The sequence below is a fragment of the Paraburkholderia sacchari genome (assembly GCF_000785435.2).
In the GTDB taxonomy this organism is placed as follows: domain Bacteria; phylum Pseudomonadota; class Gammaproteobacteria; order Burkholderiales; family Burkholderiaceae; genus Paraburkholderia; species Paraburkholderia sacchari.
In genome coordinates, this window is sequence record NZ_JTDB02000011.1 from 115344 (window position 1) to 172001 (window position 56658).

Consider the following 56658-nt stretch of genomic DNA (forward strand, 5'->3'; position numbering starts at 1 on the left):
CCAACATCGACGGGTGCATCCGAGCGGCCGATTGCTTCGACGGAAGCGAGCTCCGCGACGAGGGGGGTATCTGTCATCAAAAACGCATAGCGTTGACGATACGCCGCTTCGAAGGCGGTGCGCATCGCCTCGACGCTGCCCGCCGACACTGAAAGCGTCGAATCGGTGCCCTGATAGCGCAGATGGACGCGTCTCTCAGTCGTGATGCGCGCGGCGTCCACGCCCTGATCGAGCAGTGCACTGGTGGCCTCGTCTGCAAGCGCATCAAGCGCGGCTTCCAGCGTCGCAAGCGAAGACTCGTCGAGCGCGATTTCGAGCGCTCGCTCGCGCATTGCGGTCTGATCCGCGAGCCCCATCCCGTAAGCGGAGAGCACGCCCGCGAGCGGATGTGCGAACACCTGCGTCATGCCAAGCGCGTCGGCGACACCGCACGCATGCTGGCCGCCCGCGCCGCCAAAAGTCGTCAGCACGTACTGCGAGACGTCGTGACCGCGCTGCACGGAAATCTTCTTGATCGCATTCGCCATGCTGCCAATGGCGATCTCCAGATAACCTTCCGCAAGTTCTTCTGGCGTGCGACGCTGCCCTGTAGCCGCGAAGATTTCATCGGCGAGTGCCTGAAAGCGTTCAGTGACGATGCCGCGATCGAGCGGCTCGTTCGCGTGCGGACCGAATACGCACGGAAAATAGTCGGGCTGAATCTTGCCGAGCATCACATTGCAGTCGGTGACCGCGAGCGGGCCGCCGCGCCGGTACGCAGCAGGGCCAGGATTAGCGCCCGCCGAGTCGGGGCCGACCCGCAACCGGGCGCCGTCGAAACCGAGCACCGATCCCCCTCCTGCCGCCACGGTATGGATGCTCATCATCGGCGCGCGCATGCGCACGCCCGCCACCTGCGTTTCGAATACGCGCTCGAACTCACCGTTGAAGTGCGATACGTCCGTCGATGTGCCCCCCATGTCGAAGCCGATGACACGATCGAAGCCCGCTGCCTGTGCCGCGCGCACCATGCCGACGATACCGCCGGCCGGACCGGAAAGAATTGCATCCTTGCCCTGGAATACGTCGGCGCGTGTCAGTCCGCCGCTGCTTTGCATGAACTGCAGGTTCACGCCCGGCATCTCGCCGGCGACCTGATCCACATATCGGCGCAGGATCGGCGACAGATAGGCATCCACCACGGTTGTATCGCCGCGCGAGACCATCTTCATTAACGGCGAGACTTCGTGGGAAACCGAGATCTGCGTGAAGCCGATGCGGCGCGCCAACTCCGCAAGCCCGCTTTCATGCGACGTGTAGCGATAACCGTGAACCAGCACGATGGCGAGCGCGCGGATGCCCTTGTCGTAGACCTCTCGCAGCGCGCGCTCCGCAGCCGCGCGTTCGAGCGGGACGACCACCTCGCCTTGCGCGCTCACGCGCTCGTCGATTTCCACCACGCATTCGTAGAGTGCTTCCGGCAATGCGATGTCGAGATCGAACAGGCGGGGACGATTCTGGTACGCGATGCGCAATACGTCGCGAAAGCCGCGCGTGGTCACGAGCGCGACGGGCTCGCCCTTGCGTTCGAGCAGCGCATTGGTCGCCACCGTCGTGCCCATCTTCACCATCTCGACGTCGCGCGGCGTAATGGGTTCTCCGGCTCGCAGGCCAAGCAAATGGCGAATCCCTGCGACAGCCGCGTCCTGGTACTGCTCCGGATTTTCGGAGAGCAGCTTGTGCGTGGTGAGCGTGCCATTCGGGCGGCGCGCGACGATGTCGGTGAACGTGCCTCCGCGGTCGATCCAGAACTGCCAGCGGGAAGCGGTGCAAACGTCGGATGCGTGATCGTGATTCATTGTGTCGTCGTGATGCGAAAGGGGTAATGGAATACGCAAGGTGCAATTCAGGCCGATTCGAGTTCGCGGCCGCGCGTTTCAGGCAGCGTGAGCGCCGCGACGATCAGCACGCCATACGCGGCCACGGCGAACATGCCGATGCTCGCGCCGAGGCCGAAGCGATTCGACATAGCGCCAATCAGCACCGGAAACAGGGCCCCGATCGCGCGGCCGACGTTGTAGCAAAACCCCTGGCCTGAGCCACGCACACGCGTCGGAAAGAGTTCGGTGAGAAACGCGCCCATGCCGGAGAAGATGCCCGACGCGAAAAAGCCGAGCGGAAAGCCGAGCCACAACATCGATGCGTTCGTGAGCGGCAACGACGTGTAGGCGAAGGCGATCGCCATTGAGCCTGCCGCGAACAAAATGAAGTTGGGCTTGCGTCCGAGGCGGTCCGTGAGCCATGCGCTGCACAGGTAGCCCGCGTATGAGCCGGCGATGATCATCGCCAGATAGCCGCCCGTGCCCATCACCGTAAGATGACGTTCGGTCTTGAGGAAGGTCGGCAGCCAGGTCGTGATCGCGTAGTAGCCGCCTTGCGCGCCTGTCGTGAGCAGCGCGGCGCGCAGCGTCGTGGAGAGCAGTTTCGGCGAGAAGATCTCGGTGAAGCGCGGTGTGTCGTTGGTGTCCCGCTGATGGACCTTGGCCTGCTCGAATACTTCGGGCTCCTTCACGTAGCGGCGAATCACGAGCACGAGGAGAGCCGGCACGAGTCCGATCAGAAACAGCGCACGCCAAGCGATCTCAGGGGCCAACGCGGAGAACAGCACCGCGTAGAGCAGGGCCGCGATGCCCCAGCCGAGCGCCCAGCCCGACTGAACGAGACCGACCGCCTTGCCGCGGTCGCGGGCGCGGATCACTTCGCCGATCAGCACCGCGCCCGCCGTCCACTCGCCGCCGAAGCCGAAGCCCATCAATGCCCGAGCCGCGAGTAACTGGCCGTAGTTCTGGGCGAGGCCGCACAAGCCCGTAAATACCGCAAACCACAGGACGGTAAGCTGCAACGTGCGCACGCGGCCGATGCGATCCGAGAGAATCCCCGCGATCCAGCCGCCAAGCGCGGAGGAAAGCAGCGTCATGGTGCCGATAAAGCCCGCGTCCGCGAGTGAGATGCCCCAGGTGGCGACGAGCGTCGGGATAACGAAGGACAGCATTTGCGTGTCCATGCCGTCGAGCATGTAGCCGATCTTGCAACTCCAGAACGCGCGCCGTGCGCGCGGGCCCGCTTCGGCGTACCAGGAAAGTTGCGGGCTTGCGGTGGTCGACTGCATGTCGGCGGCATCGTCCACGCTTGCCGTGTATGTCTTGCTGTCCATCTGCTGCTCCTATGGATAGACGCATGGGTAACGGTTGAAGCCACGCATGAGCGTAGGGATGCGTCATTCCCTCCGGGCTGCGCGGCCGGATGGCTTCAGGGTGTTGTGAATCGCGTGTCGTGCGGCGGCGCGGCGCGCGCCGCCGGAAGATCAGAAAATAGCGAGCGACGTGTTGGTGATATCCGTCATCAGCATATGGCCGGGCGCATGCGCGATCGCGAGCGGCAGCTTCGCGGCCATCAGCGCGGTTTGCGGCGTCACACCGCAAGCCCAATAGACAGGCAGTTCGCCCGGGCGGATCGTCACCGCGTCACCGAACTCGGGGTGCGCGAGATCGGCAATGCCAAGTTCGGCCGGATCGCCGATATGCACGGGGGCGCCATGCACGCCCGGAAAGCGGCTCGTGATCTGCACGGCGCGAATCGCGTCGGCGCCGCGCAGCGGCCGCATTGACACAACGAGTTCTCCGCCGAACACACCCGCGCGCTGGTTGGGAATATGGGTTCGGTACATCGGCACGTTGCGGCCTTCCTCGACGTGGCGCAGGCCGATGCCTTCCTTCGCGAGCATATGCTCGAACGAAAACGAACAACCCAGCGCGAAGACGACGAAATCGTCTTGCCAGAGCGCTTCAATCGATTCGACGCACTCGCTCAGATGGCCGTCGCGATAGACGTTGTACGCGGGGACGTCGGTGCGGATGTCGATGTCGCGCCCGAGCATCGGCACGCGGAAGTCGCCGGGCTCCCCCACGCCGAGCAGCGGGCACGGTTTCGGATTCGCATGACAAAAGCGCAGGAAATCGTGCGCGTACGCGGCCGGCAGGATCGCGAGATTGGCTTGCGCATAGTCGCCGCAGTGTCCGGCCGTCGGGCCACGGAAGTCGCGATGGCGTACGGCCTGGCGAAATTCGAATGGAGTCATGGTGTCAGCGGTGCTCTGGTGGATTTGCGTCGGTTTATCGGCGGTGGCGATGCGTTTTACTTACCGTCAAGCGAAGCATAGAAAAGAAGGTTTTTTGACGCCAACTAGTTTTCTTTGCCTCCGGCGGATAGAATTTCTTAACGGAATCGCGGGTTTCCCCTAGTCATGTTGAGTTTTTCTGGAGCGGTTTGAGCCACTGGCAACGGCCATATTTGGGCTATGAACACTCGCTTTCTCGAAACCTTCGTCACGCTCGCCAAACTGCGCAGCTTCCGGACCACCGCGACGGCATTGCACGCCACGCCTGCCGCGATCTCGCAGCGCCTGAAGGCACTGGAAGACGAATTGCACACCGCGCTCGTCGATCGCGAGAGCCGCGAATTCCGGCTCACGCCGAACGGCGAATATCTGCTCGGCTATGCCAAAGCCGTGGTCGAGGCGACGCGTCAGTTGCAGGCCGCTGCGTCGCATGAAGGCGCGATGCGCGGCAAACTGCGGCTCGGCGTGATCGAGACGGTCGTGCATAGCTGGCTCGCCGATTACATGCGGCGACTCTCGAACGACTTTCCGCAGCTCGAAGTGGAACTGGCGGTAGATGTGAGTGTGGTCTTGCAGCGGCGATTGATGGCAGGCGAACTCGATCTCATCATCCGCGTGGAAGGCAGTGACGAAGAATCCGTGGTGTGTGATGCGCTCGCGAATTATCCCGTGCACTGGATAGCGCGCGCGGGGCTGCTACCGCTTTCGCGCAGTGGACTCGCGAAGCGCGTGCTGCGTCATCCGATTTTGACGTTCGGGCGCGGGACGGCACCGCATCGCGCGCTGGAGGACATCGTCGGCAAACTCGCGCTCGCCAACGGCGTGCCGCTCGCGGATACGCGCATCACCGGTTCGCCGTCGATTTCGGTGATCGTGCAACTGGTACGCGACGGCTTCGGCGTGGCGGCGATTCCGCGTCTGTTCGTCGACGATCTGATCGCGCGTGGCGAAGTGGTCGAGCTGCCATTGCAGCCTTCGCCGCCGTCGATCGTGGTGTCGATGTCGCGGCGCGCGGATGCACCGCTTTTCGTGCATGGAGCGGCCAACGCTGCACGCGCGGCATGCCATGAGTACTGCGAACACGGCGACGCACGTCTGATCGAGCGGCTATAGATTGCGGCTTTGCGCGACCGATTCATGAATTAAAGGAAAGATCGGCCGCGCGTAACGATCAGGCCGGCGCGTACAAAGACGAATCGGCAAATCCTTCTGCGGCCAGCACACGTCCGACCAGAATCAGGGCAGTACGCTCGATATCGGTCTGCTGCACCTTGCCGACGATATCGGCCAGGGTGCCCGTCACGCGTTCCTCGTCCGGCCAACTCGCGCGGTAAACAACGGCAATCGGGCAATCACTGCCGTAGTGCGGCAGCAATTCCGCGACGATTTTCGCGAGGTGCCGGACACCCAGATGGATCGCCATGGTGGACCGATGCCGGGCCAGATCGGCCAGACCCTCGCCCTCGGGCATCGCGGTCTTCGTCGCGTAGCGGGTCAGAATCAGCGTCTGCGATACGCCCGGCAGCGTCAGTTCGCAGCCGAGCGTCGCCGCGCAGGCCGCCGTTGCCGTTACCCCCGGCACGATCTCATAGGGGATGCCCAGCGCCCGGATACGGCGCATCTGCTCGCCGATAGCGCCATAAAGCGATGGGTCGCCGGAATGCACGCGCGCGACGTCTTGCCCTTTCGCGTGCGCGTCGGCGAGCAACTGAACGATCGCATCGAGATCGAGGTCGGCCGTGTTCACGACGAGCCCCGCCTGATGGCCGTCCAGTACCGCGTCCGGAACGAGCGAGCCCGCATAGAGAATCACGGGACAGCTGCGGATCAGGCGCTGGCCCTTGACCGTTACAAGTTCAGGATCGCCGGGTCCTGCGCCGATAAAGTAAACCGTCATGCCTCACTCCGTCATAAGCCGGGGCGGATGGTACGGACAGTCGCGACGGTCCGCAACGTCTCTATTTCGGCAAGCAGGACTTCGATCGTGTCGAACGCGCGATCGACCTCGGGCAAAAGCGGGCGTGCCAGCATCACGACCGGCAGCCCGCGCTCGCGCGCCACCTCCAGTTTCGCCTCGGTCGCCGCGCCGCCGCTGTTCTTGCTGACCACGACATCGATTCCGCCGGCATCGAACAGCGCCCGCTCGCCCTCATGCGTGAACGGACCGCGCACGCCGATCACCCGCGCCCGGGCGTTACCCGGGTGATCGTCGAGGCAGCGAATCGTCCAGTGTTGATGCGCGGGGATCTCGTCGAGATGCAACAGCGGCTCGCGTCCCAGCGTGAACAGCGGGCGCGAAAATCCGGCAAGCTCGCTGCACAGCTCGCTCCATCCGTTCACGAAACGCCAGTCATCACCGGATTGCGGCTGCCAGGCCGGACGACGCAGCGCCCAGCACGGCACACCCGCAAGCCGGCTCGCACGCGCCCCATTCGCGCTGATACGCGCCGCGTACGGATGCGTGGCATCGACGATCAGGCCGATGCGCTGATCGTCGACATACCGGGCCAGCCCTTCGGCTCCGCCAAAGCCGCCGACGCGAACCTCGCACGCGAGATCCTGCGGCACCCTGCCCAATCCGGCCAGGCTGTACACATCGCCCGGCCCGAGCCGCTGTGCGATCTTCAGCGCGTCCCCGGTGCCGCCCAGCAGCAGAATCCGGGTCATTGCGCGACTCCGACGAAATTCCCGACGCGGTCGATCGCAAACACTTCGACGCTAACGCCGGGCGGCACGATCCCTTGTGCGACGCGCAGAGCATGGCGGCACACGATATCGCCGAGCGCAATGCCGCGCTGCGTCGCCATCGCCAGCGCCTGCTGGCTCGTATTGGCCGCGCGGATCTCGTTCTGCAAGGTGTCATCGGCGCCCGATTCCGCCGCCCATTGCGCGAGCAGCGGCAAGTCGATGCTCGAGCTGCGGCTATGCAGGTCGAGATGACCCGCCGCCAGCTTGCTCAGCTTGCCGAAACCGCCGCACAGGCTCAGCTTCTCGACCGGCGCGCGGCGCAGGTGCTTGAGCACGGCACCGACGAAATCCCCCATCTCGATCAACGCGATGTCGGGCAGGCCGTAATGCGCGCGCATCGCGTCCTCGCTCGCGTTACCGGTGCAGGCGGCAATATGCCGGTAGCCATTGGCCCTGGCAACGTCGATGCCCTGATGGATCGACGCAATATAGGCCGAGCACGAAAACGGCCGCACGATGCCGGTCGTACCGAGGATCGATAACCCGCCGATGATGCCCAGGCGCGGATTCATCGTCTTGAGCGCCAGCGCCTCACCGCCCTCGACGCCGATCGTGACCTCGAAACCGCCCGCGTATCCATATTCGGCCGCGAGGCCCGCAAGGTGCTCGCACATCATCTGGCGCGGCACCGGATTGATGGCCGGCTCGCCGACCGGCAAGGTCAAACCGGCGCGCGTAACGGTGCCCACGCCGGGGCCGGCATGAAACCGCACGCCCGGCTCCGCGCTCAATTGCACTCGGGCGAACACGACCGCGCCGTGCGTGACATCGGGATCGTCGCCGGCATCCTTGACCGTTCCGGCTTCCGCGCCATCCGCCGCATCGCGGCCATTGATGAAGCGGCAGAACGCGAGCGGCATCGGCACATGCTGGCCTTTCGGCAGCACGATCTGGACGACATCGGTGCAAAGGCCGCCCAGCAACAGACGCGCAGCCGCCAGCGACGTAGCCGTCGCGCAGCTGCCCGTCGTATAGCCGCTGCGCAGCGGACGCGGCGCTTCCGGCGTTTCGTCGCGCATCGTCACGGCTGTGCCTCTGCCGCGGCCCGGGCCGTAGCGGATTTCGTCACGTCCAGCAACGTAATCGGCAAGGCGGCGCGCCACGTATCGAAACCGCCGAGCGGCTGAGCCTCGCTCAGCGCAACGCGCGTCAGCGTGCCGCCATGGCGGTTGCGCCAGTCGATCAGCACCGCCTCGCCCTGGAGCGTGACGGCATTGGCCACCAGCCGGCCGCCATCGCGCAGCGTCGCCCAGCACGCATCGAGCACCCCCGGTACGGTCACGCCACCGCCGATGAACACCGCATCGGGAGCCGGCAGTCCCGCCAGCGCATCGGGCGCCCGGCCCGCCACCAGTTGCAGATCCGGCACACCGAGCGCGTCGCGGTTGTGTGAAATGAAAGCCTGCCTGCGCGCATCCGACTCGATCGCGATGGCACGGCACGCCGGATGCGCCCGCATCCATTCGATGCCGATCGATCCGCACCCTGCCCCAACATCCCACAGCAAGGCGCCGGGAAATGGAGCAAGGCGCGCAAGCGTGATCGCGCGCACATCGCGCTTGGTCAACTGGCCGTCGTGCTGGAAAGCATCGTCCGGCAGGCCATGTGTCAGCGGCAGCGACCGGCCCCCTTGCCCCCCTGGCGTAGGGCAAGCGTGACAGGTCAGCGCCACGATGTTCAGCGCGCCGATCGACGTGTCCTGCCATGCGTCTGCGCGCAGATGCAGGCGCTTCTCGCGCGGTCCACCGAGATTTTCGAAGACCGCCATTTCGGTCGCGCCGAATCCGCGCTCGTTCAGCAGTCCAGCGATCGCGGACGGCGTTGCGCTGTCCCGGCTCAGCACCAGCACGCGCGCGCCCTCACGCAAATGCGCATTCAGCACGGCGATGGGCCGGTTCACGAGAGAAACTGTCTCGACATCCTGCAACGGCCAGCCAAGACGCGCCGCCGCGAGCGATAACGAAGACGGGCTGGAAATCACGCGCATCTGATCAGGCGGGACAACACGCGCAAGCGTGGCCCCCACGCCGAACATCATCGGATCGCCGCTTGCCAGCACGCAGACCGGCGTGCCGCGATGCGACTCGATGCTGCCGATATCGAACGGTTTCGGCCACGCTTGCCGGCGTGCGCGAATCCGCGCGGGCAGCATGGCCAGATGCCGTTCGCCGCCGATGACAACCCCGGCATCCAGCAACGCTCGCCGGGCCGCACGCCCCAAACCCGCGAAACCGTCCTCGCCGATGCCCACAATCGTCAGCCAGCAACCCATCACACTCCCGTTCGTCATCCGCTATCCGTGACACCTGCGCGTTTCGAGGCCGTCCTGAAAAAAGGCATAATACCGCTTTGCCGGTGCCCTTCGGGGCTTCAAGGGAACACAGTTGAAGCTGTGGCTGCCCCCGCAACTGTAAGCAGCGAGTCCACACCCCCAGGGTGCCACTGGAGAACCGGGAAGGCCGGTGCGGACGACGACCTGCGAGCCAGGAGACCTGCCGGCCCATCGATCGTGCAAGCCCTCACCGGGCGGGGTGTACCGGTGCGCGTTCTCTCCCTGTCGAGACAACGTGGCAGTCGTACGACGCCAACTTCGTTGAACCTTGAGCCACGTTTCACTGCCTTCGTTACGGCCATCGGCCTGCCCTGCGTTGTCGCGCATCGTCGCTGCGCGCGACGGCGGGCTGTGTCGCGTCAAGCTGCCTGGCGGCGTGCTGCACGCGGCGCAGGCGCTCGCCATCGCCGATGCAGCCGAGGCGCATGCGTCGGGAATCGTCGAGCTGACGAATCGCGCCAACCTGCAATTGCGCGGCGTGAAATCGGGGCATGAAGCCGAACTGAGCCGGCGACTGCGCGATGCAGGCCTCGGGCCGCAAATTCCGGCCGCGCAGGCCGCATGGCAGGCAACGGTAGCCGACGACGTGCGCAATCTGCTGCTGAGCCCAGGCGCCGGCATCGACGAATACGCCTTGTGCGACACGCAACCGCTCGCACGGGAGATCCTTGTCCTGCTGCAAAGCGAGCCGCGTCTTGCTGCGCTGTCCCCCAAGTTTTGCTTGCTGCTGGACGGCGGCGAGCGTCTCGCCGCGCTCGATCATCCGCATGATCTCTGGTTCGCTGCAATGGAAGCGAAAGCCGATGACGAACCGTGGTTCGCCATCGGCCTTGCGGGGCAGCCGACTGCGCTGCAGGACACTGCAGCAAACCCCGCACTGGCTGCGGTTCGCGCGCGCGATCTCCCCGCCATGATCATGGCGCTGCTGCACACGTTTCTCGACGTCGCCGCGCCCGACGAGAACCGCATGCGCGACCTTCTGCGCCGGCTGTCCGGTGCGGACATCGTGACCCGCGCCGCCACCCGCGCAGCCATCGAACTGCGATGCGATTCCACGATTTGCGCATGGCGTCGCGCCCCCGCCGACCCCGGCCGCCGATTCGGCGCCTGGCGGCAACGCGATGCCCGCCTGTGGCATGTCGGCGGCCAGCCGCCGCTGGGCCGTATCGATACGCACGGTCTGCGCGCCCTCCCGATGCTTGCAGAGGAATACGGCAACGGCACGTTCAGGTTGACGCCATGGCAAAGCGTGCTGATACCCGATGTGCCAGCCGCTGCTGTCGCGGATGCCAAACAGCGCCTCGCATCGCTCGGCTTCCTGCTCGATGCTCAGGCGCCGCTCGCGCGGCTCATCGCATGCGCGGGCTCGACAGGCTGCACGAAAGGGCTCGCCGACACCAAGCGCGACGCGCTCGATCTCGCGCAACGGCTACCCGATGGCGTCGACGTTCATCTGAGCGGCTGCCCGCGTTCGTGCGCGGCGGCGCACTGTGCGCCGTACACGCTGCTGGCCGTCGAAGCGGGACGTTATGACCTCTATCGCCAGGAGCCGTTGCCTGCCTGCGCGCCCCTGACCACGTCCGATGTCGCCGCACGCTTTGGCGTGCGCATCGGCACAAACCTGACCCTCGAAGCGGCCGCCCAACTGCTAGGCGCTGCCGCCCGGAGCACACTTGATGACTGACTACGTTCGCGACGGACAAGCCATCTACCGCCAGTCGTTCGCAACGATACGCGCCGAAGCCGATCTGTCCCGCATCCCGCCCGACCTTGAAAAACTCGCCGTTCGCGTGATTCACGCGTGCGGGATGGTCGATATCGTCGAGGCATTGCGTTTCTCCGATGGCGCGGGCGCAGCCGGCCGCGACGCGCTTGCTGGCGGCGCGCCGATCCTCTGCGATGCGCGCATGGTTGCGGAAGGGGTCACGCGCGCGCGTTTGCCCGCTGCCAACGACGTGGTGTGCACGCTCGGCGACCCCGCCGTGCCGCAGCTCGCGCGCACGATCGGCAACACGCGCTCGGCGGCGGCGCTCGAACTCTGGCGTTCGAAGCTCAAAGGCAGCGTCGTCGCAATCGGCAACGCACCCACCGCCCTGTTCCACCTGCTCGACATGCTCGACGCCGGCGCGCCGCGCCCGGCGCTGATCCTCGGCTTTCCCGTGGGATTCGTCGGTGCGGCGGAATCGAAGGCCGCGCTCGCCGCCAACAGCCGCGGCGTCCCCTACGTGATCGTCGAAGGCCGGCGCGGCGGCAGCGCCATGGCCGCCGCCGCCGTCAACGCCCTGGCATCGGAAATCGAATGATGAACAACCGTGGGCAACTCTTTGGCATCGGCGTCGGGCCCGGCGATCCGGAACTGCTGACGCTCAAGGCACTCCGTCTGCTCAAGGCGGCGCCTGTCGTCGCCTACTTCGTGGCCAAGGGCAAGAAAGGCAACGCGTTCAGCATCGTCGAATCGCACCTCGACGGCGTGCAAATCCGGCTGCCGCTCGTCTATCCGGTCACAACCGAGGCACTGGAGCCGCCGTTGTCGTACGAGACGATCATCGCCGACTTCTACGATACGGCGGCAGCCGTGATCGGCGAGCACCTGGATGCGGGCCGCGACGTAGCCGTCGTATGCGAAGGCGATCCGTTCTTCTACGGTTCTTACATGTACCTGCACGACCGGCTGGCCGGCCAGTTTCGCGTCGAAGTCGTGCCTGGCGTCTGCTCCATGCTTGGCGGAACCGCGGTGCTCGGCACGCCGCTCGTCTATCGCAACCAGAGCCTCGCCATCCTCTCAGGCGTCATGTCCGAGGACGAACTGCGCAGCAAGCTCGCGCAAACCGACGCCGCCGTGATCATGAAGCTCGGCCGCAACTTCGCCAAAGTCCGCCGCGTGCTCGATGAGCTGGGGCTCGCGAGCCGCGCACTGTACGTCGAGCGCGCCACCATGCCGAACCAGCGGATCGTGCCGCTGGCGCTTGTCGACCCGATGGCTTCGCCGTACTTCTCGCTACTCGTTGTGCCGGGGCAGAAATGGCAGGGATGAATACCACGCCGCCCGTACTCGTCGTGCTCGGGCGCAGCGCATTGCCGGTGGCACGACGCATCAAGAATGCGTGCCCCGGCGCGTCGATCCACGGGCTGCTGCCGCGAGTCGAAGGCGAAGCCGATATCGCCTTCACGCAACTGGGCGAACATCTACAGACGCTCTATGCGCAAGGCGTGCCGATCATCGCGCTCTGTGCGGCTGGCATCGTGATCCGCTGCCTCGCGCCGATGCTCGCCAACAAGGGCGCCGAGCCGCCCGTGCTGGCCGTGGCCGAGGACGGCAGCGCGGTCGTCCCCCTGCTCGGCGGACTGGCGGGCGTCAACACGCTGGCCCGCAAGATCGCGCAGGCGCTCGACGTGGCGCCTGCCATCACGACGAGCGGCGAATTGCGATTCGGCACCTGTCTGCTCGATCCGCCGGAGGGCTATGTGCTCGCCGATCTCGATCAGGGCAAGCATTTCGTGTCCGATCTGCTTGCTGGCGAAGGCGTGCGTATCGAGGGCGCTGCGCCGTGGCTGGACGACGCGCCGATTCCCAAAGACGAGCGGGCCGCGCTCACGATCCGGGTCACGCCGCGCGCGACAGAAAGCAGGCGCGGCGAACTCGTCATCCATCCGCGCAGCGTTGTGGCTTGCGTGCCGGAAACGGAAACGCAAGCGTGCAGCGCGGCCGCCATTGCCGAAGCCATGGCGGCGCATGGGCTGGCGCCGGATGCGCTCGCGGCACTGCTGGCTCCTGCTTCACGGATGGGCGACCCGTTGCTGGAAGCGGCGGCGTCATCGCTCAGCATTCCTCTTCGATTCGCCGATGGCGTTCCGAACGTTGCCCACATGCTGGCGGACTCGACGACCCCGCGATACGAGATCCGTGCTCATGCCAGCGGCGTGACGCTCGCGGTCGCTCCCATGCCTGTCGCCCCCTCGCGAATCGGCCGTTGCCGGGGCCGTCTGAGCGTGGTCGGGCTTGGGCCCGGCAGCGCAGGGCTCATGGCCCCCGACGCGCGCGCGGCGCTGGATGCTGCGACCGATATCCTCGGCTATGAAACCTACGTGAAGATGGCCGGCCCGTTTCGCGACGAGCAACGCCTGCACTGCACCGACAACCGGGAGGAACTGCTGCGTGCGCGCCACGCGTTCGAACTGGCCTGCGAAGGCAGGCAGGTTGTCGTGGTGTCGTCGGGGGACCCGGGCGTGTTCGCGATGGCCGCAGCCGTCTTCGAAGCACTCGACACGAGCAGCGATGCGCGCTGGAAAACCGTCGATCTGCGCATCGTCCCGGGCATCTCCGCCGCGATGGCCACTGCGGCCAAGGCAGGCGCGCCGCTTGGACACGACTTTTGCGTGCTGTCGCTGTCCGACAATTTGAAGCCGTGGAGCATCATCGAAAGCCGCCTGCGCCACGCGGCCGAAGCGGATCTCGTGATGGCGCTCTACAACCCGATATCGCGAGCCAGACCGTGGCAGCTCGACCGGGCCCTCGAGATCGTGCGTGAGCAGCGCTCGCCCGCCACCCGCGTCGTGCTTGGCCGGGACATTGGCCGTCCCGGCGAAGCGCTGACCACGACGACGCTTGGCGAGCTGCAATCCGCACAGGTGGACATGCGGACGATGGTCATCGTCGGTTCGTCCACGACACGCGGCATTGCGGGCGGAGCTAACGGGGAATGGATCTACACGCCGCGATGGTATGAAGCGTGAGGAATGCGCACACGCGCACGCTCATGAAATGACCACCAGGTCCTCCGGCAGCAGGTAGTCCGCACCCCATGCGCGGGCGAGTTGCAGACCTCGCCCCGCCGCTCCCTGAGCGCAGTCGATCACCACCACCCGATCCGCAGCCGGCGGTCTGGCGGGCTGTTCCCGGGTGCGTGCGTCGCTCACTACCCATAACACCCGTTGCTGAGATGGCTTGCGCCGCTTCGCACGCGCCAGCAGACCCGCGGCCGTCGCAACGCCGAGCGCGAATGGCGTGCCGCCGCCCCCGCCCACCGGCTGTATCCAGCGCTCGTTCCACCAGCGCGGGACGGCGGGCCCGAAGCGCACATCGGCGCGCCCTCCGCCGAATGAAATCAGCGAGACCTCTTCGCGCCCGGCCGCGGCACGATCGAAGCATGCCAAGAGCAGTCCTTTGGCGCGTGCGAGACGCCCGCCGCCGAGCATCGACGCCGAACAGTCGAGCAGGAAGCAATGCAGCGTGCCATCCGCCGACTCGTGGCGCACGAAGCGCAGATGATCCGCATGCAGCGGCGAGCGCCCCTTGCGGGCGAGCGTCGCTGGCCATGCAATGCGCTGTCCGCGCGCGCCTGGCTCACGTGGCTCACCAGGCGCTGCGCGGCGCGCGGCCGCGTGCGTGCCGGGAAGGCCTGGCATCCATCGGAACCCGCTGGAATCAGCGGTGGCGCCCTTCCGATGGATCAGCGTTTTTTTATTGAAAGCGGGATGACGTCCTTCACGCGCGTGATGCCCGCCGGTTCGGGCGGCAGATAGCCCCAGTCCGCGTCGTCAGCGCGGCGGGGTTCCATCGCAGATGCGGCGTCCGGTCTTGCAGACTGCCCGCCTTCGCGGTCATCCTCACGCCGCACATCGGACTGGCCACCGGAATCCGCCGGACGCGCATCCGGCGACTGTTCGCGCCGCCGGTGGCACAGCACCAGTTCCGCAACGCGGTCGACGTGTGCGCCGGTCACGACGAGCGCCGCCTCCAGCGCCGCCAGCGCCCGCGCGGCGCGCAGCATCACCAGATCGGCCCGCAACCCATCGACGCGGGCTTCGATGCAGCGTGCGCTAACCGTCTCGTGCACTTCGTCGGCAAACGTCAGCCCCGACAACGCCGCGCGCGCCGCGCGAATCTGCTGCGCCAGTTGCAGCTGTGCCGTTGCATATGTTTGGCGAAACGCCTCGGGATCGAGATCGAACGCCATGCGCGTGCGGACGATCTGCTGCCGGATCTGTGCATCGAAGCAGTTTTCGAGCTGCACCATCAAGCCGAAGCGATCCAGCAACTGCGGACGCAACTCGCCTTCTTCGGGATTCATCGTCCCGATCAGCACGAACCGCGCGGCATGACTGTGCGAGACCCCATCGCGCTCGACCACGTTGATGCCGCTCGCGGCCGCATCGAGCACGACATCGACGAGCCCATCGGCCAGCAGGTTCACCTCGTCGACGTAAAGCACGCCGTTATGCGCACGCGCGAGCAGCCCCGGCGAAAACTTCAGCGCGCCGCCTCGCAGCACCAGGTCGAGGTCGAGTGTGCCAACCAGGCGGTCTTCGCTCGCCCCCAACGGCAGCGTCACGAAGTGGCCGTCCGGCAGCAGATCCGCCAGCGAGCGCGCTGCGGTCGATTTCGCCGTGCCTCGCGGCCCGCTGATCAGTACACCGCCGATCGACGGATCGACCGCTGCCAGCAGCAGTGCCTCGCGCAACGCGTCCTGCCCAATCAGTGCAGTGAGCGGAAACGGCTGCGGCATCGCCGTGGATATCGACTGCATCTGACTCACTGTAGCTTCTCCTCAATCTGCTGCTCGGCGGCCAGCAGGTGTTCTTCGATCTTTGCGCGGTAGTCGCCGGGCTCCTGCCACAGGCCGCGCCCGATTGCTTCGAGCAACCGCTCGCAAACCGAGCGCAGCGCGTGAGGATTGTGCCGCTGCATGAATGCCCGCGTGTCGTCATCGTTGACGCAGGCATCGGTCACGAGCGCGTACTGGTGATCGGAAATCACGCGAGCCGTGGCGTCGTAACCGAACAGATAATCGACTGTCGCGGCAATTTCGGCAGCACCCTTGTAGCCGTGTCGCTTGACGCCGTCGAGCCATTTTGGATTGACCACGCGCGACCGGATCACGCGAGCGATCTCTTCGCTCAAGGGCCGCACACGCGGTGCATCCGGGTTGCTGTGATCGGCGTGGTAAATCTGCGGCTGCTGTCCGGAGAAATGCCGCACGGCCGCAGCCATGCCCCCCTGGAACTGGTAATAATCGTTCGAATCGAGAACGTCGTGCTCGCGGTTATCCTGGTTCTGGAGCACCACATCGACGCTTGCGAGCCGCGTCGCGAACGCCGCCGGCGCGTGCTCGCCCGCGCTGGTCTGCGCATACGCATAGCTGCCCCACTCGCGGTACGCGCGCGCCAGATCCGCGTCGGTCTGCCAGTCGCCCTCGTCGATCATCTGTTGCAGCCCGGCGCCGTACGCCCCCGGCTTCGAGCTGAACACCCGCCAACCCGCCCGGCGGCGCGCTTCCTGCTGGTCCAGCCCGCGCGCGACCCAGGCATCCCGCTCGCGCAGCACGCGCGCGCGGACCGGATTGACATCTTCCGGTTCGTCGTCGAGTTCGGCCACCGCCTGCACCGCGGCGTCGAACATGTGCATCACGTTTGCGAAAGCATCGCGGAAGAATCCCGATACGCGCAGCATCACGTCGATACGCGGCCGGCCGAGCGCACTCGACGGCATGATCTCGAAGTCCGTCACGCGGTGGCTGCCGGGCGCCCACTTCGGGCGCACGCCGAGCAGCGCGAACGCCTGCGCGATGTCGTCGCCGCCGGTTCGCATCGTCGCCGTGCCCCACACCGACAAGCCGATCGCGCGCGGATAATCGCCGTGCTCCTGCAAATGGCGCTCGATTAGTGATCCTGCCGATTTCACGCCGAGCGCCCATGCTGCCTGCGTGGGAATCGCGCGTGTATCGACCGAATAGAAATTGCGTCCGGTAGGCAGCACGTCAGGCCGGCCACGCGACGGCGACCCGCTCGGCCCCGGTGGAACGAAGCGGCCTTCGAGGCCGCGCGTGAGGTGACGAAGCTCTTCATGGCCGCAAGCATCGAGGCGCGGCAGGACATCTGCGAATGCGCGCTCCAGCACCGCCGACGCATGCGTGAACGCGTGTTGATTCAGCGCGGGACCAGGCGTATCTCCATCCAGGTCGTCAAGCAGCTTCGCCGCCAGCAATTCGAGGCGCTCGCGCGTATCGCCGTTATGCCGCCACGGCGCATCGCTTACCTGCGCCAACAGCGCGGGACGCGGCCCGGTCCACGGCGCGGACCATTCGGCCGTCAGCGGATCGAATAGCCGGGCGATGCCCAAGTCTTTCGCAAGTGCATCGATCAGCCCGGCATTGCCGCCTTTTCCATCGCCGACCGGAAAGCGCATCAGCGCAAGCAGCGTGTCGCGTCGCTCGCGCCCGGCAGGCGAACGGCCGAACACGTGCAAGCCATCGCGAATCTGCGCTTCCTTCAATTCGCATAACCAGGCATCGACGCGCGTGAGCAACTCGTCTTCCTCGTCCTGTCCGCGCGGCTTCGAAAGACTCAGCTCTTCGTGCAGACGGTGCTTGACGATCGTATCGAGGATGGTGCCTCGCAGCAGCTTCGCACGACGCGCATCGACCATCAGCGCCTCGTAATATTCATCGACCTGCCGCTCCAGATCCTGCAACGGGCCATAGGACTCGGCGCGCGTCAGTGGCGGCATCAAATGATCGATGATGACGGCCTGCGCCCGCCGTTTCGCCTGGCTCCCCTCGCCCGGATCGTTGACGATGAACGGATAGAGGTGCGGCATCGGCCCGAGCGTCAGGTCGGGCCAGCAACTGTCGCTGAGCGCGACGCTCTTGCCCGGCAGCCATTCGAGGCTGCCGTGCTTGCCGACGTGCACGAGCGCATCGACACCGAAAATCTCGCGCAACCAGAAGTAGAACGCCAGGTAAGCATGCGGCGGAACGAGATCGGCGTCGTGGTAGCTCGCGTAGTCGCCCGCCACGCGCGAGCGCGACGGCTGGATGCCGATGAACACGCGAGCGCAGCGCCAGCCGGCGATCATGAAGCGTCCCTGGCGAACCGTCGGGTCGTTTTCCGGCGGGCCCCAGCGCGCGTTCAACGCGTCGCGTACTTCGACGGGCAGTGCCGCGAACGACCTCAGATAATCGTCGAGCGGCAGGCTCTGCAATGCCGGACGCAGATCGCGCACCTCCGGATCGTTGGTCACGCCCTGCGTGAGTCGGGTCATCAGCGCATCGCCGTCTTCGGGCAAGGCATCGACGCGATAACCCTGCTCGCGCAGCGATCTCAGGATCTCGACGACCGAGGCAGGTGTGTCGAGCCCCACGCCATTGCCGATGCGCCCCTCGCTGACCGGGTAATTGGCCAGCACGAGGGCCAGCCGCTTTTCGTCGTTGCGCAGGCTGCGCAACCGGCACCAGCGCCGGCTCAGCTCCGCAACGAACGCGACACGCTCCATGTCCGGCTGGTAGCGCACGACATCGACTTCGGTGTGGGGACAACGATACGCGAGCCCCTTGAAACTGATCGCCCGCGTAATGATGCGGCCGTCCACTTCGGGCAGCGCCACATGCATGGCGATATCGCGCGAATTGAGACCTTGATTGTCCTTGATCCAATGGTCGCGATTCCCGCCGCTCAGGATGACCTGCAAAACCGGCGCGTCCACACCGAATACGGGCAACTGCTCCGGATCGTCCGGCGTCGATGCCGCGAAGGCCGTCGTGTTGAGCACCAGCCTAACGTCATGCTCGTCGCACAGCCGCGCAACGACATCGCGGCTCACGGCGTCCTTGAGCGAGGTGATCGCAATCGGCAGCGGATTCAGCCCGCGTGCCTCCAGCGCATCGATGAGCGCATCGAATACGGCCGTGTTCGCGGCCTGCAGATGCGCGCGATAAAAGAGGATCGCCACCACAGGCGCCGTGGCCTGCCAGCGGGCCTGCCAGTCGGCGGCCGTTGGCGTATCGCGTTCGGGATGGTAGAGCACTGCATTGGGCACCGGCATCGGCAAGGCCGGTTCGTCGCCCCAGTCGAGCGCATGCCAGGCAATCGCGCGCATGAAGGCCTCGGCGTTGGCCGGTCCGCCCTCGCGCAGGTATCGCCACAGGCGTGTGCAGAACGCGGGACTGGCCGTGCTTTGCGCGATCAGGTTCGGATCTTCCTGGAGGTCGCCCGAGAACATCACGAGCATCTGTCCGCGTTTTTCCGCGAGATCGACGACCCGCTCGATGCCGTAGGGCCAGTAAGCCTCTCCGCCGAGGTGATCGACCACCACGACGCGCGCATGCTGCAGCACGTCGTCGACGTAAAAATCGACCGAAGCAGGCTGGCGCAGCCAGGTGACGTTCGCGAGCCTCAGGCTCGGAAAATCCGGCCCGAGCCGCTCGACGACGCTCGCCAGCAGCGACAGCGTCGTATCCGCCGAGCTGAGCACGACGATGTCGGCCGGACGTTGATCGATGCGGATCACGCCCGCCGTGTCGTCGACGAAGCCGCCCGGGACCGTTCGCAACAGGTGCATGCGATGCCTGCCGTGAATGCGCTCAGGCCGGCGCGGCGACGGATTGCGCGCCTGATGCGGCATCAAGCGCGGCATCCAGCGCCGCGTCGAACGCGCGCTGAAGCACCGCTTGATCCAGATCCTCGCCGATCAGGACGAAGCGGCTCGTACGCGCTTCGTCATCGCGCCAGCGGCGATCGAAATAGCTGTCGAAGCGCGCGCCCACACCCTGGATCACGAGACGCATCGGTGCGCCCGGCAGCGCCGCGAAACCCTTCGCGCGATAGATCGTGTGGTGCTCGACCAACTGCCGCAACGCGGCGATTGCGGCGTCGCGCGATGCAGGTGCGCCCGACACGACAACCGAGTCGAAATCGTCGTGATGGTGATCGGCATCGTGCGCCGAACCGTGATGATCGTGGCGCTGATCGATCGTCTCCTCGGACGCCGAGTTCAGGCCGAGCAGCACCGGCAGATCGAGCCGGCCATTGTGGGCAGGGACGATCTTCACATGCGCGGGAACGTCTTCGCGGATCAACGCGACCACGGCCGCCTGCTGCGCGCCATCGAGGAGATCGGTCTTGTTGAGCACGACGAGATCCGCCGCGCTCAACTGGTCCTCGAACAGCTCGTGCAGCGGCGATTCATGATCGAGATTCGGATCGGCCTTGCGCTGTTCGTCCACGGCCTCGGGATCTTCGGCGAACTGCCCGCTCGCGGCTGCCGGGCCGTCCACGACCGTGACCACCGCATCGACCGTGAAGCTGCTGCGGATCGACGGCCAGTTGAACGCCTGCACGAGCGGTTTGGGCAATGCGAGCCCCGACGTCTCGATCAGCACGTGGTCGATCTGGTCGCGCCGCTCGACGAGCGCTTCCATGACCGGGAAAAACTCTTCCTGCACGGTGCAGCACAGGCATCCGTTCGCCAACTCGTACAGTTGGCCTTCGGTCTCCTCGCCGGATTCATCGCACCCGATCCCGCAACCCTTGAGAATTTCGCCGTCGATCCCGAGTTCGCCGAATTCGTTGACGATCACGGCGACGCGCAGGCCGTTCGCATTGGACAGGATGTGACGCAGCAGCGTGGTCTTGCCGCTGCCGAGAAAGCCCGTGATGACGGTCACGGGAATCTTGCGCATGGAGGTGGACATGAAAGGTCTCGATGGCGGTGGTCGCGTGCATCATCGCGCCCGTGCAGTTGCAGGCACGAGGCTTGGGGCAAGGGGCGAAGCGGAATATTCCATCCGTATTCGCGGCTCTTCGCGGTGGATGCGTGACGAAAGCGCGTGACGAAAACGCGCGACGAATGTGACGGTTCGGCAGCGCGCCGCCTACCCGCAGCGCGTGTCGTCTTCTCCGGCCGGTCTCCGGGCTGGCGAAAAGCCGCTTCACCTTCCCGCGCAACCTGTGGATGGACAGGCGTTGAGCGCAGTGGTCTTGCACATACGTGGCACGCATGTGTAGAAGTCGGCCGTGTGTCGCTCTCAAGCGACACGTTCGCTTACCGTTGCGGGGGCAGCACAGGTGGGGTCGCCGCAGCGCATCGCTGCATCGAACCGCTGTTTCCCGTTTAACTGCGCACGTCGGAACGCGTGCGCGAGCACCAGATTAGCCGGGAGTGTAGGTGCCGCGTGCGCGCCAGTCAAGAAACAGGCGAGCCTCGGGACTTGCCGCGGGCGTGTGGTATCGTGAAAAAAGAGATTTCCGGCTATTTGCCTGTCGTTCAGGGACAGGCAACGTTTCATCCCTTTTCGACACCTCCGAAATATGCATGCTCCTTCCGGCAACCCCGGTTCCCCGGCGATTCTGGTGACCGGCAAAGGGGCGTCGCCGACGCGCACCGATGCCCTGCCCGCTACAGGGCGGCGACCGGGTCTGTTGACCATCGGCCTGGGCTTCCGGCGCGATGTGACATCCGGCCAGATCGAGGCCGCCGTCCGGATGGCACTTGGGAGGCTGGAATCAGGCGACATGGCCGAAGTCATGTGCGTGGCCACACTGCAAGACAAAGCGCATGAGGCGGCCCTGCTGGCGTTCTGCGAACAGCATCGGATGCCGCTGGTCGCCGTCCCGGCGGAGCAAATCAGCACCTGTCTCGACGAAAATCCGTTGCTCGCGCGTTCGCCAGTTGCACGCGAGAAACTCGGCGTCGACGGGGTATGCGAACCTTGTGCGCTGCTCGCTGCCCCCGGCGCCCGGCTGCTACGCGGCAAGCTCGCGCTCGATGGCGTCACGGTTGCCATTGGCACGCTAACCCCAATGCACCCGATGCAGCCGGATCACACAGACAACAAACAAGGACATCATGAAGACCGATAGCGAATCCCATCTGCGCATGACTCAACGCCGCCGCGAAGGGCACGAAAAGAAACAGGCTGCCGCCACGCACGAAAAAGGCCTGCTGATCGTCCATACCGGCAATGGCAAAGGCAAGAGCACGGCGGCTTTTGGCATGGCGGTGCGAATGCTGGGCCACAACGAGCGTCTCGGCGTCGTGCAGTTCATCAAGGGCGCGCTGCATACGTCCGAGCGTGATTTCCTCGGCGCACATCCGATGTGCGATTTCGTCACGATGGGTGATGGCTATACATGGAACACGCAGAACCGCGAGGCCGACATCGCCACGGCCCGCAAGGGCTGGGACCAGGCCGTCGCAATGATCCAGAGCGGCAACTACCGGATGGTGATCCTCGACGAACTCAATACCGTCCTCAAGTACGAATACCTGCCGCTCGATGAAGTGCTCGCTGTGCTGACCGCGCGTGGCCCGGAGCAGCATGTCGTAGTCACCGGCCGCCACGCGCCCGATGCGCTCATCGAGGCAGCCGATCTCGTCACGGAAATGCGCCTCGTGAAGCATCCGTATAAGGAGCAGGGCGTCAAGGCGCAGAAAGGTGTGGAGTTCTAACCATGCCGTCTTGTCCAGCGCTGCTCGTCAGCGCGCCCGCCTCCGGCCAGGGAAAGACCACGATCACGGCGGGCCTTGCACTGCTGCACCGCCAGCTCGGCCGGCGCGTGCGGGTCTTCAAGACGGGGCCTGACTTCCTCGACCCGATGATCCTGGAGCACGCAAGCGGCGCCCCAGTCCAGTCGCTCGATCTCTGGATGGCAGGCGAAGACGGCTGCCGCCGGCTGCTGGCCGAGGCCGCTGCGCAGGCGGATCTCATCCTGATCGAAGGCGTGATGGGACTCTTCGACGGCACACCCAGCAGCGCCGATCTCGCAGCCAGATTCGGCGTGCCCGTCGTCGCCGTGATTTCGGCGAAGTCGATGGCGCAGACGTTCGGCGCCGTCGCATTCGGTCTTGCGCATTACCGTTCGGATGTGGCGATACACGGCGTGCTGGCCAATCATGTCAGTTCGGCGCGTCACGCGCAGATGATCCAGGCGGGCATGCCCGACGGGCTGCGCTGGCTGGGGCATCTCGCCCCATCCGCGCAGATGGCGCTGCCGGAACGGCATCTGGGGCTTCATCAGGCTGGTGAAATCGATCAGCTCGAATCGCGTATTGCCTTCACGGCCCAGGCACTCGCCGATACGGCGCTGGCCGAATTGCCCGCGGCCGTTTCGTTCGATGCAGCGCCGCACGATAGTCACCACGCGCAGCCACGGCTGCTCGAAGGAAAGCGGATCGCCATCGCTCGGGACGCAGCCTTCTCGTTCATCTATCCAGCGAACGTGAGTCTGCTGGAAAGCCTGGGGGCGCGCGTCGCGTTTTTCTCGCCGCTGGCAAACGAACCCGTCCCAAGTCATGCCGATGCGCTGTATCTGCCCGGCGGCTACCCCGAGCTTCATGCCGCTACGCTGGCGGGCAATGTAATAACCGCCGCCAGCATCCGCGGCCATGCAACGGCCGGCAAGCCTGTGGTTGCCGAATGCGGCGGCATGCTGTATCTGCTCGACGAGCTGACCGATACCGAAGATCGCTCGACACCGATGCTCGGGCTATTGCCGGGACGGGCGGCGATACAGAAACGGCTGGTCTCGCTCGGTATGCAGGCGCTCGAAACGAAGTTTGGAGTGCTAACAGGCCACACGTTCCACTATTCCAGCATGACGACTCCCCTGCAACCCGAAAGCCACGCCACCCGCGCGCAGACCGGCGCGCCCGGCGAGCCGGTATTCCGCTCGGGCGCGATCGTCGCAAGCTACATGCATGGATACTGGCCGTCCAACCCTGCCCTCGCGGCGGCGCTTTTTTGCGGCAAGCCCTTTTAACGAAACCGCACGGACGGCGGTCTGCCGTGCCCGGTGGCCTGCGCGATCCAGAATACGTTGCGCGCCGGGGTCAGCCAGCCCTCGTTGCGAGCTCGTCGAGCAGCGCGAGCCTGTCCGGATCGTCCATCGTTTTCCATGCCCGTATTTCGGCTCTGTTGCGCAGACAGCCTTCGCAATAACCGCTCTGCGGGTTCAACCGGCAAACATCGATGCACGGGGAACCGACCGGACGCTGCGTTTTCGCTTGTTCGATCTTTTGCTCGAGACTCAGGCGCGGCGGTTGTTCGACGTTTTCCATCACACCCCACCCGCATTCACTTCGCGGCTTACCGCGCGCAGCGCAGCATCGAGCCGCGCCCATCCCGATTCGTCCGCGGGCAGGCCGAAGCGCAGCCCCCGGACGACGTCGAACCTCCGTGTCCACACGGCATGACGGGCCAATCCATCCTGCCACTGTGGCGCACGCTCATCGCGCACCCACGCGAAGAGCGGTGTGTGCCGCACCACCGGGAAAAATTCCCCGAGCAAATCCGCAAGCCGCTCTCCCGCAGCCGCGAGACTGGCCCGCGTTTGCGTCTGCCAGTCCGTATCCAGCATCGCGGCGCGCGTCACGATGCGCGCAGGCCCGCTTACGCTCCACGGACCACGCAGGCTACGCATAGCCCGAATGACGTCCTTATCCGCCAGCACGAAACCCACTCGCGCACCAGCCAGCCCGAAAAACTTGCCAATCGAGCGCAGCACGATCAGCCCGCCACGATCAGCGAACTTCGCCACGCTGAGTTCCGGCATCGCCTCGACAAAAGCCTCGTCGACCACCAGCGTACCGTCACGCACCGCGAGTTCCTCATGCCAGCCCATGATGACGTCCGGCGTGAACCGCTCGGCTCCCGGGTTGTTCGGATTGACGAGAACCAGATGCTTCAGATCCGCTGGCAGCGGCCTCCCCGGTTCCAGTACAAAAGACGCTGCGCCGCCGAGGTCGGCAATGTCCCGCGTGACGAAACGATCGACGGGAAACCCCGCGCGCTCGCAGGCAGGCGCGTATTCCCCATACGTGAGCAGCCCGACGCCGATACGCCCCTTGGGAAGAACCGCCGGCAGCATCCGGATCGCTGCCTGTGTGCCTGCCACGGCGAGCGCCTCTCGCGCACCATAATGCGCGGCAGCGATGACCTCCAGATCGTCGTCGTCGTCGGGCAACCTGAGCCATGCCTGCGGATCGACGGGCGGCACCGGATAGCCGTCGGGATTGATCCCCGTCGAAAGGTCGAGCCAGTTTTCCCGGGCGATGCCATACCGGCGAGCAGCCTCGCCGAGATTGCCGCCGTGCGGCACTTGTGTTGCGTGATCGAGATTGAGCATAGGTATTCAGAAAATCGCGGAAGCGCTGGCCAGCACGCCATGGTACCAGGCCGCCCCGCCGCACGCGATGTTGAGACTGCCAACCGCGGGTGACATAATACGGCCCCGCCCCTGCGCCGTAATAGATTCGGCAATCCCGGCGCGGCGATTCCACACTGTTCACGTAAGCGACATGGCCAAAACGTTGATGATCCAGGGGACGAGCTCCGACTCCGGAAAGAGCACCCTCGTCGGGGCGCTTTGCCGGATTGCCACGCGTGAAGGCAAGCGGGTCGCCCCGTTCAAGCCGCAGAACATGTCGCTCAACAGCGCAGTGACCATCGACGGCGGAGAAATCGGCCGCGCGCAGGCCTGGCAGGCACTCGCCGCCGGCGTCGCTCCCGAAGTCGACATGAACCCGGTCCTGCTCAAGCCGAACAGCGATACCGGTTCGCAAGTCATCGTGCAAGGTCATTCGCGCGGCAATCTCGATGCGCGGGCCTATCACCACTACAAGCCCATCGCGATGCAGGCAGTGCTCGAATCGTACGATCGCCTGAAGGCGAAAAGCGATCTCGTGCTGGTCGAAGGCGCCGGCAGCCCGGCCGAGGTCAACCTGCGTCAGGGCGATATCGCCAACATGGGGTTCGCCACCGCCGTTGGCTGTCCAGTCGTGCTGGTCGCGGACATCGATCGCGGCGGCGTGTTCGCGCAGATTCTCGGCACGCTGGCCTGCCTGCCCGAAAATGAACGCGCGCTGGTGAAAGGCATCGTCATCAATAAGTTTCGAGGCGACGTGGCACTGCTGAAACCCGGTATCGACTGGGTCGCAGCACAAATGAACAAGCCCGTGTTCGGTGTGGTGCCGTTCGTCCCGGGTTTGTGGCTCGACGCCGAAGACATGCTGCCGAAACAGAGCCATAAAGATGTGGGTGCCGGCGAGGTGCTGCGCGTCGTCGTGCCGGCACTGCCGCGCATCAGCAACCACACTGACTTCGATCCACTACGTGCGCATCCGCAAGTCGATTTCCGCTTTGTTCGTGCGGGCGAGCCGCTCCCGGCGGCGGATCTCGTGATCCTGCCGGGCAGCAAGAGCGTCCAGCGCGATCTCGCCTGGTTGCGCGAACACGGTTGGGACACACATCTGCGTCGTCATCTGCGCTACGGTGGCAAGCTGATCGGGGTCTGCGGCGGGCTGCAGATGCTCGGGAAGGAATTGCACGATCCGCTCGGCATTGAAAGCCCGGTAACGCGCACGGCGGGGCTTGGGCTGCTCGACTACGTCACGACGCTCGAACCGCACAAGCAGCTCGTCAACACTGCCGGCACACTCCTCGTAGACGGATCAGCACCGGTACGCGGATACGAAATTCATATGGGTGTCACCGAAGGCCCGGCCTTGTCCCGCCCCGCGCTGCGCCTCTCCAACGGCCACGCAACGCGCGCCGACGGCGCGCTCTCCGAAGACGGCCAGATTCTGGCAACCTACCTGCACGGCCTGTTCGATTCGCCTGACGCCTGCACGGCGCTGCTTCGCTGGGCGGGGCTTGGCCATGTGGAGCGCGTCGATCATGACGCGCGCAGGCTCGCATCCATTGACCGGCTCGCCGACGCAGTGGCTGCGAGCGTCGATCTCGATGCCCTGTGGGGCTGCATGGGCTGAACGGCGCGCCACGCTCACGTTACGCGCGCGATGCGGACCGTTCGTAGCGCTCAACCAGCGCACCGAACAGCAGCCCGATCGTCGCCCACATGATGACTTGCATGCCAATTGCGGCCAACCGGAAATTCCAGAGCGCGACAGCCGGGAATTCCAGCGGCACTTCATTGATAGTCGGCATTGCCAACTGAATGGCAGCGATGATGACGATGAATGCAAGTCCGCCGACGATCGAAGCGTTCCAGCCGCCGAGATGCGCAAGCAACGCGCGACGAATCTTGAGCGAGAAAACCATTACGGCAATCGAAATCGCGATCATCAGGAAGAAGAGTCCCGTCCGGAATCCAATCGTGTCCGGATCGCCGACCGATGGCGGGTTAGCCGGATACTTTATGTTTGGAACGATGACGAGAGCGATAAACGAGGCCGCGGCAAGCCATGCCGACAACTGCCGTGCAGGCAGCCGGACTCGACCGTACACATATGCGAACGTCAGCGAAAACAGCCCGCCGATTGCCGCACCAAAGGTCACGACACCTGTTAGCAAACCGATGCCGGCTTGCGTATGGCGGCTCACCAGTTCGGGATCAGGCGCTTCGCCCTTTGCGGCGTCGAGTTTTTCCGCGAAGGAAATCGCCCGATCCATCTGGGGTTCACCCACGATCCTGGCAAAACCGAACGTGAGAAGTCCCGCGGCGATGCCTGCAAGCATGCCGCGCACAAGCAGCTTTCCGACCATGCGCCCCCCTTCAGTGACAGGGGAAACCGAGAAGGTGGCGCCCGTCGTGCACGAATTCGTGGATGTACATGCCCGGGAAGATCGACATCGCGCCTTGTTCGGCGCCGACGAAATAGATGGCCAGCAGCAACATCAGGCCACCGAAGATGACCCACGGCAGCAGTTCCTTGACAGAAATCGGAGCCGGCATGGCAACCGGCTTCAGAATGGCTTCGCTCATAATGGAACCTCTGGGGGAATCGCGCCCCAACGAATGGTTTAAAGACATGGCACGAAGAAGGGTCTGGCTTGCGGTATCTGAAAACAGCACCGAATACAGTGGCGCGGCCGCGCCGGCTTTGCACCGGCTTCCACTCTTCGCACGAGTGGATTATACGCACGATAGCCTTGCGGAAGAAACCTCGCGCCCTGCCACGCCGCCATGGAAGCGCACCCGATCATGAGCCTCGCCCTTGCCTTGATCGCCCATGCGTCTACGCGGGCCATGCGAACAGGTACTTTCCCGAACGATGATCCGCTGGATGCCAGGGGGCGATCCGAAGCGGTGAAATTTCTCGAATACTGGGACCGTCCGCCATTCGCTCGCGTGTTGAGCAGCCCCATGCGATGCGCGATCGAAACCGCCGAGACCTTGGGCCTGAGTGCGACCATCGAGCCCGCGCTTGCCGATATGGATTACGGGAGATGGCGCGGCATGCGGCTATCGGATCTGGCGGAACATGATCCCGTCTCACTGCATGCCTGGCTGAGCGATCCCGCCAGCGCGCCGCACGGCGGAGATACGCTGCATGAACTGCAAAGCAGGATGGGACGCTGGATTGATTCTCTGACCGGGGAAGGCAGTCTAATTGCGATCACCCATGCTTCGGTTATTCGAGCAGCGCTCATTCACGCACTCGGATTCGACGTAAAGGCCGCGTTCGAACTGCAGATCAACCCAATGGCGCGCTTTATGCTGGTCAAAGTTCGCAATCGTCGCTGGAAGTTGGCTTAGCTTCTCTAATTCCGCTGACACAGCTTCGCTGGACGACTTCGTGCCAGCCGCAATGGGAAGCGTGTATTGTTGGTCCTTGCGAAGACAGACTTGGGTGATCGCGAGCTGGCTGCCTGGTAGAACGTCATCAGACAGTCGCTCCGCAATATCCATCGGCCCCTGCGATGTGCCATTCCTTGCGCCATCACCCAGAGCCCACCTTGTGCGTCAAGTTGAGGACGCTGTCTCTCGTTTCGCTGCAAGACGTCGGAGCCGCACAAAAACTGTGCGTCTGTCCTTGCATTCATGCGCCCGTGCACTTACCAGAGCGAGGATTCCATGCCTTTCGTTACGACCAAAGATAACGTCGAAATCTTCTACAAAGACTGGGGAAGCAAAGATGCTCAACCCGTCGTCTTCCATCATGGCTGGCCGCTATCCTCCGACGACTGGGACGCGCAAATGCTGTTCTTCTTGCAGAAGGGCTACCGTGTTATCGCGCACGACCGGCGTGGGCACGGACGCTCGGCACAAGTATCAGATGGTCATGACATGGACCACTATGCGGCAGACGCCTTCGCTGTCGTCGAAGCGCTAGACCTGACGAACGCTGTGCATATTGGGCACTCGACCGGTGGCGGAGAGGTCGCCCGCTATGTCGCCAGGCATGGGCAACCAGCCGGGCGTGTCGCCAAGGCCGTACTTGTGAGCGCGGTTCCGCCTCTGATGGTGCAAACGAGAGACAACCCTGAAGGTTTGCCTATCGATGTCTTCGATGGATTCCGGAAAGCGCTTGCCGAAAACCGCGCCCAATTCTTCCTGGACGTTCCGACCGGACCCTTCTATGGTTTCAACCGACAAGGCGCAACCGTGCATCAGGGCGTCATCCGGAATTGGTGGCGTCAAGGAATGATGGGAAGTGCTCACGCGCATTACGAAGGCATCAAAGCGTTTTCAGAGACGGACCAAACGGAAGACCTGAAAGCCATCTCTGTTCCGACGCTCGTCCTGCATGGCGAAGACGACCAGATTGTCCCAATCGCAGACGCCGCGCTAAAGTCAATCAAGCTGCTGAAGTCGGGGACGTTGAAAACCTACCCGGGTTTGTCACACGGTATGCTGACAGTGAATGCAGAACTTTTGAACGCGGATTTGCTTGCGTTCGTCCAGAGCTAGTCTTCAGCAGGCAAAGCGGGCTCCGCACAACGTGGCCCGCTTTTTTCATCCCTCAAGATTTGTTCTGTGGCATTGTCAAGTTGACGACGTGGGTGCAGACCAATGCGGAATAAGCAGGATTCCTGTTGATTGTCGAGCGAGCGGCCAGCAGGCCTGTGGAGTGCCTACGCTAGTGAATTTGCGTCGATACAGGGTGGCTAAGGTCGAACTCAAGCGCAACGCGAGTTCATTGAACTGGTCCATGCCGAGAAGCGTGGGCCATATTGACCTTCTCTTTCGTGACCACTACGGCAACGGTTGAAGATGCTGCCGATCGTCTTTGCTGCTTCGACGAGGTCGAAAGTGTCCGTTCAAAGCAATTTCGGTTTTAAATGCGTCCGGCAGGACGGCCAGCCAGTAACCGGTACGCTTTAATCACACGATCCCGGATGTACAACTGGCAACAGATCGCTTGCCCGTCGGCATACCGCCCCGTATTGGTCAGACAGTAGTAGCCACTTCCACCCCCACTACCGTTAGTGATCCATGGAAAGTTGACCTGCTTCACGGAATTTCTCTTACATGCGATGTGTCATTTGAAACGTACCCACAAAGGTACCGATTCAAGCAAATCATCCAAACCCAGCCACAGGACCTGAACGCCGATGCAGAAGAGCACAAAAGCGAAGAGGCGCCTGGCAACATCAGTGCCCACGGGACCTAGAAACCTTTCGACGTTTGCTGCAAAGCGGACGCAAACGTAGATGCTGCACCACAGGATGAGCATTCCGACTGCCGCCCCAGCAAGGTTGACGAGCGGGACGCCGGTCCGGGGCCTGGCCGTTCCGAGTGCAATCGCGACGGCGATCGACCCGGGGCCAACAGTAATTGGAAGCGTCAGTGGATAAAAGGCTTTCGCACGCAGCAATGCCTCCTGGACTGAGTCCGTGGCCGCCTGTTGTTCCGCTTCGCGTTCCGCATCCGCTCGCGTGTGCAGCAGACCCCAGCCTGCGAACGCAATCACCGCTCCGCCAGCCACTCGCAGTACTGGCAACGATATGCCGAAAAACTGTAGCACGTAGGCACCAATCGAGAGCGCCAAAATCAAAACGATCAGGCTATTGAGGGAAATGCTTTTGGCCAGCCAGGCCCGCTCAGCCGGCGACGCGTGCGGCACCAGGCCAAGGATAAAGAATCCGGCCGCTGGCGGATTGATAATCGGGAACAGGCCGGCTACAAGATAAAGAATGGTCTCGGTAAACTGGTTCAGCATCCTGCCTCCACCGGTCGAACGCAACGGCTTACCGCCTATTCGGAAGTAGCGAATACTAGCGGTGCGGTGCAGCACGAAGCTGCAAGGAAGCGGAACATTCGCGCGCGTCCCGCCGCTTCAGACTAGTCGGGTAAACCGGCCGCGGGGGTCGGACTAAAGTCCTATATTGACAGTACGCCTGAATTCTTATACTGATTCACCGCCTGTATCGTCCAGCAATCAACCTGCCAGGATGAACGCCGTCACAATCCGTATCGCGCGCTAGCAGTACGCACTGACAACGGACGGGATGCCAGACGCCTGGATAAGGCGCATGAAGAGGATATCAAACGTGAATCCGATCTCGCTAAAGGCACCGACTATCCCAATCCCTTTTCATAAGCTGCTGAAGATCGTGGCGATAGTAGATGCCGACGATGCGCAGACGAGAGAACTACTTGCCGAAATCTCAACGGAAAACTTCCGTGTCGAAATTTCAAGCAATCTCAGGCGGGACGTGAACGAAGACGCAGACGTTGGCGCCTACATTGTGCTTCTGGACGGCGAGCGCCTCGCGGGGGCTCGGGGCTTGGCGCTGGCGGTGCGTTCGCTCGGTTTTCGCACACCGCTCTGGGCGCTCTCCAATTCGCACCGGCTTTCAAACCTCGCCGTAGATGGCGGGTTAGGCGAAATCGACGGCTATATCTACCTCGGCCAGCAAACACCCACATTTTACGCAAGGCAGGTTACGGCAAGCCTGATCAAGTACGGCATGAGCCTGCTGCCCCCCTTCTTTGGCGGCCTCGTCAGCTACGACGCCGAGGCCAATATCGCGTTTGACTGTCCTGGACACCAAGGCGGACAGTTCTACCGAAAATCGCCCGCGGGGCAACTTTTCTTCAAACACTTCGGTGAAAGCATCTTTCGCAATGATTTGTGCAATGCAGACGTAGACCTCGGCGATCTGCTGATTCACGAAGGCGCCGCTGCCGATGCGGAGCGTCACGCTGCGGCCGTATTTGGCGCGGACCAGACCTATTTCGTCCTTAACGGTACCAGCACCTCGAACAAGATCGTGACGGGTGCGGTGCTCAGGCGTGGCGACCTCGTGCTGTTCGACCGTAACAATCACAAGTCCCTGCATCAGGGTGCGCTTGTCCAGGCGGGTGCCATTCCGATCTTCCTGCCGACTGCGCGCAACGCTTTCGGCATGATCGGCGCGGTCGACTGGTCGGCGTGGGATGAGGACTATCTGCGCGAGCAGATCCGCACCAATCCGCTTGTGGCGGATCCCGACCGCAGCACGGCGCAGCGCCCGTTCCGGCTCGCGTGCATCCAGCTCGCCACCTATGACGGAACGGTCTACAACGTACACAAGGTCCTGGAGAAAATCGGTCACCTGTGCGATTACGTCCTCTGGGACGAGGCATGGATCGGCTACAACGCTTTTCATCCTCTATTCGACAATCACAGTCCGATGCGGCTAAATGAACTGACGCCCGAGATGCCGGGCTTGTTCTCGACGCAGTCGGTCCACAAGCAGGGTGCCGGCTTCTCCCAGGCCTCGCAGATCCACAAACGCGATGATCATATCCGCGGCCAGCAGCGTTACATCGAACACAAGCGCTTCAACGAGTCCTTCCTGATCTACGCCAGTACCTCGCCGTTCTATCCCCTCTTCGCGTCGCTGGACGTCAATGCAAAGGTCCACGAGGGTAAGGCTGGCGAAATGCTATGGGATGGATGTATCGACCTGGCTATCGAGGCGCGCAAGAAGTTTCGTCAGTTCGTCCATCACTATGCTCAGGTCGGCAAGACGGCTCAAGAGCAGTGGTTCTTCGATCCATTCGTTCCTGACGTCGTCGATATCCACAATTCGAACTTCACGCACGATGTGGCAAACGTACCGTGGGAGGACCTTCCTACCGAGGTCATCAAGCACGAGCAGCAGTGCTGGGAATTCCGCCCGGATGCGAAATGGCACGGCTATTCGGGCTATGCGCACGGCTACGTCATGGTCGACCCGAACAAACTGACCCTCCTGACGCCCGGTATCGACCGTAAGACGGGGGACTATCTGGACTTCGGTGTGCCGGCGACGGTCGTGGCCAACTATCTGCGAGAGGAAGGCATCGTCCCCGAAAAATGCGATCTGAACAGCATCCTCTTCCTGATGACACCAGCAGAGGACGAAAGCAAGCTGAACACACTAATCGCGCGTCTGGTCAAGTTCAAGAACCTGTGGGACCGCGACGCACCGCTCGCAGAGGTGCTGCCCACGCTCTATGCGGCGCATGGCGAGCGCTACGCGGGTTACTCGCTTCGTCAGATCTGCAACGAGATGCATGGCTTTTATCGCGAGGCCAACGTCAAGAACCTGCAGCGGCTGTGCTTCCGGGCGTCAAGTTTCCCGGAACTGGCGATGTCGCCGCAAGACGCGTACGAAGCACTCGTCGCGAACCAAGTTGACTATGTCCCGCTCGATAGTGCGCGAAACCGCATCTCCGCGACGCTCGCACTGATCTATCCACCGGGTATCGGCGTCGTACTCCCCGGCGAACGCTGGGACGAACGTGCGCAACCGATGCTCGATTACTTCATGGCGTTCCAGGAATCGTTCAACCGTTTCCCGGGGTTCAACTATGAAGTGCAAGGCGTTTTTCAGGAGCGGGAAGACGGTCGTATCCGGTTCTATACATACGTGGTTCACGAGTAGGCGACCAAGTTCACCAAGGAGGTGAGCGCCATGAATGACCAGCTGAAGAAGATGAACGTCGTGCAACTGACGTTCATCGTGACCGTCAACATGATGGGCTCCGGCATCATCATGTTGCCATCCAATATGGCGAAAGTCGGCGCGATCTCGTTGCTGTCGTGGATTGTGACGGCCATAGGTTCGATGGCCATCGCCTATGGCTTTGCACAGGCGGGTATCCTGAACCAGCGTGCCGGAGGCATGGCAGCCTACGCTGAGGATGCCTATGGAAAAGCCGGCTACTTTCAGGTTTTTTTCTGTACTTCCTGTCCGTAGCGATTGCAAACGTCGCGGTTGCCAGCTCGGCGCTCGGCTATCTCGCAGGGTTCTTTCCTGCCTTGACGCAGTCGCCGGTCGCGACTTGCATCGGTGTTATTGCACTGCTGTGGATCACCACGGTTGCCAACTTCGGCGGTCCAAAGCTGACAGGGCGCATTGGCTCCGTGACAGTCTGGGGCGTCATCCTGCCCGTGGGGTTCATGTCCATCGCAGGGTGGTTCTGGTTTAACCCCAGCTATTTCGCGGCAGCCTGGAACCCCAAGGGGATGAGCCTGCTGGAAGGCATGGGCTCGAGCATTTCCCTGACGCTTTGGGCATTTCTCGGCATGGAGTCGGCGGTGCAGAACTCGTCGGCCGTCGAGAATCCGAAACGCGACGTGCCGCTCGCCTGCCTGTTCGGCACACTCGGCGCCGCAGTCATCTACGTGCTGTCAACCACAGTGATCCAGGGCATCGTGCCCAATGACTATCTCGCGAAATCAACGGGGCCATTTGGCCTTGCGTTCGCGCATATGTTCACCCCCGCGATCGGCTCCATCGTGATGGCACTCGCGGCGATGGCGTGTGTCGGGTCGCTGCTCGGCTGGCAGTTCACGCTGGCGCAGACCGCGAAAGATGCCGCCGACAGCAACATGTTTCTGCCGGTTTTCAGCAAAGCCAACCGGACAGGCGCGCCCATTCCCGGCATGGTCATCATGGCCATCGTCCAGTCACTGATGGCGCTTTCAACGATCTCGCCAAATCTCGCGGAACAGTTCGCCGCGCTGGTGAACCTGGCGGTGGTCACCAATGTCCTGCCCTACATCATTTCCCTCTCGGCCCTGTTCGTGATGATGCGCGAGGCTGGCACCGAAGCCGCCACGTACCGGCGCAACGCAGTGGTAACAGTCGTCGCGATGGTCTACTCCATTTACGCGCTCTATGCATCCGGCAAGGACGCCGTGCTGGGCGGGATGCTGGTGCTGGCCATCGGCTACGTCATCTATGGGTTCATGGCTGCCCGCCGCGCAGGGAGCGCGGCAAAGGCGGGCAAGCCCGCAATTCTTGCCGCCAGCATCATCGCGTTCGTTGTCCTGTCTGCGCCCTGGCCGCGCCATGCTCACGCCGCCGAAGCCGCAGTTGCTGCTCCAACGGCCACGACGGGCGCGCTGGCCCGGATCAGGCAGTCGGGCAAGATGAACATTGGGTACGTCGCCGATGCACGCCCCTATGCGTTCCAGAATAGCGAGGGCCAAGCTGATGGGTACGCCGTGGCGCTGTGCAGGAAGATCGCCGACAAGGTGAAGGCCGATCTGTCGTTGCCCGCGCTGGCCGTGAACTGGACCGTCGTGAAACCAGAGGAGCGCTACCGTGCGCTGCAGGACCATCGCATCGACTTGCTATGCGCCGACGCCGAGACGCTAACGGGGCGCCAGTACATCAGTTACTCCATTCCAGTCTATCCGGGGGGCCTTGCCGCGCTGACACGCGCCGACGCGCCCGCTGGCCTGAAGGAAGTGCTGAGCGGGTCTAACAGATCGGACCGGCCGATCTGGCGCGCATCTCCCGCGCAGCTCCTGAACGCGCAGACGTTTTCGACGGTTGAGCACTCGCCCACGCAACTCTGGCTCGCAGAACGCATGGGGACATTTCAGCTGTCGGCGAATGTGATTACCGCCTCGAGCTATGAAGACGGCGTGCGACAGGTACTCGAGCGCAAGGCGGGCGTGTTTTTCGCTGAGCGCGCCATACTGCAGGACCAGGTGAGCCGCAACCCGGCAGGCGACCAGCTTCAGATTCTGCACCGACGCTTTTCATACGCGCCTATTTCGCTGGGTGTCGCACGCGGCGACGAAGACTTGCGCCTGCTCGTCGACCGCACGCTAAGCCGTGTGTTCAAGTCGGGCGACTATCGCACAAGCTACGTGAAGTGGTTTGGCCAACCAGATGAAGACGCGCAGAACTTCTACCGCCTGGCGATTTTGCCGGACTAGCCATTGAAGTGAGGAGAACTACGATGGGTATGGAGACAGCAAACTTTGGCGTGCATTCCGAGGCGGGAAAACTCCGCAAGGTCATGGTCTGCTCGCCGGGCCTGGCTCACCAACGCCTGACGCCGAGCAATTGCGATGAGCTTCTGTTCGATGATGTCGTCTGGGTCAGCCAGGCGAAGCGCGACCATTTCGACTTCGTCACCAAAATGCGCGAGCGCGGCGTCGATGTCGTCGAAATGCATAACTTGCTCGAGGAGACCATCAAGCTTCCAGAAGCCCTCAAATGGATTCTTGATCGAAAGATCCGCGCGGATACGGTAGGTGTATCGCTTGCGGGAGAGGTGCGAAGCTGGTTCGAGGGACTCGATGCGCGCAAGGCCGCGGAGTTCCTGATCGGCGGCGTGGTTGCCGAAGACATACCGGAGAGCGAGGAGAGTTACACCCTCAAGATGTACCGCCAATACCTCGACTACTCGAGCTTCGTGCTGCCACCGCTGCCCAATACGCTATTTACGCGCGACACGACCTGCTGGATATACGGTGGTGTTTCGCTCAATCCGATGTACTGGCCCGCCCGCCGGCAGGAAACGCTACTGACCACGGCGATCTATAAATTTCACCCCGACTTCGCGGGCAAGCCGTTCGAGGTCTGGTATGGCGATCCGGATGCGGATCATGGCGCCGCGACCCTGGAAGGCGGTGACGTGATGCCGATCGGCAAGGGCAATGTGCTGATCGGAATGGGTGAACGCACCAGCCGTCAGGCGATCGGGGCGCTGGCGTTGAAGCTGTTCGCAAAGGGTGCGGCCGAGCGGATTATCGTGGCGGGGCTGCCCAAGTCGCGTGCCGCAATGCACCTCGATACGGTTTTCAGCTTCTGCGACCGCGATCTTGTGACGGTATTCCCGGAAGTCGTCAAGGAGATCGTCCCGTTCACGATCCGCCCGCACGACGGCGATCCGTCGAAGCTGCACGTCCAGCGCGAAGACAAGTCCTTCATCGATGTGGTGGGCGATGCGCTCGGGCTGCCCAAACTACGGGTGGTCGAGACGGGTGGCAACGCATTCGCTGCGGAGCGCGAGCAATGGGACGATGGCAACAACGTGGTCTGCATCGAGCCGGGCGTGGTAGTCGGTTACGACCGCAACACCTACACCAACACGCTGTTGCGCAAGGCAGGCATCGAGGTCATCACGATCACCGCCGGCGAACTGGGACGCGGGCGCGGCGGCGGCCACTGCATGACCTGCCCGATCATACGCGACCCTGTCGATTACTGAGCACCTGAAGTATCGCGCTCCTTCAACGTGAACTGGAGAATCGCAATGGCTTTCAATTTGTCCAATCGTAATCTATTGAGCTTGATGCATCACAGCACCCGCGAGCTTCGCTATCTGCTCGATCTCTCACGAGATCTGAAGCGCGCGAAATACACGGGCACCGAGCAACAGCATCTCAAGGGCATGGAGATCGCGCTGATCTTCGAGAAGACTTCCACGCGAACGCGTTGCGCGTTTGAGGTCGCCGCACATGACCAGGGGGCCAATGTCACCTATATCGACCCGCATTCCTCACAGATCGGTCACAAGGAGAGCATGAAGGATACGGCGCGCGTACTCGGCCGCATGTTCAACGCGATTGAATATCGCGGATTCAGCCAGGAGGTTGTCGAGGAGCTGGCCCGCTACGCGGGTGTGCCTGTCTTCAACGGGCTGACGGATGAATACCATCCAACGCAAATGCTCGCGGACGTGCTGACCATGCGCGAGAACAGCGACAAGCCGCTCACGGACATTAGTTATGCGTACCTCGGCGACGCGCGTAATAACATGGGTAACTCGCTGCTCCTGATCGGCGCCAAGCTGGGAATGGACGTGCGGATTGGCGCGCCGAAATCGCTATGGCCGAATGAAGAGCATGTCGCGGCATGCCACAAGTTTGCCGAAGAAAGCGGCGCACGCCTTACGCTCACCGAGGACCCCAAGGCGGCTGTCGAGGGTACCGACTTCGTTCACACAGACGTGTGGGTATCGATGGGTGAACCGTTCGAGGCATGGGGTGAACGCATCAACGCACTCCTTCCCTATCAGGTCAACATGGCGCTGATGAAGGCGACGAAGAATCCGCGGGCAAAGTTCATGCACTGCCTGCCGGCCTTCCACAACAGCGAAACTGAAGTTGGCAGGCAGATCGCCGCCAAGTATCCGGCGCTCACGAACGGCATCGAGGTCACGGAAGAGGTGTTCGAATCGCCGTTGAACATTGCATTCGAACAGGCCGAAAACCGCATGCATACCATCAAGGCAATTCTGGTCTCGACGCTTGCCAACATCTGAACGCGCGGCGGCAAACTCACGCTTTCAGGCAGCACCCAACAGACGGGCCCACACACCGCCCATCCGTTGGGTGCACGAACGGAACCCGAACGAGGGGAAGATCATGCGCATAGTGATTGCGTTGGGCGGTAACGCGCTATTGCGGCGCGGCGAGCCGATGACGGCCGAAAACCAGCGTGACAACGTTCGGATCGCGGCCCGGCAAATCGCGCAGATTGCACCTGGGAACGAACTCGTCATCGCACACGGCAACGGTCCTCAAGTCGGCTTGCTCGCCCTGCAAGGCGCAGCCTACAAGGACGTGCCGGGCTACCCCCTTGACGTGCTCGGTGCCCAGACAGAAGGGATGATCGGCTATATGATCGAGCAGGAGCTCGGCAATCTGCTGCCGTATGAAGTTCCGTTTGCGACGATCCTGACCCAGGTCGAAGTCGACGCCGGGGACCCCGCCTTCCAGCACCCCAGCAAGCCGATCGGTCCCGTGTATTCGAAGGACGAGGCCGAGCGGCTGGCCGCCGAGAAAGGCTGGAGCATCGCCCCCGATGGCGACAAGTTCCGCCGCGTAGTGGCAAGTCCGCGTCCGAAGCACATTTTCGAAATCCGTCCGGTCAAATGGCTGCTCGAACACAAGACCATCGTCATCTGTGCGGGCGGCGGCGGCATACCGACCATGTACGACGAGAACCACAAGTTGCGCGGCGTCGAAGCAGTGATCGACAAGGACCTGTGTTCCGCCCTGCTCGCCGAGGAACTCGAGGCGGACATGCTCATCATCGCGACCGACGTGAATGCTGCGTATATCGACTGGGGCAAGCCGGAAAGCAAGGCGATCGCCCAGGCACACCCGGACGAACTCGACAGGCTTGGATTCGCAGCGGGTTCAATGGGACCGAAAGTGATGGCAGCCAGCGAATTCGCCCGTGATACGGGCAGGGATGCCGTCATTGGCGCGCTCCCGGACATCGTTGCCATTACCCAACGGCGGGCCGGAACACGGGTGACCACATCTGAGCCCGGGATCCGCTACTACCAGGATTCCTGACATCGTATTGATCAAACGCTCCCGCGATTCTTGATGCAGGCGATCCGGTAAACTCCATCCTCGACTTCGACGCCGTGCGTGTCGTGCGTAAAGCCAGGAAAACGCCGATCGAATTGCTCGAGCGCCTTCAAATAGCCAAGCAGCGGACCGTCGGCAGGGCCGGCGTTTTCGCCGGGCATCAGAAGCGGAATGCCCGGCGGATAAGGCACCACTGCGTTGGCCACAGTGCGCCCTGCCATTTGCGACAGTTCGAGCGTTTCCACCTGGTTGTGAACGAGCAACTCGAACGCCTCCTGAGGACTATGGTCGGGCTCGGGCAGTGTGGAAAACCCGCGTGACATCATCTCAGTCGTCTTCAGGTCGTTCATTGCGCGGAACATCAGGTCACACAGGTTGCGCAGCCCGAGGTGGCCGTATCGTTCCGGATAGTTCGCCACCAGTTTTGGCAACGCCTGTTCGAGCGGGAGATTGGCGTCGTAATCCTTCTTGAAGTCGAGCAGCGTGTTGGCGAGCGTCCCCCATTTTCCCTTCGTAATGCCGATGGAAAACAGCAGCAGGATCGTGAAGTCGGTGGTTTTCTCGACGACGATACCGTGCCGGGCGAGATACGCGGTCACGACACACGCCGGAATGCCGACCGGCATCAGCCCGCCTTGCGGCGCGATGCCAGGTGTAAGGATCGATACCTTGATCGGATCCAGCATGCAGTAATTTTCTTCGATAACGCCGAACCCGTGCCATGCGTCGTTCGCATGCAAGACCCAGCAGGACGGATCGGTTGCCAGCAGTTCCTCGTCGGCTTCGTGAAACGGCGTTCGACGCCCCGTCTGGCGATTGACAACGACATCAGGCTGCCACCCGTTGAAGAACCAGTCGCTTTGCTCATCGAACTGTGCGTGCAGCCTGCCGAGCATCTGGCGAAACGCGATGGCTTCGCGGATCGAGTCGCCCGTCAGCGCCTCGCCGCCAGGGCCGTCCATCATCGCGGCGCTGACGTCGTTGGACGCAATGATCGCGTACTGCGGCGACGTCGACGCGTGCATCATGTATGACTCGTTGAAGCGCGCATGGTCTATCGGGTTGCGCCCGTCGCGGATGTGAATGAACGATGCCTGTGACAACGCGGCAAGCAGCTTGTGTGTCGAGTGCGTCGCGAACACCGTCGGCTTCGACGCGTCGTGGTCGGCGGGGTCGCCGTGCATCGCAAAGCGGTCCTTGTAGAGCGGATTGAAGCGCGCATAGCCGTACCATGCTTCGTCAAAATGAAGCCGGTCGACGCCATGCACAGAAATTCAGTATATGCATCCATGTGTACCGCCGATATTGGACTTTGGGCAACGCTGATCAAGTCTCGGACAAGCTTCTGTACCGTCGTCTCCGATAGCGAGAGTGCCTCTGCCACTTCATTCAGAGAGAAATAGATCTTCATCACGATTTCACCTTTCGTCTGTTGCCGCCAATTTTTTATTCGCGCAGGGTTTCGTCAACGCGAGCGACCGACAATCGATAAGGAATGGAAAGCACTATCTACTCGCCGCCAACCACGCAAATCCGAAGGCTGTCGTCTACCCCGTGCGGAAGGATCACGGCCAACAGGCGAGCATTTTCGGAACCGACTCCGCTCAGATCGGCGCGCTGGTGGATCCGCTGGTCAATCAGGTCTGCTGTGTGAACATCAACTGCCAGTGTCAGCGCGGGCCTGATGTGTTCCCCTTTGCAGGGCGCAAGGATTCGGCGGAAGGCACGCTTTCGGTCAGCGACGCGCTGCTCGCGTTCTCGATCCGCTCGATGATCGCGGCCAAACTAACCGATCCGAACAAGGCACTGCTTAACACCATTGTTCGTGAGCATCAGTCGAAGTTCACCAACATTGACTTCATCTTTTAAGCGGAGCGAGCGCAGTACGCGCCCTGTTCGATGCCGCCCAGGATCAATGTCATCCATGCATTGATCCTGGGCCCGCGTAATCGACGCCGATCAATCGTAAAGCACGGCAGCGATCTTCGGATCTTTCATATTGGTCTTGTCATACCAGTAAAAGCCCGTGTCGACTTTCTTGGGCAACTTCTCGCCTTTAAGCGCCTTCACTGCGGAGTCGACCACACATTTGCCGATACCGACCGGGTTCTGCGTTATCGCGCCCGCCATCAGGCCGGAGGTGATGTCCTCCTTTTGCTCCTTGCCGGAGTCGTAGCCGATCAGCACCAGTTTTTTTCCCGATTCCTTGACGCCAATCGCCGCGCCTTCCGCCGAACCTTCATTGGCGCCAAAAATGCCCTTGATATTCGGGTTGGCCTGGATCATGGCCTTGGCGATTTCCGCCGACTTCAAATGGTCGCCGCCGCCGTACTGCACGGAAACAATCTTGATGCCCGGATGCTTAGTCTTCATTTCGTTGAGAAAGCCGTCGCGGCGATCGATACCCGTGCGGCTTGTCTGGTCGTGCACGATCACGCCGACCTCGCCCGAATTGCCAATCATCTCCGCCATCTTGTCGGCCGCGAGCGCGGCGGCGGCAAGGTTGTCCGTTGCGCAGGTCGTCAACGGAATGTCGCTGTCGACGCCCGAGTCGAATGCAATCACAGGTATCTTGCTAGCCTGTGCGCGTTTGAGCAGCGGAATGGCCGCCTTGCTGTCGAGCGCGGCAATGCCGAGCACCTGCGGCTTCTTGGCGAGCGCGGCCGAGAGCATGTCGATCTGCTTGTCGACCATGGCCTCCGTTTCCGGGCCTTCGAAGGTGATCCTGACATTGTTCTCCTTCGCCGACTGTTCCGCGCCGGATTTCACGGCTTGCCAGAACTGATGCTGAAAGCCCTTCGAGATGAGTGGAATATAGGGTTCCTCAGCATACGTCAATCCGGTCACCCCCACGAGCGCGCCGACTCCGATTACGGCACTGATGAGTTTTCTTTTCAACATGACGTTTCTCCTCCTAAGGTGGTCCATTGACCTCCAGCCATTCAGTGAGCCTTGGGGCACTTCCCTTTCTTTACTGCTTCGACGCTCCTCTTTCAGCCCCTCTTGCGCCGCAAGATATCCGCGTAGACCGCGAGAATGATAATGAGGCCCGTGACCACGATCTGCCATTCCTGCGCAACCGACATGATGCGCAAGCCGTTGGTCAGCACGCTCATGAGGAAAGCGCCAATGATGGTCCCGAGTATCGTGCCCGAGCCACCGCTCAATGACGTGCCGCCTATCACGACGGCCGCGATGGCTTCCAGTTCGTACCCCTGACCAAGCGCAGGTTGCGCCGAATTCAGACGCGACGCGATAAGCAGTCCTGCAATCCCGCAAATCGATCCGCCGAGACCATAAATCGCGACCTTCCAGCGGTCGACATTCACGCCGGAAAGGCGCACGGCCTCCTCATTGCTGCCGAGCGCAAACGTATAGCGGCCGAGCGCCGTGCGATTGAGCGTGATCGAGCTGACAATAGCGAGCAGGAACAGGATCAGCACCGCGTTCGGCACAGGCACGCTCGGCAGCAGGTAGCCGATCAGCGAATCCTGCGAAATCCTGTAGAAGTTTTCGGTGTCGGTGAAATAGATGGGCTTGTCCGCCGAAACGACGAGAGAAAGCCCCTTGAGCAGCAACATCATGCCCAGTGTGGCGATGAAGGGCGGGATTTTCATTTTCGCCACCAGCGTTCCCGAAATGGATCCGCACAACGCGCCCGTTCCAATCGCGGCGAGCACGCCCATCCACATCGGCAAATGCCAATAGCTGAGAAACACGCCGCAAATCACCGCCGTGAAGGTCATCAAGGTGCCGACTGACAAATCGATGCCCCCCGTGATGATGACGAATGTGCTGGCGATGGCCAGCACACCGTTGACGGCTGTGGCCTGCAGGATGCCGAGAATATTGTCGATCTGCATGAACGCAGGCGACGCGAAGCTGAAAAAAATCAGCATCAGGATCAGGCTCGCAAAGGCGAGCAGCTTTTGCAGCGCGGTCGGCGAGAAAATGCGCGCCCGGAAGCCGGACAATCGCTTCTGGTTGGACAGCGCCGCAGTATCCGATTGCATTGTCATGGATTCAACCTGTCGAGTTTCATGCCGCCTGCAAGGCTTCGCGCTGCGTCGCGAGATGCATGATGCGCTCCTGCGTCGCCTCACTGGCGCTGAGTTCGCCTGTGATACGGCCTTCGCACATCACTACGATCCGGTCACTCATGCGCAGGATTTCCGGAAGTTCCGACGAGATCATCACGATCGCCTTGCCTTGTTCGGCAAGGGCGCGCAGGAGCTTGTAGATCTCGCTCTTGGCGCCGACATCGATGCCACGCGTCGGCTCATCGAAGAAGAGCACGTCGCAGTCGCGCTCCAGCCACTTCGCAATGACGATCTTCTGCTGGTTGCCACCCGAGAGCAGCCGCACCGGCTGCGTCGCGGAAGGCGTGCGGATGGCGAGCAGATTGATGAAATGTGACGCCGTCTTGCGTATCTGCAGGCGACGCAAAAACAGGTTCAGCGACAGGAATTTGCCGAGGTTGGACATCACGATGTTCGATTCGACGTCCATGCCTGTCGCGAGGCCGAAGCGCTTGCGGTCTTCGGAGAGATAGCCAATCCTGTGCGCGACGGCGTCGCTCGGCTTTCTGATCGGCGCCTTCACGCCTTTCACAAAGACTTCGCCGGATTCGACTGGGTCCGCGCCGAACACGGCGCGCGCGACCTCGGTGCGACCCGCGCCCATGAGTCCGGCAAAGCCAAGTATCTCGCCTTTGCGCAACGTGAAGCTCACGTCCCTGACGAGCGGGCCGGCATTCAGATGCTTCACTTCGAGCGCGATTTCGCCCTGGTGCGCCGGACCAGGATAAGGCGAGACGTCGGCGAGCGTTCGGCCCACCATCATGCCGATGATGGCCTGCACGCTCGTATCGGCGGTGACGACGGTGGCCACGTATTCGCCGTCGCGCAACACGGTCACCCGATCGGAAATCTGCTTGAGCTCGTCCATCTTGTGCGAGATGTAGATGATCCCGACACCGCGCGCCTTCAACTGACGAATAATCCGGAAGAGTTCGGCGATCTCGGCGTCGTTGAGCGCGGAAGTCGGCTCGTCCATGATGAGCACGCGCGAATCGAACGAGAGGGCCTTCGCGATCTCAACCATCTGCTGGCTGGCGACCGTGAGCGTGCCGACCACGGTGCGCGGGTCGAGATGCACGTGCATGCGCTCGAGGATCGCGCGCGCCTGCGCATTGAGTTTGTCTTCGTCGAGAAACAGGCCAAAGCGGCCGCGCGGCTCGCGGCCGATGAACATATTCTGCGCGACGGTCAAATGATTCATCAGTTGAAGTTCCTGATGAATGATGCCCACGCCCGCGGCCTGGGCCTCACGCGGGCTCGCGAACGCGACGGGCCGACCGTCGTAGAAAATATCGCCCGAATCGCGGGTGTACACGCCGGCGAGAATCTTCATCAGCGTCGACTTGCCCGCGCCGTTTTCCCCCATCAGCGCGTGCACCTCGCCCGCCGTGAGTTCAAACTGGACCTCGTGAAGCGCCCTCACGCCGGGAAAGCTCTTGCTAAGCCGGTTGACGGAAATGAGTGGAGTCATGGCGCAAAGGTGCACGAAAGGGATTGAAGTGCGGGCATCGCTTAGCGTAAGCCAGGTAAGCCTAAGGTGCGAAAAGATCCGGCCGTTCTTTTGCGGACCGGTGCAACTCCTCGACCACTTGATCGAGATGGTCATGCATCGCCTTTGCCGCCGCGTCGGCGTTGCTGGCGCGAATGGCTTCGAAAATGCGTTCGTGCTCGGCGAGCGTGTGCACGAGACGCTCAGGACTGGCCAGCAATTGTCTTGCGCGATCCAATGCATTACGCGATACCGCGACGATTTCTTTGACTCGCGGCAGGTTCACCGCATCGAGCATGATTTCATGAAAGGCCAGGTCGAGCCTGTGAAACGCAAGACGCTGACCGTTCCCGGTGACCTTGCGCTGCTGTTCGAGATTCTCGGCCAGTGCATCGATCGTGGCCGGGTCCTGCATGAGCGCGACACCGCGTACCGTTTCGACTTCGAGCGCGCTGCGGATGAACAGGTGCTGGCGGATGTCGTCGAGCGCAATCGGTTTGACGCGCGTGCCGCGCTGCGGCAACACTTCGACGAGACCCGCATGGGCGAGCCTCGCCAGCGCGGCGGAAACCGGAAAGCGCGATACGCCCATCCGTTCGCAGACCGCAATCTTGTCGATCATCATTCCGGGTTCCAGCACAAGCGTCAGGATCGCTTCTCTCAGCGCCTGTTCAACCGCGTCAGTCAAGCTGACGCGGTCGCCGCCCCTAATCTTTTGCAGTGCGACATAAGGATTGCCGGCGGCACTCGCTACATCGGGTGAAAAGCTCACGGTACGCTTGATTTCGAGGAGACATGCTAGCATGCTAGGAACCGGATTTAGCGTTGTCAACGCGTGCAAACGCCTGGTTTTGGGCCTGGTTTTGGGCCTGGTTTTCGGGCCCTGACTCTCAGGCCTGGTTTTCGGCCGTCCCTCTGTGGGGAGTTCAGATGACCACGATCTCAAGGCTGTCCGTCCGGGATATCCGCTTTCCTACTTCGCGCTCGCTCGACGGTTCCGACGCAATGAATGCGGCGCCTGACTACTCCGCCACTTACGTCACGCTCGAAACGGATTCGCCGCACCAGCTCACGGGACACGGTCTCACGTTCACGATCGGGCGCGGCAATGAGATCTGCGTGACGGCTGTCAATGCGCTTACGCCGCTCATCGTTGGCAAACGTCTCGAAGACATTGCCGCGAATATGGGCGCATTCTGGCGCGCATGCACTTCGGATAGCCAATTGCGTTGGATCGGCCCGGACAAGGGCGCGATTCATCTCGCTACGGCAGCTATCGTGAATGCCGTTTGGGACTTGTGGGCGAAGTCGGTTGGCAAGCCAGTGTGGAAGCTTCTCGTCGATATGAGCCCCGAGGAACTCGTGCGCTGCCTCGATTTTCGCTACGTGACAGATGCGATCACCCCTTATGAAGCGCTAGCCATGCTGCACCGCCACGAGAAAACCAAGGTCGTGCGCGAAGCGGAAATGCTCGCCCAAGGCTACCCTGCCTATACGACCTCGGCTGGCTGGCTCGGCTACGACGACGACAAGATCCGGCGCCTCGCGCGCGAAGGCGTCGCGCGGGGCTGGACGCATTTCAAGCAGAAAGTAGGCGGCAATCTCGACGAAGACGCGCGGCGGGCGCGCATCCTGCGAGAGGAAATCGGTGAAAACCTGAAGCTGATGATGGACGCAAACCAGGTGTGGGACGTCGACGAAGCGGTGACGAACATGCGGCGTCTGGCGGAATTCGACCCGTGGTGGATCGAAGAACCGACGAGCCCAGACGATGTCCTCGGCCACGCGACGATCCGTCAGCGTCTGGGATCGATTGGAGTGGCGACGGGCGAGCACTGTCATAACCGCGTGATGTTCAAGCAGTTGTTGCAGGCACAAGCGATCGACTTTTGTCAGGTGGATGCTTGTCGGTTAGGCGGACTAAATGAAGTGATCGTTGTGCTGTTGATGGCCGCGAAGTTTGGCGTGCCCGTCTGTCCGCATGCGGGCGGCGTGGGGTTATGCGAGTATGTTCAACACATTTCGCTATTCGACTATATCTGCGTGTCGGCGTCGCTGGAGAACCGCGTGCTCGAGTATGTCGATCATCTGCACGAGCATTTCGTCGAACCCGTCGTGATCCGCAATGGCCGGTACATGCCGCCTCAGAAGCCCGGTTACAGCATCGAAATGAAACCGGACTCGCTCGACCGGTACGCTTTCCCCGAGGGCGAGGCGTGGCGGCCTTAGTTCCACTCCATCTGTGAACCAAAGTTAAAGATGCCTTGACATTCCCCGCCTGTTGGAGGACGTGTTTAGCGCTATTACGGCCGCTGCGAACACGTCGACCGGATTGAGGCGCTGGCCATCGAGGACGACTTTCAGCGAAGCCGAGGCGTTCGACTACGTGGTGATAGTCGGCGGGCTCCTCAGTCACCGCATGGCCAAGAAGCAACAGATGCGCTGGACTGACGAAGGGGCACACTGCATGGTGCAAGTCAGAGTTGCAATTCTGAATGAGGAGCTTTCGCCCCGCCGCATCTCGGCGCTGAAGGCGGCATCCTCGGGTCGCGGCAGCTGTGTCGGGGGCAGCGGCGCTACGCCAGCGCGGACCGATCAACAGTGCAGATCCGGCAACGCTGAGGCAAGCACGGGCGACTTGACGAAATCAGCCTCCCCAACTTTTGCACGCTCTCACGGCATTCGTGGGTCGCAGCACGCCACGTGGCGTTGGACGAAACAGGTACGCCACATGCTTCTCCACCTGAGTCATGATTCAAACTCGGGGGCCGAGATGGAAGTCGAAACTACCGGATGGTTTCCATTGAGCCGATATGCGCCGGTCCGCGAAGGCTGGTACGAAGTCAAGCTCGCGAGCGGAGATACCGCATTCTCCCGGTTTGTCGACGGGCACTGGACAGAGCAGCCCGTGCTCGTGTTTACGCACTGGCGTGGCCTGAGCGCGGATCCAGGCATCTCGCCGGACAGCGAGCACATGGACGCGCAGGTTGCTGCCGCGCAAGGTGTACGAGCGGCCTGGAACGCGTTCTTTCCCGGGACAGAGGATACACGTCGACCCGAGGAATGAGCTTTCCGGTGCGTGCTGCAGTTGTCCACCGTTTTGGCGGATACCTCTGGATGCCCCGTACCGTACTTCGGCACGTTACAGTAATTGAAAAACGATTCGGCGAGGCCCCCTGCTTTTTGGAGGCTTCTCGACCGACGGGAAATTAAACGTGAATCGCGCCACAATCGCCGCATGATTGCGCCGCGTGATCCGCCGCCGTCAAGCATGAGGATCATGCCGCTGAAGTTGCACGACGCCTGTCCCTGCCCGGGCTCGAAATGCCGTTTGTGACGCCAGGTTCGGACCCGGGCCGCCGGACGGCCGCGCAGACGTGGCGTACGAGCCCACGGCGACAAGGGCGCTTGGCCGGCGATGGCTTAAGGCGTGCGACCGGGATGAGCCCGAGATGAGCCCGATGTCGATGACCGGCGCAAAAATCATGCAGTCGAGATGCAAACATCCGGAACTACAGGTTCGCGTGCCGACGGCACCCAAAAAAAGCGCGAACTTTCACCCACTGTGTGGGCGCGTCCGCCGCCGCCCTTCCCCCGTCATCGGGGAGCGGCTTTGAAGAAAATTGAGCATACAACTATCATTTGTTTCTATGCATACCGGCTCTGTACAGCTTCCTCAGTTCTGTTGCGCGCCAATGATGTCGACGAGAAATGGCGGCCGCAGACGATCCGGCATGCTACGCAGAACCGGTGTCGCGGTCGTCGTCCTCCGTGCAGTGAATGGCTAGCGGTCCGGCTTCGTCGGCCTGGAAACTGCCCTCAGCGTCGAAGCGGCACCGGCGCCATCGGAGGTGGCAATGTCGCCGAGCGATACGATGCCGACCAAATGCTTTTTGTGATCGAGCACCGGAACGCGTCGGATCCGCCTGCCCGCCATTTTCCGCTTCACGTCGTTGATGTCGTCATCTTCATAACACCATTGCACGTGCTGGGTTGCGATTTCGGTCACCGGCGCGGCCGGATCGACCCCGGACGCCACTGCTCGCACCGCGATGTCTCGGTCCGTTACCGTGCCCACCAGTTCCTCCCCGTCGCATACGGGGAGAGAACCGACCTCATGTTCCGCCATCATCATTGCCGCCTGGCGGATCGTGTCGTTTGCGCGAATCGAAATCGCATCGTGCGTCATCACTTCCGCTACCTTCGTCATCGCCGTCTCCATCGAACAAGTCACTCAGTGAAAGGAGCATCGCATATGCCAGCCCTCCGTTCGATTCCCTTTTATCGCAGGGCCAGCGTGCTCCTGTTGGACAACGGGAGGGACTATGCACAGTCGATGGCTATGGAGCCATTTCAAATCCTGCCCTCTTCAAAGTATTCCCTCTGTTTCATCTGAATATACTGCCGTGGATCACTGAAGGTTGGTCTGTCTTCAGGATCGGCTTCTGGTTACTCCTTGATGCCCGGCGACTGCCGCCGCTCAGAGTGAAATTTGGATTCCTGATCGACTATTCATTCCCCAACCCGTCACACGGGGAACTGAGGGCTGACCAAAAATCAGGGGCTACGTCCGTGTTCTAATATCCAATTCCGCAGCCGGTTCAAGTTACTCACGCGAGCCCTCTCGCCCACCCGAAGTTTCCATCGCCTGCCGCAGACACTTGTACTTAGCCGGTGACAGCCCGGCTGAGTAGTTGAATGGCAGGATTTTCATCGCTTTTGGCGAGTTCGACGGCAGCGGAGGATTATCAGGTAAGGGAAAGCTTAGAGAGAGACGCACTTGTCGCGCAAGGCAGACAGGCGCGCCCCACATCGCCGCAGGCGAGTTGTCACTAGTCGCGATCCTCGTGCTCACGGTCGCGGTACGGGTCATGATCATGTGGATGACGGTGCATCCATTCGTCGTGCTCCCAATAGCGGTGGCCGTCCCAATAGCGGTCGCCGTGCCAGCCGAGCGTGATCACCACCCCAGGCGCTGGGGCGGGAGCCGGCTCTTCGTACCTCGGCGGTGGTTGCGGCGCGACGTAAACTTGCGCGAAGGCCGCGCCGGTCGTGACGATTGCTGTGCCCGCCACGAGTGTCATCAGAATCGTGCGCGTTACATTCATCATAGGTTTCATCGTGTACCCTCCCTCAAACACCCGAAGTTGCGCAGCGCCCGTACCTAATCGAGGCGGCAAGCGCGCAGGTCTCCCCCGCCGGCCGTCGTGGGTCGCAAACGCACGCGCCTGCGAGGCAACATAAGCAGCGAGCCTCGGGCAGGTCTATAGGAAGAAAAGACCCGGCAAACGCTCGAATGGCTGCGGCGGCCGTCGGCGATGCGGCCCTTGCTGCTGCCGTCGAACGATGCACCGGATCAGGCAAGCCATACCTGTCCGCTGTGTCCTCAAGGCGGGGCGTCAAAACTCCCGGGTTTCATTTGCCGCAGCAGCCAGGCCCGAGCCCAGTGGCGGACCAATGCCTGGCAACCACCCGGGGGTATTCATCTGTCGGAAGCGCAGTGCTTCCGCCGAAAAGGCGATCGCTGAAGCTGCGTTCGATGAGCCGCCTTCGGGCCTCGATGACTTTGATCCGGTCGCGCGTGCGAGTCGTCAAGATTTCTGGTGAGAAGCCGCAGCTGCCATTGCCGCAAGCTGGGCTTGAGCCGCAGTAATGGAGGCCGGATGATCCCCTTCGCCGCGATAGATCAAATGAGCTATAACTAAGGCTCATTTGGTTCGCGACCGGAGCGCACCATGCAACTCGTTTCCCCCGAGAAGATCGCCGCAGTCATGGGCCTCAGCCCGGCACCCCGTTCGATCGCCGAACTCGAGGCGCAGGTCGCCGAAGGCCTACCCAAATCCGCCCTGCGAAACGGCGTCGAGCACATCGCCCTGACCGCGGAGGCAAGGCGCGCGCTCCAGGCACGCATCGTTCCTGAGGCAACCTACAAGCGCCGTCGCGACAGGCTTATACCTGACGAATCTGAAAAGACGGAGCGGCTCGCGCGAGTCTACGCGAGTGCAGCCTACGTCTGGGACGATCCTGCCGACGCACGTACATTCCTTGCCACGCCCCATCCCCTGCTGGAAGGCCGCACACCGTTCGAGGTTACCCTGACAGAGCTAGGTGCGCGGCGCGTGGAAGAACTGCTCTGGAAACTCTTTTACGGGCTGCCAGCCTGATGAGGATTTTTCGCATTGCCGACAGGCGGCATCCGCTATGGAGTGGCACCGGAGCCATGCCCGTTGGCGGCCGGTTCAATAGCCCCGGCCGTCCCGTGATCCATGGCGCGCTCACGTTCGCCGGTGCCATGCTGGAGGTGTTGGTGCACGCACGGATCGGTAAAGTGCCAAAGACACACGTCTGGGTCGAGGCGCAGGTTCCCGATGATCTTCCGGTCGAAAGGCACACCGACGGCACACTGCCTGTGCGATGGGACGGGCCATCCACAGAAATCGCGCGTGATTTTGGTAACCGCTGGCTGGAGGAATGCCGCTCCGCGATCCTGATCGTGCCTTCGGTAGTCGCGCGTGCCGAGTCCAACGCCCTGGTGAATCCCGCCCATCCGGATGCTGCGCGCATTGTCGTATCCGAAGCGCAGCCTGCCGTATGGGATGAGCGCCTGTTCGCTCTACCCGCAGTAGAGGGTCACGGAAAATCGGAACAACACTGAAAGCGCAGTGACCATGCAGGCAATCATCCTGACTGGAATCACGTTGGCGAGTAGCGACCCCGCGCGAGTTAGCTCAAAATGCAGACCATGAATATTGAACCAGCGGGTACCTTCATGCTCGACGAAACCGGATTGCGCGAACAGTACGCGCAGCTGCAGCAGCGCGCGCTGCACCTCAGCTCGCATGGACAGGCACGAATTGACCAGTTGGCCGCGGCGATGCAGTCGCCCCCGAACGAGCACGCCGACGAACATTTGCGCGTGCTGAGGGATATTCCTGAGGGTCGAGAAGGGGAACTGCGACGGTGCACATGATTGACCTAACCCGGCGACAAACGACCTTTCGAATATCTTCGCTGGTTCGTCGGCACCCGTGCCTCGTCAAGCTAATTAGTGGAAAAGGAGACGATTCGGTGACCATGGTCGGAGTCATGGGTTGTGGCAAGGTCGAATGGGAGGCTCTGTCGACGCCACTGGAAAATGGATCGCCGAACACGGGTTCGATTTACTGACTGCCGCCGGCCTTGGAGTTAAGCTCTCGCCCGCACGGGCGTTTTCGACGACGGAGGGACGTAGGGAACGGTCCGTTGAAATCGTCCCCAGTGAACCGCACCCAATCCGCGGTTTTGCAGCGATCGTTGGCTACCCCAACCCGTATATCGACCTACCGGTCCTCACTCCACTTCCGCAAAAACGGGCTGACGCGCCAGACGACACATTGAACCGCAACTACGTGAATATGCTAACTAGCGACGTGGTCGTAGCACTCTCTGGGAGCCAGGGAACCCCCGAAGAAATCTGGCTGGCAGAGCGCTTTGCAAAGCCTCTGATTTGCATCGGCCCAGCGGAGGACTTTGATGGCGTACCGCCAGAAACACGAATCGTCGTCGAACCTACGGCTGCATACGAATTCGTGCTCGCGACTACCAGCGAAGTTGATAAAGCATTGACGCCCAAATCCTGAGGTTCTCATCTGGCAAGAGCCGTTCTTGAGGCGGCATCGGGGAAAGACAAGAGCGAACGCTAGCCCCGCACTCGAAATGCCAAGATCGTCGCTACGCTGGGTCCCGCGAGCACGAGTGAAGAAATCATCGAATCGCTGTACAGGGCGGGCGCCGACGTGTTCCGGCTGAACTTCAGCCACGGCACGCACGACGATCATCAACGTCGCCTTGAGGCTATCCGCGCCGTCGAAGCACGTGCGGGCCAGCCCACCGGCGCGTTGCTCGACCTTCAAGATCCGAAGCTGCGGATCGGCACCTTTGCGTTGCGTAGATGCATATCGGCGACACCGAGCGAATCGATTCACCCGGGGCAATGGTCGACAAGCGCCTGAGGCGTCAATCGATCCCGCGCGTCATGCAAGGGCGATACGATTGACTTGAAATACAATCAGAATTCCAAATCAATCCAACATAAACCTTAACCATCTATTTTTAATATGCTATGCGAAATTATCAGTTGGGACTGTCTGCAGTTGTACCGCCGCCGTAGACGGCATCCAGAGTAAGGGCTCAGATGAGCTGCGGTTTTTGGAAGATCACATACAGGTTGTGGGCGGCACAAACCAGCACGACGTGAGTCGCTTCATTGAAGACTCCCTTTGCGTGCCAACTCGTTGCCGCTGGATTCCAGCATCAAGCTGCAGCAAAGACGATTCATTGGTTCGGTGCACGCTGGGTTGGGGGTGCGATAGCACTCCGAGCGAGCTTTTGCGCCGCTTAAGGCGCCGGACACGGAGGCGGATTTTGGGGTCCTGGAAAACGTGATGCGCCTGAAAACGTAAGACTCTGACATCCTTGGCGCGCTATAAATTCGCGGGGGCTTTTCAATAAAGTCGGACTGGTCCACGCCGATCAGTTTCACAGCATTCAGCCGGTTTTTCCCCGCCCAGACAAACTGGCACGCGTGCTCGCTGATCTTGTTCAGACGCGAGCACACGAACCATTCGAGTGAGAACTACCGACGACCCACTCGCAGGCCCGTGCGCGCACGTGAAGCCCGTTGAACTACCGAATCGTGTGCGCAAAATGACCTGGCGCTTCGCGAATTCGTGCGACGTTGAAGTGCGCTTTGGTGAAGTCGGTCTATCTTGCTACGGCTGTTGCAGACTGCGCACCGCCCCCAGATCGAACCGGCTTAGCGCACGGAAAACAGGCAGGTTGGGCCACCTGACAGAGGTTGAAGGTGTTGTTGGCAACGCGTCGGGCATCACACTGTCCACGCACACGCCCTGGTTCTCAGCGTGTCAATGCAGGCGCGCGAGGGCATGAAGGAGTGAATCGCCGTCCTGCGTAACGCGAGGCCGCACTGTGCCGCCGTCAAGCCTTTCCAGGGCGACCAGCTGACGTTCAAGCAATGTATCGAGTTCTTCCCGGTCCGCAATATGGTCGGCCGAGTCCCTTACCAGCATCAATGTCGCAAATTCGTGGGCGCTAAGCATGCTTGCCTCCTGATAGCTCGAGTAGTGCTGTATGGATTGTGTCGGCTGAAGCGCGCGCTTTTGACGATGCGCTGCCGGCGGTGCACGCGCTGCGAGATAGCGCGAGGGACTTGATGGTAGGCGCAGCTTCCCTGGCCCATCAATCCGGGTCGTCCCGCATATCGGGATAAATCTGTCGTTGCGTGCGGCAGATGGCAACCTGCAGGTCTCAAAAAGCAAGACTAATCAAACGCTTTCATTGCGTGGGCCTGCGCCAGATCACCACAGCGTTCCGTGTGGAAACAGTACATTGCGAGCGGCGGCATATTCCGATCTTCGCTCTCCATAGACGCTCTGCCTGTTCAAGGAGATGCGTCGTCGCGCGCATGAGATGGGCATTTGCCTTTGCCAGTTCAATCGCGTCCGGGACGCAGCTCACCATCGTTGGGACGCTTTTTCGAAGCGACAAGCGAAGTAATGAATTCGTCCTGTTGCTGGCTGCATTCATCCATGCCGATCCACTCCCGCCCCGACGCGGCGGTTGAACGCATCAGTTTCATGATGTGAGTACCGCGCGGCACCCTTGAATAGCGGCAGGACTTCGGGAAGCAGGCTCACGATGCATAGCTGCCGAATGGCGCTAACGGGCGCGGTCGTCAACGCTGCAGGCATGCTATACGGCTCAACCCACGATGGGATCTCGTAGGGCTTCTGCGCCCAGAGGACGACTTTCGCGCGGAAGGCAATGTTGTGACGCACGCCCTGCCAGTCGAGTGCCGTCTTGCCCCCGACGTGAAGACCCGGCACCCTTCGACTGAGGTACGCGATGATGCCGTCATGGCTTGGGCTGTCACCCTTGAGCAGGTAGGCGCCCTTGAACAGCCGCTGCAGCCATCCGGACTTGACCAAATAGGTCGCGGGCGCCGAGCTAACGCCCATATCCCCCTGACCTCCCGTTTTGGGGAGCCACGCAAAACTTGAATCATGTCAGATACGCCTCACGCTTCTGGGCGGAAGTCCCACGGCGGTACACGAAACGCGTCCGAGAGGAAGTCGATCAGGCAACGCACTTTTAGCGGCAACTGCTTCCGGCTTGGATAAACTGCATAGATTCCGAGTTCGATTGAACGATATTCCGGCATCAACCGGATCAGCCGTCCGGCCTTCACGTCCTCGCCGATCATGAAGTCCGGCTGCAGGATGACGCCACCATCGCGCAGCGCAATGGCGCGGCACGTATCGCCGTTGTTCGAATACACACGTGCTTCGGTGCGCACCATCACCGTGCCGTCCGGCCCGTGAAAGTGCCACTCGTCGCGGCCGGACAAGTGCGAGTAGGCAAGCACACGGTGCGCGGCCAGATCGCGCGGATGGCGCGGCGCTTCGTGGCGCGCGAGATAGCCGGGCGAGGCGCACACAACCATCGCGGTCGAGGCCAGCTTGCGACACACCATCGACGAATCCGGCAGCGTACTGATCCTCACGGCCAGATCGTAGCCTTCGTCGACGAGATCGACGACGCGGTCGTTCAGCGTGATATCGAGGTCGATCTGCGGCCAGGCGGCCATGAAGTCGCCCCATAGCGGGGCAAGATGCGACACGCCGAAGCTGAGCGGGACATTGACCCGCACCAGCCCGCCCGGCACCTGGGTGCGCGAGCTCACCTCGGCTTCCGCGTTATCCATCGCCTCGAGGATTTCGCGCGCCCGCTGGTAGAACAGGCGCCCCTCCTCCGTCAATGACAGGCGGCGCGTCGTCCGGTGCAGGAGTCGCACACCGATGCGCTGCTCAAGCGATTCGACATAGCGCGATACGGCCGCCTTCGACATCCGCAACGTATCGATGGCGCCGACGAAGCTGCCCGCGTCGACGACCGCGACGAATACCGCCATTTCCTGACTTCGGTCCATCTATTGTCTCGTTTATCGGGATTATAAATCCATGGTTCCCAAGTTTATCTCCATTGCTGCGATCAATAGAATTTGCCCATCGCATCTCACGCAGAAAAAAGGCGCAAGTCTGGAGCGTGAAGTAACGCCATCGAAGCCCTTCGACTCATGGACATCCTGCACAACGACATCCCCTCCGGTCTCTCGTTCCGCCTGCGCCCGGCGGCGGGCCAGGCGGCCGCACGGCTTTTCCTGCTTCACGGCGTAGGCGGGAACGAAACGAACCTGATGCCGCTCGCCCAGGCGCTCGACCCTCGCCTCGAACTCGTCTTCGTGCGCGGACCGCTCACGCTCGGCCCGGGACAGCATGCCTGGTTCCATGTCCGCTTCACCGCGCAAGGCCCCGTAATCAACGCCGGGCAGGCGGACGAGAGCCGCACGCGTCTGCGCGAACTGGTGCGCTCGCTGGCGCGCGCCGACGCCCCCGTGGCGCGGCCTGCCATGATGGCCGGCTTCAGCCAGGGCGGCATCCTCAGCGCGAGCGTCGCGTTGTCCGCGCCCGAAGACGTGCCGCGCTTCGCGATCCTGAGCGGGCGCATTCTGCCCGAGATCGAGCCGCATCTCGCGCCCCCGGACAGGCTCGCGCAGGTCTCGGCGTTCATCGCGCATGGCCAGCACGACGACAAACTGCCCGTGAGCTTTGCCCGGCATGCCGATAACTGGCTCACCCGCCTCGGCGTCGTGCATGACACGCACCTGTACCCGGTCGGTCATACGCTCAGCGCCGACATCGCGAGTGACTTCACGCGCTGGATTCACCAGCAGAT

General features: G+C 62.4%; 49 protein-coding genes, 4 pseudogenes and 3 riboswitches (2 of these 56 running past the window's edge). Of the genes and pseudogenes, 27 read left to right on the forward strand and 26 right to left on the reverse strand.

All coding sequences use genetic code 11. From position 1 onward, the window contains the following. From NH14_RS28455 to NH14_RS28465, 3 genes are all read right to left on the reverse strand, one after another. Positions 1 to 1838 carry the 5' portion of a hydantoinase B/oxoprolinase family protein gene (locus NH14_RS28455; RefSeq protein WP_035533399.1) on the reverse strand. The gene continues 1795 nt to the left of window position 1, outside the view, so the window shows 1838 of its 3633 coding nt (coding positions 1-1838); its start codon is at positions 1836 to 1838; its stop codon lies beyond the left edge, outside the window. 47 nt (positions 1839 to 1885) lie between these two features. Then, positions 1886 to 3193, reverse strand: a complete 1308-nt coding sequence (locus NH14_RS28460) for an MFS transporter (RefSeq protein WP_035533397.1) — start codon at positions 3191 to 3193, stop codon at positions 1886 to 1888. 150 nt (positions 3194 to 3343) lie between these two features. Then, positions 3344 to 4141, reverse strand: coding sequence for a putative hydro-lyase (locus tag NH14_RS28465; RefSeq protein WP_276511632.1), 798 nt, complete (start codon positions 4139 to 4141; stop codon positions 3344 to 3346). A 195-nt stretch (positions 4142 to 4336) separates the two neighbouring features. Here NH14_RS28465 and NH14_RS28470 point away from each other — a divergent pair, with 195 nt between their 5' ends. Further along, entirely contained in the window at positions 4337 to 5269 is a 933-nt protein-coding gene (locus tag NH14_RS28470) for a LysR family transcriptional regulator (RefSeq protein WP_035533393.1), read from the forward strand. A 58-nt stretch (positions 5270 to 5327) separates the two neighbouring features. Here NH14_RS28470 and cobM read toward each other — a convergent pair whose 3' ends face one another. The 4 genes from cobM to NH14_RS28490 are packed head-to-tail and all read right to left on the reverse strand — an operon-like array spanning position 5328 to position 9176. After that, positions 5328 to 6053, reverse strand: coding sequence for a precorrin-4 C(11)-methyltransferase (gene cobM, locus NH14_RS28475; protein WP_035533391.1), 726 nt, complete (start codon positions 6051 to 6053; stop codon positions 5328 to 5330). Positions 6054 to 6064: 11 nt separating this feature from the next. Beyond that, the gene (locus tag NH14_RS28480; protein ID WP_035533389.1) at positions 6065 to 6823 is read right to left on the reverse strand and encodes a cobalt-precorrin-6A reductase; all 759 of its coding nucleotides are present in this window, start codon (positions 6821 to 6823) and stop codon (positions 6065 to 6067) included. Then, on the reverse strand, positions 6820 to 7923 hold the full coding sequence (locus tag NH14_RS28485) for a cobalt-precorrin-5B (C(1))-methyltransferase (protein WP_035533387.1): 1104 nt from the start codon (positions 7921 to 7923) through the stop codon (positions 6820 to 6822). Before NH14_RS28485 ends, NH14_RS28480 begins: the two co-directional genes overlap by 4 nt. A gap of 2 nt (positions 7924 to 7925) precedes the next feature. Then, on the reverse strand, positions 7926 to 9176 hold the full coding sequence (locus NH14_RS28490; RefSeq protein ID WP_035533443.1) for a bifunctional cobalt-precorrin-7 (C(5))-methyltransferase/cobalt-precorrin-6B (C(15))-methyltransferase: 1251 nt from the start codon (positions 9174 to 9176) through the stop codon (positions 7926 to 7928). Between the two features lie 64 nt (positions 9177 to 9240). After that, positions 9241 to 9418, forward strand: a riboswitch (cobalamin riboswitch). 134 nt (positions 9419 to 9552) lie between these two features. On the opposite strand from NH14_RS28490, the gene cobG reads away from it, so the two are divergent. Genes cobG through cobJ form a run of 4 tightly spaced genes read left to right on the forward strand, consistent with a single transcriptional unit; the run spans position 9553 to position 13970 of the window. Next, a complete protein-coding gene (gene cobG, locus NH14_RS28495) occupies positions 9553 to 10920 on the forward strand; it encodes a precorrin-3B synthase (protein WP_237179795.1) in 1368 nt (455 codons plus the stop codon). Beyond that, the gene (locus NH14_RS28500; protein ID WP_035533383.1) at positions 10913 to 11539 is read left to right on the forward strand and encodes a precorrin-8X methylmutase; all 627 of its coding nucleotides are present in this window, start codon (positions 10913 to 10915) and stop codon (positions 11537 to 11539) included. Before cobG ends, NH14_RS28500 begins: the two co-directional genes overlap by 8 nt. Beyond that, positions 11539 to 12270 carry a precorrin-2 C(20)-methyltransferase gene (locus tag NH14_RS28505; RefSeq protein ID WP_035533381.1) on the forward strand — a complete coding sequence of 244 codons (732 nt, stop codon included), beginning with the start codon at positions 11539 to 11541 and terminating at the stop codon, positions 12268 to 12270. The genes NH14_RS28500 and NH14_RS28505 overlap by 1 nt, the downstream gene beginning before the upstream one ends. Further along, positions 12258 to 13970 (forward strand): precorrin-3B C(17)-methyltransferase, encoded by a 1713-nt coding sequence (cobJ, locus tag NH14_RS28510; RefSeq protein ID WP_035533379.1) that lies wholly within the window; start codon positions 12258 to 12260, stop codon positions 13968 to 13970. The genes NH14_RS28505 and cobJ overlap by 13 nt, the downstream gene beginning before the upstream one ends. 21 nt (positions 13971 to 13991) lie before the next feature. Here the strand turns inward: cobJ and NH14_RS28515 are convergent, their stop codons facing one another. From NH14_RS28515 to cobW, 4 genes are read right to left on the reverse strand one after another with little or no spacing between them, the layout of a single operon-like run. Then, on the reverse strand, positions 13992 to 14642 hold the full coding sequence (locus NH14_RS28515) for a vWA domain-containing protein (protein WP_152617298.1): 651 nt from the start codon (positions 14640 to 14642) through the stop codon (positions 13992 to 13994). Between the two features lie 44 nt (positions 14643 to 14686). Continuing rightward, a complete protein-coding gene (locus NH14_RS28520) occupies positions 14687 to 15763 on the reverse strand; it encodes a magnesium chelatase ATPase subunit I (RefSeq protein ID WP_035533377.1) in 1077 nt (358 codons plus the stop codon). A 5-nt stretch (positions 15764 to 15768) separates the two neighbouring features. Next, on the reverse strand, positions 15769 to 19572 hold the full coding sequence (gene cobN / locus NH14_RS28525) for a cobaltochelatase subunit CobN (RefSeq protein WP_035533438.1): 3804 nt from the start codon (positions 19570 to 19572) through the stop codon (positions 15769 to 15771). Positions 19573 to 19594: 22 nt separating this feature from the next. Then, on the reverse strand, positions 19595 to 20704 hold the full coding sequence (gene cobW, locus NH14_RS28530; RefSeq protein WP_035533375.1) for a cobalamin biosynthesis protein CobW: 1110 nt from the start codon (positions 20702 to 20704) through the stop codon (positions 19595 to 19597). A 190-nt stretch (positions 20705 to 20894) separates the two neighbouring features. Beyond that, positions 20895 to 21176: riboswitch (cobalamin riboswitch) on the reverse strand. A gap of 144 nt (positions 21177 to 21320) precedes the next feature. Between cobW and NH14_RS28535 the strand changes: the two genes are divergently transcribed. The 3 genes from NH14_RS28535 to NH14_RS28545 are packed head-to-tail and all read left to right on the forward strand — an operon-like array spanning position 21321 to position 23771. Then, a complete protein-coding gene (locus NH14_RS28535; RefSeq protein ID WP_084225914.1) occupies positions 21321 to 21872 on the forward strand; it encodes a cobalamin biosynthesis protein in 552 nt (183 codons plus the stop codon). Then, positions 21859 to 22461: a cob(I)yrinic acid a,c-diamide adenosyltransferase gene (gene cobO, locus NH14_RS28540; RefSeq protein ID WP_035533373.1), complete on the forward strand. Its 603-nt coding sequence runs from the start codon at positions 21859 to 21861 to the stop codon at positions 22459 to 22461. The genes NH14_RS28535 and cobO overlap by 14 nt, the downstream gene beginning before the upstream one ends. Before the next feature lie 2 nt (positions 22462 to 22463). Further along, positions 22464 to 23771: a cobyrinic acid a,c-diamide synthase CobB gene (locus NH14_RS28545; RefSeq protein ID WP_035533371.1), complete on the forward strand. Its 1308-nt coding sequence runs from the start codon at positions 22464 to 22466 to the stop codon at positions 23769 to 23771. A gap of 70 nt (positions 23772 to 23841) precedes the next feature. Here the strand turns inward: NH14_RS28545 and NH14_RS28550 are convergent, their stop codons facing one another. Both NH14_RS28550 and cobD read right to left on the reverse strand, forming a co-directional pair. After that, the gene (locus NH14_RS28550; RefSeq protein WP_084225913.1) at positions 23842 to 24069 is read right to left on the reverse strand and encodes a DUF1289 domain-containing protein; all 228 of its coding nucleotides are present in this window, start codon (positions 24067 to 24069) and stop codon (positions 23842 to 23844) included. After that, positions 24069 to 25136 (reverse strand): threonine-phosphate decarboxylase CobD, encoded by a 1068-nt coding sequence (gene cobD, locus NH14_RS28555; protein ID WP_035533369.1) that lies wholly within the window; start codon positions 25134 to 25136, stop codon positions 24069 to 24071. Before cobD ends, NH14_RS28550 begins: the two co-directional genes overlap by 1 nt. A gap of 172 nt (positions 25137 to 25308) precedes the next feature. Between cobD and NH14_RS28560 the strand changes: the two genes are divergently transcribed. Continuing rightward, complete coding sequence (locus NH14_RS28560) at positions 25309 to 26778, forward strand: cobyric acid synthase (protein WP_035533368.1); 1470 nt, start codon at positions 25309 to 25311, stop codon at positions 26776 to 26778. Positions 26779 to 26797: 19 nt separating this feature from the next. Here NH14_RS28560 and NH14_RS28565 read toward each other — a convergent pair whose 3' ends face one another. After that, complete coding sequence (locus tag NH14_RS28565; protein WP_035533367.1) at positions 26798 to 27514, reverse strand: CbtA family protein; 717 nt, start codon at positions 27512 to 27514, stop codon at positions 26798 to 26800. Between the two features lie 10 nt (positions 27515 to 27524). Beyond that, on the reverse strand, positions 27525 to 27734 hold the full coding sequence (locus NH14_RS28570; RefSeq protein WP_035533365.1) for a CbtB domain-containing protein: 210 nt from the start codon (positions 27732 to 27734) through the stop codon (positions 27525 to 27527). 38 nt (positions 27735 to 27772) lie between these two features. Further along, positions 27773 to 27919: riboswitch (cobalamin riboswitch) on the reverse strand. Between the two features lie 34 nt (positions 27920 to 27953). Here NH14_RS28570 and NH14_RS28575 point away from each other — a divergent pair. After that, the gene (locus tag NH14_RS28575; RefSeq protein ID WP_052148485.1) at positions 27954 to 28508 is read left to right on the forward strand and encodes a histidine phosphatase family protein; all 555 of its coding nucleotides are present in this window, start codon (positions 27954 to 27956) and stop codon (positions 28506 to 28508) included. 318 nt (positions 28509 to 28826) lie between these two features. Continuing rightward, the gene (locus NH14_RS28580) at positions 28827 to 29663 is read left to right on the forward strand and encodes an alpha/beta fold hydrolase (RefSeq protein WP_035533363.1); all 837 of its coding nucleotides are present in this window, start codon (positions 28827 to 28829) and stop codon (positions 29661 to 29663) included. 571 nt (positions 29664 to 30234) lie between these two features. On the opposite strand, the gene NH14_RS28585 is transcribed toward NH14_RS28580, so the two are convergent. Further along, positions 30235 to 30915, reverse strand: a complete 681-nt coding sequence (locus tag NH14_RS28585; RefSeq protein ID WP_035533361.1) for a MarC family protein — start codon at positions 30913 to 30915, stop codon at positions 30235 to 30237. A 331-nt stretch (positions 30916 to 31246) separates the two neighbouring features. On the opposite strand from NH14_RS28585, the gene speC reads away from it, so the two are divergent. From speC to arcC, 6 genes are all read left to right on the forward strand, one after another. After that, a complete protein-coding gene (speC, locus tag NH14_RS28590; RefSeq protein WP_035533360.1) occupies positions 31247 to 33610 on the forward strand; it encodes an ornithine decarboxylase in 2364 nt (787 codons plus the stop codon). A 30-nt stretch (positions 33611 to 33640) separates the two neighbouring features. Further along, complete coding sequence (locus tag NH14_RS34050) at positions 33641 to 33925, forward strand: amino acid permease (protein WP_331253475.1); 285 nt, start codon at positions 33641 to 33643, stop codon at positions 33923 to 33925. 2 nt (positions 33926 to 33927) lie between these two features. Then, the gene (gene potE / locus NH14_RS34055; RefSeq protein ID WP_331253476.1) at positions 33928 to 35901 is read left to right on the forward strand and encodes a putrescine-ornithine antiporter; all 1974 of its coding nucleotides are present in this window, start codon (positions 33928 to 33930) and stop codon (positions 35899 to 35901) included. Positions 35902 to 35924: 23 nt separating this feature from the next. Beyond that, positions 35925 to 37181, forward strand: a complete 1257-nt coding sequence (gene arcA, locus NH14_RS28600) for an arginine deiminase (RefSeq protein WP_035533359.1) — start codon at positions 35925 to 35927, stop codon at positions 37179 to 37181. Between the two features lie 45 nt (positions 37182 to 37226). Further along, positions 37227 to 38237, forward strand: coding sequence for an ornithine carbamoyltransferase (locus tag NH14_RS28605; RefSeq protein WP_035533357.1), 1011 nt, complete (start codon positions 37227 to 37229; stop codon positions 38235 to 38237). A 103-nt stretch (positions 38238 to 38340) separates the two neighbouring features. Further along, positions 38341 to 39279, forward strand: coding sequence for a carbamate kinase (gene arcC, locus NH14_RS28610; protein ID WP_035533355.1), 939 nt, complete (start codon positions 38341 to 38343; stop codon positions 39277 to 39279). An 11-nt stretch (positions 39280 to 39290) separates the two neighbouring features. On the opposite strand, the pseudogene NH14_RS28615 reads toward arcC, so the two are convergent. Further along, a pseudogene (locus NH14_RS28615) lies at positions 39291 to 40556 on the reverse strand (Orn/Lys/Arg family decarboxylase); the annotation flags it as partial. Between the two features lie 298 nt (positions 40557 to 40854). Here NH14_RS28615 and NH14_RS28620 point away from each other — a divergent pair. After that, positions 40855 to 41166, forward strand: a pseudogene (locus tag NH14_RS28620) (aldehyde dehydrogenase family protein); the annotation flags it as partial. 90 nt (positions 41167 to 41256) lie between these two features. On the opposite strand, the gene NH14_RS28625 reads toward NH14_RS28620, so the two are convergent. The 4 genes from NH14_RS28625 to NH14_RS28640 form a co-directional block, all read right to left on the reverse strand. Beyond that, positions 41257 to 42198, reverse strand: a complete 942-nt coding sequence (locus NH14_RS28625; RefSeq protein WP_035533351.1) for an ABC transporter substrate-binding protein — start codon at positions 42196 to 42198, stop codon at positions 41257 to 41259. Between the two features lie 92 nt (positions 42199 to 42290). Then, on the reverse strand, positions 42291 to 43316 hold the full coding sequence (locus NH14_RS28630; RefSeq protein ID WP_035533349.1) for an ABC transporter permease: 1026 nt from the start codon (positions 43314 to 43316) through the stop codon (positions 42291 to 42293). Between the two features lie 19 nt (positions 43317 to 43335). Then, the gene (locus NH14_RS28635; protein ID WP_035533347.1) at positions 43336 to 44847 is read right to left on the reverse strand and encodes a sugar ABC transporter ATP-binding protein; all 1512 of its coding nucleotides are present in this window, start codon (positions 44845 to 44847) and stop codon (positions 43336 to 43338) included. 61 nt (positions 44848 to 44908) lie between these two features. Next, positions 44909 to 45670, reverse strand: coding sequence for a GntR family transcriptional regulator (locus tag NH14_RS28640; protein WP_035533344.1), 762 nt, complete (start codon positions 45668 to 45670; stop codon positions 44909 to 44911). Between the two features lie 125 nt (positions 45671 to 45795). Between NH14_RS28640 and NH14_RS28645 the strand changes: the two genes are divergently transcribed. Both NH14_RS28645 and NH14_RS28650 read left to right on the forward strand, forming a co-directional pair. Continuing rightward, the gene (locus tag NH14_RS28645) at positions 45796 to 47094 is read left to right on the forward strand and encodes an L-fuconate dehydratase (RefSeq protein ID WP_035533343.1); all 1299 of its coding nucleotides are present in this window, start codon (positions 45796 to 45798) and stop codon (positions 47092 to 47094) included. A gap of 544 nt (positions 47095 to 47638) precedes the next feature. After that, the gene (locus NH14_RS28650; protein ID WP_035533430.1) at positions 47639 to 47932 is read left to right on the forward strand and encodes a hypothetical protein; all 294 of its coding nucleotides are present in this window, start codon (positions 47639 to 47641) and stop codon (positions 47930 to 47932) included. Positions 47933 to 48649: 717 nt separating this feature from the next. Here the strand turns inward: NH14_RS28650 and NH14_RS28655 are convergent. Both NH14_RS28655 and NH14_RS28660 read right to left on the reverse strand, forming a co-directional pair. Next, complete coding sequence (locus NH14_RS28655) at positions 48650 to 49075, reverse strand: CBS domain-containing protein (protein ID WP_035533342.1); 426 nt, start codon at positions 49073 to 49075, stop codon at positions 48650 to 48652. A 622-nt stretch (positions 49076 to 49697) separates the two neighbouring features. After that, positions 49698 to 49985 carry a sulfite exporter TauE/SafE family protein gene (locus NH14_RS28660; RefSeq protein ID WP_035533340.1) on the reverse strand — a complete coding sequence of 96 codons (288 nt, stop codon included), beginning with the start codon at positions 49983 to 49985 and terminating at the stop codon, positions 49698 to 49700. Positions 49986 to 50161: 176 nt separating this feature from the next. On the opposite strand from NH14_RS28660, the gene NH14_RS34225 reads away from it, so the two are divergent. The 6 genes and pseudogenes from NH14_RS34225 to NH14_RS28685 form a co-directional block, all read left to right on the forward strand. After that, the gene (locus NH14_RS34225; protein WP_477640562.1) at positions 50162 to 50518 is read left to right on the forward strand and encodes a CppA family protein; all 357 of its coding nucleotides are present in this window, start codon (positions 50162 to 50164) and stop codon (positions 50516 to 50518) included. A gap of 82 nt (positions 50519 to 50600) precedes the next feature. Then, a complete protein-coding gene (locus tag NH14_RS28665; protein WP_035533338.1) occupies positions 50601 to 51029 on the forward strand; it encodes an Xre family toxin-antitoxin system antitoxin in 429 nt (142 codons plus the stop codon). Beyond that, positions 51029 to 51520 carry an RES family NAD+ phosphorylase gene (locus NH14_RS28670; protein WP_035533336.1) on the forward strand — a complete coding sequence of 164 codons (492 nt, stop codon included), beginning with the start codon at positions 51029 to 51031 and terminating at the stop codon, positions 51518 to 51520. Before NH14_RS28665 ends, NH14_RS28670 begins: the two co-directional genes overlap by 1 nt. Positions 51521 to 51598: 78 nt before the next feature. Then, the gene (locus tag NH14_RS28675) at positions 51599 to 51835 is read left to right on the forward strand and encodes a hypothetical protein (protein ID WP_035533334.1); all 237 of its coding nucleotides are present in this window, start codon (positions 51599 to 51601) and stop codon (positions 51833 to 51835) included. Between the two features lie 136 nt (positions 51836 to 51971). After that, positions 51972 to 52484 (forward strand): SLOG cluster 4 domain-containing protein, encoded by a 513-nt coding sequence (locus tag NH14_RS28680; protein WP_237179796.1) that lies wholly within the window; start codon positions 51972 to 51974, stop codon positions 52482 to 52484. An 84-nt stretch (positions 52485 to 52568) separates the two neighbouring features. After that, positions 52569 to 52787, forward strand: a pseudogene (locus NH14_RS28685) (pyruvate kinase); the annotation flags it as partial. 981 nt (positions 52788 to 53768) lie between these two features. Here the strand turns inward: NH14_RS28685 and NH14_RS28690 are convergent. The 3 genes and pseudogenes from NH14_RS28690 to NH14_RS28700 all read right to left on the reverse strand — a co-directional run bounded on the left by NH14_RS28690 (position 53769) and on the right by NH14_RS28700 (position 55852). Further along, positions 53769 to 53963 (reverse strand): hypothetical protein, encoded by a 195-nt coding sequence (locus NH14_RS28690; protein WP_035533330.1) that lies wholly within the window; start codon positions 53961 to 53963, stop codon positions 53769 to 53771. Between the two features lie 627 nt (positions 53964 to 54590). Further along, a pseudogene (locus NH14_RS33745) lies at positions 54591 to 54881 on the reverse strand (AbiEi antitoxin N-terminal domain-containing protein); the annotation flags it as partial. Positions 54882 to 54940: 59 nt separating this feature from the next. Continuing rightward, positions 54941 to 55852, reverse strand: coding sequence for a LysR family transcriptional regulator (locus NH14_RS28700; RefSeq protein ID WP_035533329.1), 912 nt, complete (start codon positions 55850 to 55852; stop codon positions 54941 to 54943). 147 nt (positions 55853 to 55999) lie between these two features. On the opposite strand from NH14_RS28700, the gene NH14_RS28705 reads away from it, so the two are divergent. Continuing rightward, a protein-coding gene (locus NH14_RS28705) for an alpha/beta hydrolase (protein WP_035533327.1) crosses the window boundary here: on the forward strand, positions 56000 to 56658 show its 5' portion. The gene runs 13 nt beyond the window's last position; 659 of the gene's 672 nt are visible here — the first part of the coding sequence; the start codon lies at positions 56000 to 56002; the stop codon falls past the right edge of the window.

Excerpts from the sequence above, each read along its gene's own strand:
- NH14_RS34050 (WP_331253475.1), top strand. The coding sequence starts at position 33,641 with ATGAATGACCAGCTGAAGAAGATGAACGTCGTGCAACTGACGTTCATC.
- NH14_RS28680 (WP_237179796.1), top strand. The coding sequence starts at position 51,972 with ATGGGAGGCTCTGTCGACGCCACTGGAAAATGGATCGCCGAACACGGG.
- NH14_RS28505 (WP_035533381.1), top strand. The coding sequence starts at position 11,539 with ATGAACAACCGTGGGCAACTCTTTGGCATCGGCGTCGGGCCCGGCGAT.
- NH14_RS28585 (WP_035533361.1), bottom strand. The coding sequence starts at position 30,915 with ATGCTGAACCAGTTTACCGAGACCATTCTTTATCTTGTAGCCGGCCTG.
- NH14_RS28560 (WP_035533368.1), top strand. The coding sequence starts at position 25,309 with ATGGCCAAAACGTTGATGATCCAGGGGACGAGCTCCGACTCCGGAAAG.
- NH14_RS34225 (WP_477640562.1), top strand. The coding sequence starts at position 50,162 with ATGGCTGCGGCGGCCGTCGGCGATGCGGCCCTTGCTGCTGCCGTCGAA.
- arcA (WP_035533359.1), top strand. The coding sequence starts at position 35,925 with ATGGGTATGGAGACAGCAAACTTTGGCGTGCATTCCGAGGCGGGAAAA.
- NH14_RS28515 (WP_152617298.1), bottom strand. The coding sequence starts at position 14,642 with ATGCCAGGCCTTCCCGGCACGCACGCGGCCGCGCGCCGCGCAGCGCCT.
- NH14_RS28635 (WP_035533347.1), bottom strand. The coding sequence starts at position 44,847 with ATGACTCCACTCATTTCCGTCAACCGGCTTAGCAAGAGCTTTCCCGGC.
- NH14_RS28650 (WP_035533430.1), top strand. The coding sequence starts at position 47,639 with ATGGAAGTCGAAACTACCGGATGGTTTCCATTGAGCCGATATGCGCCG.
- cobJ (WP_035533379.1), top strand. The coding sequence starts at position 12,258 with ATGGCAGGGATGAATACCACGCCGCCCGTACTCGTCGTGCTCGGGCGC.
- NH14_RS28480 (WP_035533389.1), bottom strand. The coding sequence starts at position 6,823 with ATGACCCGGATTCTGCTGCTGGGCGGCACCGGGGACGCGCTGAAGATC.
- arcC (WP_035533355.1), top strand. The coding sequence starts at position 38,341 with ATGCGCATAGTGATTGCGTTGGGCGGTAACGCGCTATTGCGGCGCGGC.
- NH14_RS28520 (WP_035533377.1), bottom strand. The coding sequence starts at position 15,763 with ATGCAGTCGATATCCACGGCGATGCCGCAGCCGTTTCCGCTCACTGCA.
- NH14_RS28490 (WP_035533443.1), bottom strand. The coding sequence starts at position 9,176 with ATGGGTTGCTGGCTGACGATTGTGGGCATCGGCGAGGACGGTTTCGCG.
- NH14_RS28670 (WP_035533336.1), top strand. The coding sequence starts at position 51,029 with ATGAGGATTTTTCGCATTGCCGACAGGCGGCATCCGCTATGGAGTGGC.
- cobO (WP_035533373.1), top strand. The coding sequence starts at position 21,859 with ATGAAGACCGATAGCGAATCCCATCTGCGCATGACTCAACGCCGCCGC.
- cobD (WP_035533369.1), bottom strand. The coding sequence starts at position 25,136 with ATGCTCAATCTCGATCACGCAACACAAGTGCCGCACGGCGGCAATCTC.
- NH14_RS28605 (WP_035533357.1), top strand. The coding sequence starts at position 37,227 with ATGGCTTTCAATTTGTCCAATCGTAATCTATTGAGCTTGATGCATCAC.
- NH14_RS28675 (WP_035533334.1), top strand. The coding sequence starts at position 51,599 with ATGCAGACCATGAATATTGAACCAGCGGGTACCTTCATGCTCGACGAA.
- NH14_RS28460 (WP_035533397.1), bottom strand. The coding sequence starts at position 3,193 with ATGGACAGCAAGACATACACGGCAAGCGTGGACGATGCCGCCGACATG.
- NH14_RS28625 (WP_035533351.1), bottom strand. The coding sequence starts at position 42,198 with ATGTTGAAAAGAAAACTCATCAGTGCCGTAATCGGAGTCGGCGCGCTC.
- NH14_RS28665 (WP_035533338.1), top strand. The coding sequence starts at position 50,601 with ATGCAACTCGTTTCCCCCGAGAAGATCGCCGCAGTCATGGGCCTCAGC.
- NH14_RS28640 (WP_035533344.1), bottom strand. The coding sequence starts at position 45,670 with ATGCTAGCATGTCTCCTCGAAATCAAGCGTACCGTGAGCTTTTCACCC.
- NH14_RS28655 (WP_035533342.1), bottom strand. The coding sequence starts at position 49,075 with ATGACGAAGGTAGCGGAAGTGATGACGCACGATGCGATTTCGATTCGC.
- NH14_RS28535 (WP_084225914.1), top strand. The coding sequence starts at position 21,321 with ATGCATGCTCCTTCCGGCAACCCCGGTTCCCCGGCGATTCTGGTGACC.
- NH14_RS28565 (WP_035533367.1), bottom strand. The coding sequence starts at position 27,514 with ATGGTCGGAAAGCTGCTTGTGCGCGGCATGCTTGCAGGCATCGCCGCG.
- NH14_RS28700 (WP_035533329.1), bottom strand. The coding sequence starts at position 55,852 with ATGGACCGAAGTCAGGAAATGGCGGTATTCGTCGCGGTCGTCGACGCG.
- NH14_RS28690 (WP_035533330.1), bottom strand. The coding sequence starts at position 53,963 with ATGCTTAGCGCCCACGAATTTGCGACATTGATGCTGGTAAGGGACTCG.
- NH14_RS28660 (WP_035533340.1), bottom strand. The coding sequence starts at position 49,985 with ATGAAACCTATGATGAATGTAACGCGCACGATTCTGATGACACTCGTG.
- NH14_RS28485 (WP_035533387.1), bottom strand. The coding sequence starts at position 7,923 with ATGCGCGACGAAACGCCGGAAGCGCCGCGTCCGCTGCGCAGCGGCTAT.
- cobW (WP_035533375.1), bottom strand. The coding sequence starts at position 20,704 with ATGTCCACCTCCATGCGCAAGATTCCCGTGACCGTCATCACGGGCTTT.
- NH14_RS28550 (WP_084225913.1), bottom strand. The coding sequence starts at position 24,069 with ATGGAAAACGTCGAACAACCGCCGCGCCTGAGTCTCGAGCAAAAGATC.
- cobN (WP_035533438.1), bottom strand. The coding sequence starts at position 19,572 with ATGCACCTGTTGCGAACGGTCCCGGGCGGCTTCGTCGACGACACGGCG.
- NH14_RS28645 (WP_035533343.1), top strand. The coding sequence starts at position 45,796 with ATGACCACGATCTCAAGGCTGTCCGTCCGGGATATCCGCTTTCCTACT.
- NH14_RS28630 (WP_035533349.1), bottom strand. The coding sequence starts at position 43,316 with ATGACAATGCAATCGGATACTGCGGCGCTGTCCAACCAGAAGCGATTG.
- NH14_RS28500 (WP_035533383.1), top strand. The coding sequence starts at position 10,913 with ATGACTGACTACGTTCGCGACGGACAAGCCATCTACCGCCAGTCGTTC.
- NH14_RS28575 (WP_052148485.1), top strand. The coding sequence starts at position 27,954 with ATGAGCCTCGCCCTTGCCTTGATCGCCCATGCGTCTACGCGGGCCATG.
- NH14_RS28470 (WP_035533393.1), top strand. The coding sequence starts at position 4,337 with ATGAACACTCGCTTTCTCGAAACCTTCGTCACGCTCGCCAAACTGCGC.
- NH14_RS28545 (WP_035533371.1), top strand. The coding sequence starts at position 22,464 with ATGCCGTCTTGTCCAGCGCTGCTCGTCAGCGCGCCCGCCTCCGGCCAG.
- NH14_RS28570 (WP_035533365.1), bottom strand. The coding sequence starts at position 27,734 with ATGAGCGAAGCCATTCTGAAGCCGGTTGCCATGCCGGCTCCGATTTCT.
- NH14_RS28580 (WP_035533363.1), top strand. The coding sequence starts at position 28,827 with ATGCCTTTCGTTACGACCAAAGATAACGTCGAAATCTTCTACAAAGAC.
- cobM (WP_035533391.1), bottom strand. The coding sequence starts at position 6,053 with ATGACGGTTTACTTTATCGGCGCAGGACCCGGCGATCCTGAACTTGTA.